Consider the following 56,768-nt stretch of genomic DNA (forward strand, 5'->3'; position numbering starts at 1 on the left):
ATTCTGCTCCGGTGCACCCGGCAGCAAGGTCGCGGCATGGATCCAATGGTCTGTTCCGCGTCGCTTCGCTCCTTGCTTCGCCCGTGGATGACGACGCGACGGATGTTTCTGCCAGTCATCAAGGGCCGCGGTCCGGCAACGCAAGCGCCAGAAATACCCTTGGCTTTCCGGCTTCCAGCCTCTATGTTGCGATCGCAAATCGCGCAATTGGTTCCTGAAATGCCTCCCGACATCCCGACTAATGATCTGAAAAAATGAAGGAAATTCTTCCGACTGATGTCGGATGCGCCTTCATGAACTGATCATCTGTCTTGTCGTGAAATAGGGTGGCCGCCTCGGGCGCGGCACCGCAGGGAACCAGAGGTAACGGAAATTGAGCGATGCAATTGCGGACGTCCTGAGCTGGCTCGAGAGCCGAAACGACATCCAGAGCCTGCGCGCCGCGGTATGCGATCTCAACGGCATCATGCGGGGAAAGCGCATCCCGGTCGAGCAGGCGCGCAAGGCGCTGGAGGGCAAGCTGCGCATGCCTTATTCGCTGATCGGGCTCGATGTCTGGGGCGAGGACATCGAAGGCAACAGCCTGGTCTTCTCGACCGGCGACGCCGATGGCCTTTGCCAATGGACGGGACGCGGCATTCTGCCGGTCGAATGGACGGCGCATCCGACGGCGCTCGTTCCGCTGTGGCTCGCCGACGAGAGCGGTGCACCCTATCTCGGTGATCCCCGGCGCGCACTGGCCCGCATCCTCGATCGCTACAAGGCGCTCGGTCTCACTCCGGTGGCTGCGACCGAACTCGAATTCTACCTGGTCGATCCGCAATCACAGCGGCCAGTCGGGCCGGTCTCGCCGGTGACCGGGCGGCGTCTCGATTCCGACGCGGCGCTGTCGATCGACGAGATCGACGATTTCGAAGCCTTCATCCACGACATCTACGAAGCCTGCCGCGCGCAAGGCATTCCCGTCGACACGGCGATCGCCGAGAACGGCGTCGGCCAGTTCGAGATCAACCTGAACCATGTCGCTGACGCCTTGCGGGCGGCCGACGACGCCGTCCTGTTCAAGCGCACGGTGAAGGGTATTGCCCGCAAGCACGGCTTTGCCGCCTGCTTCATGGCCAAGCCCTATGGCGACCGCGCCGGCAATGGTTTTCACGTCCATTTCAGCCTGGTCGACACCGATGGGCGCAACGTGTTCGACGACGCCACCGACCAGGGCTCCGACACCATGCGCCACGCGGTGGGCGGGCTGCTGGCGGCGATGGCCGAAAGCACGCTGGTGTTCGCGCCGCACTTCAATTCCTACCGCAGGCTGCGCCCGCGATCCTATGCGCCGACCGCGGTCGCCTGGGGCTATGAGAACCGCATGGTCGCGATCCGCATTCCCGGCGGCCCGACCGCCGCGCGCCGCATCGAACATCGTGTTTCGGGCGCCGACGCCAACCCCTATCTGGTGCTTGCCGCCATACTGGGCGCCGCCCTGATCGGCATCGAGAAGCAGATGTCGCCGGGCGATCCGGCCGGCAATGACGGGCAAGGCGCTGTCCCCGCCAAGCTGCCGCCGGACTGGGCGTCGGCGATCGCGGCCTTTGAAGGCGGGACGCATGTGGCGGAAATCTTCCCGGCAATCCTGCGCGATTCGTTCGTCGCCTGCAAACGCCAGGAACTGAACACGTTTGCCCTCAACGTCAGCGACTTCGAGATCGAGACCTATCTCGAAAGCGTCTGAGGCCTTTACGACGGCCGCTCGGCCTTCAGCACCGAGACAGCTGCCTCGCTGTTGTGGACATAGTCGTTGGCGTCCGGCTGCCGCTGCACCAAGAGGATGAACAACAGGTCGGTCAGCGTCAGCTGCGCGTCGCGCGCGGTGATGGATGAGGAGCGCGCACGCTCCTCGTCTGCGATGGTGTAGAGGCGGATGTCGGCGACCCGGCTCAGCGGATTGTCGTGCAGGCCGGTGACGGCTATCACCATCGTGCCGCGCTTGGCCGCAAGCTCGGCAATGCGCAAGGTTTCGATGCTGGCGCCGGAATAGGACAGCGCGAACAGCACGTCGTCGGGCCCGAGCGTCGAGGCATTGGCCATCTGGATGTGGCTGTCGCTGTCATGCAGCACGTTTCGGCCGAGCTTCATCAGCTTGTAGGAGAAATCGCGCGCCACCAGCGAGGAGGCGCCGACACCGACCAGATGGATGCGCCGCGCGCCATCGAGCAGTTCCAGGGTCCGCGTGAGGATGCGGTCGGTGTTGGCGGCGACGGTCTGCTGCATCGACAGAAGCTTGGAGCCGATCAGCTTCTTCAGGATGACGGGAAAGCCGTCGCCGACCTCGATCGAGCCATGAATGACGCCGGCCGGCATCTGCCAGTCCCGCGACCTCGCCTCACTGACGGCGAGCTTGAGCTCCTGGTAGCTGGCATAGCCGAGCTTCTGGCTGAACTTAACGACGCTCGACTGGCTGCGGCCGATCTCGGCGGCGAGTGCCGCCGTCGACAGACGCAGCATCTGGTCGGGATGATCGACGATATAGCGGCCGATCTCGCGGTCGCCGGCGGCCATGCCGTCTAGCTTCGCGGCGATCTTCTTCAGAACGGACATGGGTCCTCTCGAGCGTTCGGCATTCCACGACTGAGGAATAAAATATTCCAAATTTGATTGACAGCCAAGAACGCAGAATTAATTCTCGACCGTGAAGCCGGCCCCTGGGCGGGAGTCGGGACGGAGCCATATCATGGACAGATTGCGCATCGTCGGCGGACGCAGGCTGGAAGGCGCGGTGACAATCTCCGGCGCCAAGAATGCCGCCTTGCCGCAGATCGCCGCCGCGCTGCTCAGCCCCTACCCGCTCGAACTGACCAATTTGCCTGACGTGACCGACGTCGAGAACATGCTGGGCGTGGTGCGGCTGCACGGCGCCGAGGTGATGCGGTCGGCGCATGCCGCGACGATCGACACCAGCGCCGCCGTTTCGAAGGAGACGTCTTATGACACGGTGCGCAAGATGCGGGCGACGGTGCTGGTGCTGGCGCCACTGCTCGCCCGCTTCGGCCATGCCAGGGTTTCGCTGCCGGGCGGCTGCGCGATCGGCGCCCGGCCGGTCGACATGCATGTCGCCGCACTCGCCGCGCTCGGCGCCAGGATCGCCATCGAAAACGGCCTGATCGTCGCCTCGGCGCCGAACGGATTGACCGGTACCCGCATGGTGCTGCCCTCGCCCTCGGTCGGGGCGACGGAAACAGCCATGATGGCGGCGACCACGGCCAAGGGCGAAACCGAGATCCTCAACGCCGCGCGCGAACCGGAAGTGGCCGATCTCGCCGCTTGCCTCAATGCCATGGGCGCGCGCATCGAAGGCGCCGGCACGCACCGCATCCTGATCGCGGGCGACACCAGTTGGCGCGCCGCCAGGCACGACATCATCCCCGACCGGATCGAGGCCGGAACCTATGCCATCGCCGCCGCCGTCACCGGCGGCCAGCTCGAACTCACCCATGCCCGGCTCGAACACATGGCCTCGGTGGTGCAATTGCTGGAAGCGACGGGCGTGACCGTCTGGCCGGGCGATCGCGGGCTGATCGTGTCGCGCGACCGGCCACTCAAGGCCGCCGACCTGACGACCGAACCCTATCCCGGTTTTCCGACCGACCTGCAGGCGCAGTTCATGGCGCTGATGTGCTGTGCCGGGGGAGCCTCGCTGCTGCGCGAGACCATCTTCGAGAACCGCTTCATGCATGTGCCCGAACTGATGCGGCTCGGTGCCAACATCAAGCTGCAAGGCACGATGGCGCTGGTGCGCGGCGGCGAGAAACTACATGGCGCGCAGGTGATGGCCACAGACCTGCGCGCTTCGGTGTCGCTGGTGCTGGCGGCGCTGGTCAGCGAAGGCGAGACGACAATCAACCGGGTCTACCATCTCGACCGCGGCTATGAGCAACTGGACCGCAAGCTGCGCCTGTGCGGCGCCGACATCGAGCGGCTGAGCGCATGACAACCGAGGCGCATTATTTCCTCGGCGTCGATGGCGGCGGCACCGGCTGCCGCGCCCGCCTCGAGGACGCGCAAGGCATGGTGCTTGGACAGGGCCTGTCCGGCCCGGCGACGACGCGGCTCGGCATCGAGGCCGCCTGGGCCTCGATCGCGAAAGCGTTCGGCGCGGCGATCGATGAAGCAGGTTTCGCGCCGGCGGAGACCGCCCGGATCCATGCCGGCATCGGCCTTGCCGGTATCGGCCGCAAGGGCACACTGGAAGCGCTGCGGGCAATCGCGCATCCCTTTGCCGGCATCGATTTCGTCAGCGACGGCATCGGCGCCTGCCTTGGCGCGCATTCGGGTCGGGATGGCGCCATCGTTATTGCCGGGACAGGCTCGATCGGCCTTGGCTTCGTCCAGGGCCGCGACCTGCGCGCCGGCGGCTATGGATTTCCGATCTCCGACGAGGGCAGCGGTGCCGACCTCGGACTGAAAGCCGTACAGCTGGCGCTGCGCGCCCATGACGGCCGCCACGAACGGACCGCGTTGCTGGCGGAGGTCATGCAGCGCTTCGCCGGCGACCCGATGGAGGCCGTCGCCTGGATGGACCGCGCCAGCGCGACGGACTATGCCGCGCTTGCACCCATGGTGATGCGTCACGCCGACCAGGGCGACCCTGTCGGACGCCGCATCGTGCAAAGCGCCGCCGAACAGATCGACACGCTGGTGCGGGTGCTGTTCGAAAAAGGCGCGCCGCGCGTAACCTTGCTCGGCGGCCTCGCCAGCCCGCTCGAACCCTGGCTTTCGCCCGATGTGCGCCGCCGCCTGAAGCCCGCCGACGGCGACGCCGTGTCCGGCGCGATCATTCTTGCCAGGCGATCGTTCGCCCAGGACCAGGTTCGATAGGTGAGGAATATTTTATTCCAGTTTTCTGTTGACCGCTCGAATATCGAATTCTAAAAAGTTAACGAAGAGTGGCGGCAGGTTGAAAGCACCGGAATGACCGAACAAGGGTTGATGTCTGAGCTGGACCGGCTGGTTTCCGAGGGCCGGAACCCAAGCACCGTCGACATCGACCTGCTGCCGACCATCGACGTGCTGCGCAGGATCAATGACGAGGACAGGCTTGTCCCGGCGGCCGTCGAAAAGGTGCTGCCGGAAATCGCCGCCGCGGTCGACCGCATCGTGCTTGCCTTCCAGAAAGGTGCGCGCCTGATCTACATCGGCGCCGGCACCAGCGGCCGGCTTGGCGTGCTCGACGCCTCGGAATGCCCGCCGACCTTCGGCGTGCCCGACGGCATGGTCGTCGGCCTGATCGCCGGAGGATCCGACGCGCTGGTACGCTCGCTGGAAGGCGCCGAGGATGACCCGAAGATGGGCGCCAGGGCACTGCAGGAGATCGGGCTCACAGCTGATGACGTGGTGGTCGGCATCGCGGTCAGCGGACGCACGCCTTACGTCATCGGCGGCTTGAATTACGCAAAACAGGTCGGCGCCACAACGGTCGCCCTCTCCTGCAACCCGGCATCGACCATTGCCGGCATCGCCGACATCGCCATCTCGCCGGTCGTCGGCCCCGAAGTGCTTACCGGCTCGACCCGGCTGAAATCGGGAACCGCGCAGAAGCTGGTGCTCAATATGCTGACCACCGCCTCGATGATCCGCATCGGCAAGAGCTTTCAGAACCTGATGGTCGACCTCAACCCGTCGAACCGGAAGCTGGTCGCCCGGGCGATCAGGATCGTCATGCAGGCGACCGGCTGCACCGCGCCGCGGGCGCGACAGGCCCTCGACCGGACCGGCAATGACGTCAAGCTGGCCATCCTTGTGACCATCACCGGCCTCGACGTCGAAGCGGCGCGGGCCGCTCTGGCCAAAGCCGGAGGGTTCCTGCGAAAGGCGATAAGCGACGAAGCGGCCCGAGGCCGCACGGGACCAGACGGCTGAAAGCCGCTTTAGACATGACGGCAAGAAGCCGCATGGGACAAGACGGCGTCAAGCCGCTTAGACTGGGCCGATACTCCAAAGCATGTGTGCCTTGGAAGCAGCCCGCGAAAACTGCAAGGCATCGAGTTCAATAATGGGAGACGAGAATGGTTCATCTTACAAGAAGGCTGCTTTCGGGCATTGCCCTTGCCGCGATGCTCGGCATCGCAACGGTTTCTGCGCAGGCGGCGACGCTGCACATGGCCTGGTCGCAGGACGCCACCGGGCTTGATCCGCACAAACAGACGGCGTTCTCGTCGCTGCGGCTTCTGGAGCTGATCTACGAGCCGCTGGTGCGGGTCGATGCCAGCCTGCGGATCATCCCCGCCATCGCCACCTCCTGGGAGTTCTCAAAGGAGGGCAAGGAGCTGACCTTCAAGCTCGATCCCAAGGCGAAATTCCAGGACGGGACGGCCGTAACCTCCGCCGACGTCAAGGCGTCGTTCGAGCGCATCCTCGACGAGAAGACGGGAGCAGCGGCCCGCGCCAATTTCCTGTCCATCGCGAGCATCGACACGCCTGATGCAGCGACCGTCGTGTTCCACCTCTCGCAGCCCGACGCGCCGATCCTGACGGCGATGAGCGACGTCAACGCGGCCATCGTTCCGGCGGCCGAGATCAAGGCCGGATCGATCGGCACCAAGGCGGTCGGTTCCGGTCCGTTCAAGCTCGACAAATGGGACCCCAACGCCAAGGAAGTCCTGAGCGCCAACAAGGACTGGGCCGGCGGTGCCACCGGCGTCGACGGCATCGAGATCAGCGTGCTGCCGGACGAGGCGGCGATCCTGGCCGCCATGCGTACCAAGCAGATCGATTTCGCCCTGCTCAACGACCCGCTCGTCGCCACGCTGGTGCCGAAGGAAGCCAGCCTGCAGCTCAACCGCGTGCCGGTGCTGGCTTATCACGTGCTGCAGCTCAATCCGTCGCGCAAGCCGATGACTGAGCTCAAGGTGCGCCAGGCGATCTCCTGCGCCATCGACCGGCAGGAGGTGCTGGACACCGCTTCGCTCGGCGAAGGCAAGGTCACCGGACCGCTGACCATCCCGGCGCTGGCGACCGATCCTACCCAGTTGTTCTGCTACAAGCGCGATGTCGAGAAGGCCAAGAAGCTGATGGCCGAGGCCGGTTTTGCGGACGGCTTCTCGGCGACCGTGATCGGCGCCACTGGCGAGCCGCCGACGGCGGCGGCGGAAGCCCAGGTCATCCAATCGCAGCTCGCCGAGATCGGCGTCAAGCTCGACATCAAGATGATGGAGCTCAACGTCTATGTCGATGCCTGGCTGAAGGGCGATTTCGACATGGCGATCGCGCTCAATGGTGGCCGTGCCGACCCTTACACCATGTACAACCGTTACTGGACCAAGGCAGGCAATCTGCAGAAGGTGGCGAACTACATCGACGATACGCTCGACAGCCAGATGCAGCAGGGCCGCGCCGAGACCGATCCGGAAAAGCGCAAGGCGATCTTCGCCGCGTTCGAGAAGCACCTCGCCGAGGTCTCGCCCTGGATCTGGCTCTACACCTCCTACAGCTATACGGCGCAGCAGAAGAACATCGCCGGCTTCGTGCCGACGCCGACCGGCACGCTGTTCAGCCTGAGCAAGGTGACCATCCAGTAGTGGCGGCTTCGGCAACGGGACGAGAGGTCTTCCTGGCGTGAACTATCTCCTGCGGCGGCTGGCGACGTTTCCTCTCGTCCTGCTTGGCGTGTCCATCCTGGTCTTCGTGGCGATCCGGATGGTGCCTGGCGATTCGATCACGGCGATGCTGGGCACCGAGGCCGGCCTGCTGACGCCGGCACAGAGGGATGCGCTCGCCGCCTATTTCGGCATCGACCAGCCCTGGTTCGTCCAGTACTGGCGCTGGATCGGCGGTATTCTGCACGGTAATTTCGGCATTTCCGTCACCTATGGCAGGCCGGTCCTCGACGTCATCCTCGAGCGCTTCCCGCTGACGCTGGAGCTGGCTCTGCTGTCGATGATCATCGCGCTCGCCGTCGGCATGCCGGCGGGCATCCATGCGGCCACCCACAATGAGAAGCCGTCGGATCTCGTTGTGCGCATCGCCGCCATGATCGGCCAGTCGACGCCGAGCTTCGTGCTTGGGCTGCTGATCATCTACACGCTGTCGGCCGGCTTCGGCGTGCTGCCGGCGATGGGCGAATTCGCGCCGCTCTGGCAGGATCCCTTGCGCAATCTCAGCCAGCTGATCCTGCCCGCCATCACGCTCGGCTTCGCCTTCGCCGCCTCCGTCACCCGCATAGCGCGCTCGGCGATGCTCGACGTGTTGAGCGACGACTATGTGCGCACGGCCCGCAGCAAGGGCGCCTCGGCGCGCAGCGTCGTCTGGCGGCATGCGCTTCCCAATGCGCTGATCCCGGTGGTGACGCTGAGCGGAATAGAATTCGGCTATCTCCTGGGCGGCGCCGTCATCGTCGAACAGATCTATGCCCTGCCCGGCCTCGGACGGATGGTGCTCGACGCCATCCTGCAACGCGACTACGCGCTGGTGCAGGGAAGCGTGCTGTTCATCGCCTTCAACTTCATGATCGTCAATCTCCTGGTCGACCTCGCCTATGTCGCGCTCGACCCGCGCATCCGGCTGGGGGAACAGTGATGCGCATCCTGCGCGCCATCTTCGGGCATGGCAGCGGCCGCATCGGCGGCGTCATCGTGTTCGTCTATCTGCTGCTCGCCCTCCTCGGCCTGCTCGGCCTGACGCCGCACAATCCGATCACGCAGTACCGCATCGACCGGCTGCATGCGCCGGGCGCCGCCTACTGGATGGGCACCGATTTGTTCGGCCGCGATGTGGCCAGCCGGCTGATGGCGGGCATCGGCCAGTCCTTTACCGTCGCCTTCTTCTCGGTGGCCTTCGCCGCCCTTGCCGGCACGGTTCTGGGGCTTGCCGCCGCATGGCTCGGGCGCCGCTGGGACGGCGTGGTGATGCGGATCATGGATGTGCTGCTGGCTTTTCCGGCGATCCTCCTGGCGCTGCTCATCGTCACGGTCGCCGGACCCGGCACATGGACCAGCGTGGTGGCCATCGGCATCGTCTACACGCCGATCTTCACGCGGGTGGTGCGCGGTCCTGCCTTGTCGCTCAAGGCGCGCGAATTCGTCGATGCCGCGCGCACCTTCGGCAGCAGTTCGAGCTATATCGTCACGCGCCATCTGCTGCTCAACCTTGTGGCGCCGCTGACGGTGCAGGTGACGCTGGCGCTGGCCTGGGCGCTGCTGACCGAAGCCGGCTTGAGTTTTCTCGGGCTGGGCACGCAGCCGCCCGCCGCCTCGCTCGGCCTGATGCTGAGCGACAGCCGCAATCTGATGGAAACCGCTCCCTGGCTGATGATCTTCCCGGGCCTGGCGATCATGATCAGCATTCTGGGCTTCAACCTTCTGGGCGACGCCTTGCGCGACATTCTCGACCCAAGGATGCGGAGGACATTCGCATGACCACGCTCCTGTCGGTCTTGGACCTGCGCGTCGGCTTCGGCCGCGATCCCCGCGCCAACGAAGTGGTGCGCGGCGTCGGTTTCGATGTCGCCGACGGCGAGACGCTGGCCATTGTCGGCGAGAGCGGCTCGGGCAAATCCGTCACCGCGCTGTCGATCAACCGGCTCGTCGATTTCGGCGGCGGCCGCATCACGGGTGGCTCGATGAAGCTCAAGCGGGCCGACGGGACCGTATTCGAGTTGGCAACCGCCACGGAGCCACAACTGACCGGCATTCGCGGTGCCGAAATCGGCATGATCTTCCAGGAACCGATGACATCGCTCAACCCGGTGCTGACCATTGGCACGCAGATCGAGGAATCGTTCCGGCTGCATCGCGGGCTGACCGGCCGGCAGGCGACAGTGGCAGCCAGGGAAGCGCTCGACCGCGTGCGCATTCCCGATGCCGCGCGACGGCTGAAATACACGCCCAACCAGCTGTCCGGCGGCATGCTGCAGCGGGTGATGATCGCCATTGCGCTCGCCTGCAATCCGCGCCTGCTGATCGCCGACGAGCCGACGACGGCGCTCGACGTCACCGTGCAGGCGCAGATCATGGCGCTGCTGGCCGAGCTGAAGCGCGAAAGCGGCATGTCGATGATCTTCATCACCCACGATATCGGCCTGGTCGCCGGAATCGCCGACAAGGTGATGGTGATGCAGAACGGGCAGGCCGTGGAACAGGGCGAACTGAACCAGATTCTCGACAGCCCCCAGCATCCCTACACGCAGCATCTTCTGCGGGACGTGCCGCATTTCGCCGGCGGCGGCGCGGCACGCGCGGACGGACAGCGCGACAAGGCCGCGAACACGCAACCGGCCTTGAAGGTCGAAGGCCTGGTGGTGCGGTTTCCCCTCAAGAGCAGTTTCTTCAGCCGTGCAACGGGGGCAGTGCATGCCGTCGATGAAATCGACTTCGACCTGATGCAGGGCGAGACGCTGGCCATCGTCGGTGAAAGCGGCTCGGGCAAATCCACCACCGCCAAGGCGGTGCTGGGGCTGGTACGGTCGACGCGCGGCAGCTTCTCCGTCGCCAGCCGAATGGCGTCGGCGGAGCGCGGCGCCAAGCCCGTGCAGATGGTGTTCCAGAACCCCTACGCGTCGCTCAATCCGAGGCTCAGCATCGAGAGCGTCCTGGCCGAACCGGTGATCGCCACCGGTGGGCGGGTGGATGCCCAAATACGGGCCAGGATGGCGAGCCTGCTCGAACGCGTCGGCCTGCCCAGGAACAGCCTGGAGCGCTACCCGCACGAATTCTCCGGCGGCCAGCGGCAAAGGCTGTGCATTGCGCGTGCGCTGATGCTCAACCCGTCCGTCGTGGTTCTCGATGAAGCGGTCTCGGCGCTCGATGTCTCGGTGCAGGCCAAGGTGCTGGATCTGCTGGTCGACCTGCAGCGTGAATTTGGGCTGGCTTACCTGTTCATCTCGCACGACATGGCGGTGGTCGAACGGATCGCGCACCGCATCGCGGTCATCTATGCCGGCCAGATCGTCGAGATCGGCGACGCGCAATCCGTGCTGTCGAAGCCGAGGCATTCCTATACCAGGAAACTCATTGCCGCCGTTCCGGCCATCGACCGGCGGCACGAGCATTTCGAGATCGACACGCGCCAGGTGCCTTCGCTGGTCAGGCCGCAGGGATTTGAGCCGGCGCCGGCGAAATGGGAGCAGTTTGGCGGGGACCATATGGCGAGGGTGGAGGCGTGATGGCCCTGGGACGTGCAAGGTCGGCGGGACAGCGCCCCCCTCTGCCCTGCCGGGCATCTCCCCCTCTAGGGGGGAGATTGGCAGTTCGTGCGCGGTGCCAGCCTTCAGACGTTCGAGATTGGCGAAGGCCGATGCAACATCCAATCTCCCCCCTAGAGGGGGAGATGTCCGGCAGGACAGAGGGGGGCGCCGTAGGGCGCTACCTCTCCGAAGGAGGCCGGCATTGACCGACCTCGCCAAGATTTTCGATCGCGCGTTCCAGCCCCTCGCAACCGCAGTGGCGGCCAAGCGTATTCCCGGCGGCGTGCTCGGCATCGTCGACAGGAATGGCCACCGCATCGTCCGCGCAATCGGCTCGGCACAGCTCGTGCCCAAGGTCAGGCCGATGCGGGAAAACACCTGGTTCGACCTGGCGTCGCTGACCAAGGTGATCTTCACCACGCCGCGCATCCTGGCACTGGCGCAAGCCGGCACCATCGATCTCGACGCGCCGCTGATCTCCCTGCTTCCCGACCTTCGCCAGTATGACGCGAACGCCTGGGAGCGGAAGGTGACCTTCCGCCAGTGCCTCGGCCACCAGACGCCCTTCCCGGCGGTCGAGCCGATCTACACCTATGGACGCGACCCCCAACTGCTGCGCGCCTTCATCCTGCAGCGCGAATGGCGGGCGCGCGGTCCCGTCTATTCCGACATCAACTTCATCCTGCTCGGCTTCGCGCTGGAGCGGCTGTCGGGCAAGAGCATCCGCGACCTGGAACCCGGCCCGGGCTTTGCCTGGGCGACCGAACCGGATGCCGCCGCAGCGACCGAGGACTGCACCTGGCGCCATCGCGTGCTGTCGGGCGAGGTGCATGACGACAATTGCTCGGCGCTGCAAGGCGCCGGCCATGCCGGCCTGTTCGGCACGGCCGCTTCGGTGCTCGATTTCGCGCAAGGGCTGCTGGATGGCACAGGCGCGTCCGAGCAGTCGATCGCGCTGATGCGCACGCCCTTGTCGGCCACCCGCAGCCATGGCTGGGAACGCCCCTACGAAGGCTGGTCGGGCGGGTCCTTGTGCAGCGCGGGAACCATCGGCCATACCGGCTTTACCGGCACCGGGCTGTGGATCGACTTCGACAGGGACAAGGCCTGGACCTTGCTCACCAACCGCATTCATCCGACACGTCATTTCGACAGCGGAATCGTTTCGCTGCGGCAGACGGTCGGCGACATCGTGAATGGAGCTCAATAATGGAACCAATCTGGGCCGTCGGCCTGATGACGGGCACAGTGCTCGACGGCAACATCGATGTCGCCCTGATCAAGACCGACGGCGAGCGGATCGAGGATTTCGGCACCTACCGGCTGATGCCTTATCCCCCGTCGATCCGCGCCCTGCTGGAAGAGACGCTGACGGCCGCGCGGGCCTGGAATTTTGTCGGCCCTGAACCGGCGAACTTCCGCACCGCCGAGGAAGCGCTGACGCGTGCGCAGTCGGCGGCGGTCAAGGAATTGGTCGAAGGCCACGGCATGACCATGGCCGATATCGGTGTGGTCGGCTTTCACGGCCAGACCGTGCTGCACCGCGCGCCCCAGGTCGGGCGGCTCGGCCAGACCCGGCAACTCGGCGACGGTGAATTGATGCATGAAATCCTCGGTACCAAGGTCGCCTATGATTTCCGCTCGGTCGACATGCGCGCCGGCGGACAGGGCGCGCCCTTGGCCGCGGCCTATCACACCGCGTTGATGCGCAGCGCCGGCGCCAGTGGCGAGGTGGCCGTGCTCAATCTCGGCGGCGTCGCCAACATCACCTGGTGGGACGGTGCCGACAATGTCATCGCCTTCGACACCGGCCCCGCCAACGCGCCGCTCAATGATTTCATCAAGTCCAAGGGGCTCGGCGAAATGGACCGCGACGGCGCGCTTGGCCGTGCGGGAATAGTCGACGAGGCGCGGCTCGCCAAACTGTTGCAGCATCCTTATCTGAGCAAGCCCTATCCGAAATCGCTGGATCGTTTCGATTTCGGCGCCGCCATGGCCGATGGCCTCGGTGCCGAGGATGGCGCGGCCCTGCTCACCGCCTTCACAGCCGGCGCCGTTGGCAAGGCGCTCGACCTCCTGCCAAGCCGGCCGAAAAAGCTGGTGGTCAGCGGCGGCGGCCGCCACAATCCGACGATGATGGCCATGCTCGCCAGCCGCGCCGGCGTCGAGGTGGTGCTGGCCGAAAGCCTCGGCTGGAGTGGCGACGCGGTGGAGGCGGAGTGTTTTGCTTTTCTCGCGGTCCGCGTCCTGCGCGGTCTGCCGATCAGTTTTCCAAGCACCACCGGCGCGCCGCAGCCCATGGGCGGCGGAAGGCTCGCCGGTTAGGCGGGCGAAAGCTTCTTCCGCAGGAAGACGCGGCTGCGACCGACGGGGAAATCGGCCAAGGCACCAAAAGGCTGATAGCCCTGCCGCTGATAGACCTTGGCGGCAAGCGGACTGAAGGTGTCGATCCAGGCATTGCCGCAGCCGCGCGCGATTGCTTCCTGTTCGGCGGCGTCGAGCATGCGGCCTGCCATATGCTGGCCGCGCAGCCTTTCATCGACCCACAGCCATTGCACGTAGAGCCAGCCCCAGGCGGTGTAGCCCGAGACGCCGGCGACCACCGCGCCGGCCTCGTCGCGCACGAACACCGCCAGCGCCTTTCTTTCGGATACGCCGACATCGCTGTCGTTGAACGCGGTCAGCCGCTCTCCGAGAAAGGCGAGGTCTTCCGGCAGGGGATTGGCGGTCGTATCGAGCGTGGTGTTCATGGTTTCTCCGGATTGCGCGGTTGCAAGCGTCAGGAGGGGCGAAAGTCGGATGCGGCAATGCCGTAGCGCTTGAGCTTGTCGTAGAACGTCTTGCGTGGCACGCCGAGTGCTTCGATGGCGCCGCGCACATCGCCGCCGTGATCGCGCAGTGCGTCGCGGATAAGCCGCGCCTCATACTGCCCTACCCTTTCGGGCAGCGCGACATCAGGCTCCGGCCGCGCGCCGGCCTCGTCATCGGGCCCGAGGCCGAGTGCGACGCGATCGGCGAAATGCGCGAGTTCGCGCACATTCCCCGGCCAGTCATGCGACTGGAGATAATCGCTGACAGCGGCATTCGCCCTGGCGACAGGCCGGCCGAAGCGTTCCGCCGCCTTGCCGAGGAAATGGCCGAACAGCATCGGGATATCGCCGCGCCGCTCGCGCAATGGCGGAATGCGCAGCGTCACCACGTTGAGGCGGAAATAGAGATCCTCGCGGAAATTGCCGCGCTGGTCGGGCCGGCCGAGATCGATCTTGGTTGCCGCGACGACCCTGAGGTCGAGCCGCCTCGTCTCGTTCGAGCCCAGCGGCGTGAGGCTGCGTGTTTCCAGCACCCGCAAGAGCTTGACCTGCAGGGCCGGGGGCATGGATTCGATCTCGTCGAGGAAGAGTGTGCCGCCACTGGAATGCTCGACGCTGCCGATACGCCGCCGCTGCGCGCCGGTGAAGGCGCCCGCCTCATGGCCGAACAACTCGCTCTCGATCACGGTTTCCGGCAGGGCGCCGCAATTCAGCGCCACGAAAGGCTTTGCACGGCGCCGGCCCCATCTGTGCAGGAGGTCGGCCACCACTTCCTTGCCGGTTCCGGTCTCGCCTTCGACCAGCACGTCGACATCCATGTCGGCGATCTGGCGCAAGGTCTCGCGCAGGCGGCGGATGGAGGGCGCCTCGCCGATCAGCGGCATGCTGTCGGCGGCAAGTGCCGCGGCTTCGCGCAGCCGCCGGTTTTCCATCACCAGCCGCCGCTTCTCCGACGCCCGTTTCAGCGCCTCGACCAGGCGCTCCCCCGCATAGGGTTTGGGGATGAAATCGTAGACGCCATCCTTGAGCGCAGCGACCGCAAGATCGACATCGCCATGCCCGGTAACCAGGATCACCGGCAAGTCGGGATCAACAGCCTTGACCCGGTCGAACAGCTGCAGCCCGTTCATGCCGGGCATTCTGATGTCGCTGACCACCACGCCCTCGAAACTCTCGTCGACAACGCCCAGCGCCGCTTCGGCGGCCTTCAGCGCAATCACCGTGAAGCCGGCAAGTTCGAGCAGTTGCGTCGTGGCATGCAGCAGGTCGACATCGTCATCGACGAGCACCACCAGCCCTGTAGCTTCCGTCATTCGATCCGCCGCAAGTCGATGGTGAAGGATGCGCCGCCGGTATATCCGGGGTCGAGCCGCAGCGTGCCGCCCAACTCCTGGGCGATCTCCTGCGAGATCACGAGGCCGAGGCCAAGCCCCTTCTCCTTGGTGGTCTGGAACGGCATGAACAGATTGCCGGCTGCTTCCGGCCCAAGGCCGGGACCATTGTCGCGCACCGAGATCAGAACGCGGTCGCCGCGTTCGGCGAGGTCGATCTCGATGCGGGGATCGGACCGGTCCTTCATGGCGTCCAGCGCGTTCTGCATAAGATTGACCAGGATCTGCTCCAGCCGGATGCGACTTGCCATCACCAGCGGCGACGCGGTGTCGCGCGGCTTGACGATGGTGACGCCGGAATCGCGGATGCGCCCGGACAGGAGCGACAGCGCGCCCTCGATCGCCTCGCGCACCGGCAAGGGCGACGCGGCGGTGCCCGGCCGGCGGGCAAAGGTGCGCAGCGTGCCGGTAATGGCGCCGATGCGTTCGGTCATCGACACGATCGAGGTCAAATTGCCGCTCGCCGGTTCGGTCTTGCCGGCGTCGAGAAAACGGCCGGCATTCTCTGCATAGGTGCGGATGGCGGCGACCGGCTGGTTGATCTCATGCGCCACGCCGGCGGCGATCTGGCCGAGGATCGAAAGCCGGTTGGCCTGGGCGAGATCGTCGCGCAGCCGGCGGACCTTGGCCTCGGCGTTTTCGCGCTCGGCGATCTCGCCGGCGAGCGCGCTGTTGGAACGGGTCAGTTCGGCGGTCCTTGTGCTGACCCGGCTCTCGAGCTCGGTGTTCATGCGCGCCAGCGCCTCCTGCCGCATCCGGCGCGCGCGGCGGCGCCGGGTGAGCACATAAGCGAGCAGGCCCATCAACAGCAGTCCGAGCAGCGTGGTCAGGCGCGCCGTGTTGGCGGCGGCGGCCAAGGCGGCATCGGCGGGCGTCAGCAGCCACAAGCGCCAGCCGGGGACGGCACCAGGCAAGTCCTGCACGACCTCGACGAAGCGGCGCGCTTTTCCGGCCTCCTCGATTGTCGCAAGGCCGTCACCGGCGCCACGCCGTATCGGCAGCGGTTCGAAGGCGGCGTCGTCCAGTTGAAGCTGGGCATGCGCGGCGGCGGCGTCCGCGGCGGAGAGCGGCGCCAGCGCATGGAACCGCCAATCGGGCTGGCTGGTGGCCAGGACGACGCCGCGCTCGTCGGTGACGAAAACGCGAAAACCGCTTGCGAGCCAATTGGCTTCGACGCCGCCGAGTTCGACCTTCAGCACCGCGACGCCAAGCGGTTCGCCACCGTCGTCGACGCGGCTGGCAAGATAGAGTCCCGGCTTGCCGCTGATCGTGCCGAGGCCGTACTGGCTGGCGGCGCCCTTCGCCATCGCACCGGTGAAATAGTGGCGAAAATTATAGTCGATGCCGACAAAACTGTCTGGCTGTCCGGCATTGCTGGCCGATATCGCGATGCCAGCCGTATCGATGACATAGATGGCGGAGGCCGACGCATCGCTGGCTATGGCCTTGAGCTTGGCATCGAGAGCTGTTTCCTGGACCTTTCCGGCGCGGCGCAGCGCATCGCGCACCGCATCGTCGCGCGCCAGCACCAGTGGGACTAGGCGCTGCTTGTCGATCTCGCCGGTCAAGGTTCCCGCCGCCAGCGGCAAGGCGGCCAAGGCCCCATCGCGCAGGTCGCCCGCTGCCTGTCCCTCGGCGATGCGCCCGGCGACGGCAACCGCGCCGGCCAGCAGCGCCAGCGCGATCGCCGCAAGCAGCCAACGGCCGTCGCGCAGGCGCGTTGCCGTTTCGCGCAGCAGGTCGCGGCCGGCGAAGCCCGAAGCTTCGCTATCGATGCGCTGTCGGGGCGTCGGCCTCTCCCTTCCCTGCACGGCTTTGGTCCCCAATCTAATGCGAAATTCCGCCAAGGCAAACAAGGCCTGTGCGGAAATCCGCACAGATCCCCGTCGAAAACAGGGCAGGAACGGCTGAACCCCGGGAATCCGCCCTTCGCGCCATCTGGCATAACGCTTGCAACCGTATTTGCAGCGGCGGGCAACCGGAGCGCCGCGATGGGAGAAGTCACGCAGAACGGCCATGTCCGTTCCATCCGGCCAGGGAGAGTTCGATGCATATCGCAGACCAATCCGCCGCGCCCGCCGCGCAGCGCAAGCCCCTCTATGCCCAGCTCTACGTGCAGGTGCTGGTGGCGATCACCGTCGGCATCCTGCTCGGCCACTATTATCCGTCTATCGGCGAGAGCATGAAGCCGCTCGGCGACGCCTTCATCAAGCTGGTCAAGATGATCATCGCTCCGGTCATCTTCCTGACCGTCGCAACCGGCATCGCCGGCATGAGCGACCTGCAGAAGGTCGGCCGCGTCGCCGGCAAGGCGATGCTCTATTTCCTCACCTTCTCGACGCTGGCTCTTATCATCGGCCTGATCGTGGCCAATGTCGTGCAGCCGGGCGCCGGCTTCAACATCGACCCGGCGACGCTCGATGCCTCGACCGTCAACAGCTATGCCGCCAAGGCGCATGACCAGTCGGTCACCGGCTTCCTGATGAACATAATCCCCGGCACCATCGTCGGCGCCTTCGCCGATGGCGACATTCTGCAGGTGCTGTTCTTCTCGGTGCTGTTCGGCATCGCGCTGGCGCTGGTCGGCGACAAGGGCGCGCCGGTGCTCAATTTCCTGCAGGCGCTGATGGCGCCGATGTTCAAGCTGGTCAGCGTGCTGATGAAGGCAGCTCCGATCGGCGCGTTCGGCGCCATGGCCTTCACCATCGGCAAATACGGCATCGGCTCGGTCATCAATCTCGCCATGCTGGTCGGCACTTTCTACGCGACATCGCTGCTGTTCGTGTTCGTCGTGCTGGGTGCGGTCTGCCGCTACAACGGCTTCTCGATCCTGTCGCTGCTGCGCTACATCAAGGAAGAGCTGCTGCTGGTGCTGGGCACCTCGTCGTCGGAAGCAGCCCTGCCCTCGCTGATGGAGAAGATGGAAAAGGCCGGCGCCAAGCGCTCGGTGGTCGGGCTGGTCATCCCGACCGGCTATTCCTTCAACCTCGACGGCACCAACATCTACATGACGCTGGCCGCGCTGTTCATCGCCCAGGCGACGAACATCCACCTCTCCTTCGGCGACCAGATCCTGCTGCTGCTGGTCGCGATGCTGTCCTCGAAGGGTGCCGCCGGCATCACCGGGGCAGGCTTCATAACGCTCGCCGCCACGCTTTCGGTGGTTCCCTCGGTGCCCGTCGCCGGCATGGCACTGATCCTCGGCGTCGACCGCTTCATGTCGGAATGCCGGGCGCTGACCAACTTCGTCGGCAATGCGGTGGCCACGCTGGTGGTGGCGCGTTGGGAAGGCGAACTCGACGAGGCAAAGCTCGCCAGGGCCCTGGCTGGTACGACCGACGACAGCCTGCCGGCGGACATCGTTCCGGCCGAGTGATCCGCGCAACCGCACGAGAACAGGAAAATGGCCGGGGACATTGCTGTCTCCGGCCATTTTTCATGCGCTGACGATGTCAGGTGGCGCGCGATGGCGGCGGAACGGATCGGCCTGCATCGCTGTGCGGTTTGAGCTCAGCCATTGAAGTCCCTCCTCGTGTCGGGAAATGTGCTGGGGCCGACAGGCATGCGAGCCGCCAGGCTGCCATCGTCGAACAGGACGAGGCTTGCGGCGCCGACAAGGCCGGCATGGCGGCCGAGCTGCGCCTGGACGACCGGGACGTCGCGATAGGCACGCATGGCGCGCAGGCGGATGGTCGCCTCGATGACGGGCGCCATCAGGTCGAGGCCATTGGCGATGCCGCCGCCGACGACCAGAACGTCGGGCGAATAGAGATGCAGGAGGTTGGTGAAGCCGACACCCAGCCAGCGGGCCTCCTCTTCGAGTAGGGCGACGGCGAGATCGTCCTGCAGCCGTGCCGCCTCGACGACGTGGCGTCCGGTCACCTCGCCATTGGCCGAGAGGCGGCGCAACGTCGAACCGTCCAGGGGCGATGTCGCGGCATTGGCACGGCGGCCAAGCGCGGTTCCCGAGGCGATGGCCTCGAAGCAACCGACGACGCCGCACACGCAGCGCTCGCCCTCGTTGGTGATGGTCATATGGCCGATCTCGGCGGCAAGGCCACGGCGGCCGTGCAGGATGCGCCCGTCGGCGACGACACCGCCGCCAATGCCGGTCGAGACCGTGACGAAGACCAGCGAGCGCGCGCCGTGACCGGCACCGAAGCGCCATTCGCCGAGCGCTGCCGCATTGGCGTCGTTCTCCAGCCGTACCGGCAGGCCAAGCCGCCGCTCGAGTATGTCGGCCAGCGGCACGTCCTGCCAGCCGGCCAGCGTCGGCGGTCCGACGGCGATACCGGCCAGCGGATCGAGCGGACCCGGCGCGCCGACGCCGACGCCGACGATGGCGAGGCCCGGTGCCTCGGCATGCACGGTCGCCGCGAGTGCGGCGATCTGATCGACGATTGCATCGGGTCCGGCCTGCGCCTGTGTCGGCACCGCCGCGAAGGCCAGGATCTTGCCGTCACGGTCGACCAGGGCGGCACGAAGCTCGGTGCCGCCAAGATCGATCGCGAGGGCGGCTTCGATTCTCATGCCGCGACCTTCAAACCATGCAGCCAGGCGATGCGTCCGGCGAGATCCTTGTCGCCAAAAGCGAGCGAACCGAGCACCACCGTCTCGGCTCCGGCGGCGCGCAGCAGCGGCACGGTTTCGTGGCGGATGCCGCCATCGGCGGCGAGCACCACAGCCGCCTCGCGGCCGGCCTTTCGCAGGATGGCGCGGGCCTCGCCCAGCCTGTCGCAGGCTTTTCCGGACAGACCCTGGCCCTTAACGCCAATCGCGGTGCCCAGAAGCGTGACGAAGGCGACTTCGGAGACGAAAGGCGCCACCGTTTCGACCGGCGTCTCCAGCCTCAGCACGACGCCGGCTTCGGCGCCGAGTTCACGTGCCAGCCGCACGGCGCGCAGGCCCGCCTCGCCATTCTCGGCATGGACGCTGATCATGTCGGCGCCGGCCTCGATGAACTGGCGCGTCTGTTCCTCGACGATTGAACCGTCGACCATCAGATGGACATGGATCGGGCTGGCCGTCAGCTTGGCAATGCGGGCGACGAGATCGGGGAAGAACAAAAGAGATGGCGCGAAATGGCCGTCCGCGACATCGATATGATGCAGATCGACATAGGATTCGATGCGCTGCAAATCGCTCTCGAAATTGGCGAGATTGGCCGACCACGATGAGAATTCGGCGATCAGACGATCGCGCGGCAATGCGGCGATGGCGGCCGGGCCTGACAAAGTTTTCGAGATCATGGCTGGTCCTGGTTGTTGAAATTTCTATCGAGGAAGCCGCCGATGGCGGCGCGGATTTCGGCGAAGTGGCTGTTCTTGTCGGTGGCCTTCGGCGTCACCTCCACGAACGCCGCGCCCGGGATGGCCTCAGCCAATTCGCGGGCCGTCGCCAGGGGATGAACGAGATCGATGCCGCTGCCAATGATGAGCGTGGGGATTGCGAGGCCGGCGGCCTCGGCCCGTGTCACGCCAGGCCCGTCATTGGCGATCGCTTGCATCACCTCGGCAAAGACATCAGCGTTTTCGCGCGCGAGGAAGCCGAGCAGGGAGGCGAGATTGTCCGGTGCTTCGCGGCCGAAGCGGGTTGCCGTCGCGGAGGACGTGAAGGCCGCGCGCGCTTCGTCCAGCGGCAGCCGGCTGATGAGTTCCCCCACCTCGACGTAAGGCTGCATATTCTGGGGGGCCGCCTCGAAGGTCCAAGCCGGGCGCACCAGCACAAGACCGGTGACGCGATCCGGATAGCGGGCCGCCAGGTGCAACGCAATGGCGGCGCCCATCGAGATACCGCCGGCGACGAAGCGCTCCATTCCGGCTGCATCGGCGGCGGCCAGCACGTCGTCGGCGAACATCGCGATCGAGAACGGACGGCCGCTACCGGTGCCGGACCCGCCCTGCGCGCGGCATTCTACGGTCAGCCGGCGGCGCGACGGACTGTCGGGAAAGTTCAGCGCCACCTGGGCGGCATCGCCGCCGAGCCCATGCTGGAAAACGACGGGAAGCCTGCCCTGCCCGGTGTCGAAGACACGAAGCGCTGCATCGTCGCGAAGCATGGTGGTCGGCGCGGCGCCCATCAGACGAGCCCGCGCAGAAAAGTGGCGACGGCGGGTGCTTCGTCGGCGGACAACCCATGCGTGACGAGCGCGCCGACGAAACCCGTCCGCTTCAGCCGCGCGACGAAATCCGGGAAGTCGACGACGCCTTGCCCTGATGTGGCAAAGCGGCCGTCGGCAAAGCGGTCCTTGGCATGCGCCATGGCGATGTGGCCGGCGGCCTCTTCGATCGCGGCGGCGACCATGGCGCGCGCCTCGTCCGGCGTCGCCTGTTCGAACAGGTTCGCCGGATCGAGCACGATCTTCAGGTGCCTCGAACCCATGTCGGCGATCAGGCGGATGGCATCGCCAGCCGAGGTGACGATGTTGGCCTGCTCGGGCTCGATGCCGAGATCTACGCCGGCATTCTCGGCCAGCGCCAGCGCCTTCGCCATCTCGGCGGCCATGTCGGACCAGGCGGCCGGTGTGGCGTTGTCAGGATGATAGGCCCACTGGTCGGCGGCATTGCGCGAACCGGTGCAGAGCGTCACCAAGGGAATGTCCAGGGTAGCCGCCGTCTCGATGACGATGGCGAGACGGCGGAGGCCGTCGTCGCGCATGGACTTGTCGGGATGCGCCATGTTGTAGGTGCCCGATAGCGCGGCGAGCGAAACGCCCGACGATCGCGTGGCCGTCCCGATCGCGGCGACGGCATCCGCCGGCACGGCATCCGGCATGGAGGGCAGGCCGGCGCAGGCGAGATTGAACTGTGTCGTCTCATATCCGGCCTGCTTCACGGCAGCCAACACGACGGCCGGATCGGTGCCCGAAAAAGTCTTGGCGAAAATGCCGAGGCGCATCAGACCGCACCCGAAACCGAGGCGAGTTCGACCCGCTCGCCGGTCTCGACGGAACGCGCAATCGCCACCATGGCGCGGATCGAGGCGATGCCGTCCTCGACATTGGCGCCGCGCATCGGCGCGCCGGTGAGCACGGTGTCGGCAAGGCCCTCGAGCTGGCGGCGGAAGAAATGACCGTCGGCGCCGAGCGGCTTTCGCGAGGTCGCGTCCTTCTCATGGAAGATGTCGACCTCGCTCGACCGGAAGTACCAGGGGTTGAAGGTCTTGGCGATGACCGAACCGTTCTCGCCGTAGAGCTGAAAACCCTCGTGCCAGTCCATGCGCACGGCGACGGTCAGGTCGAGATGGCCAAGCGCGCCGCTGGCGAATTCGGTCTCCACGAACCAGCAATAGGCGCCGAAGCGCTCGTTGAGGCGCGCGCGGACAGCAAGGATTTCCCCGCACAGAAAACGCGCCGTGTCGACCAGATGCGAGCCGTGCGCCAGCATGAAATATTGCCTGAGATCGGCCTTGGGGTTGCCGCCCGGCTTCCTCGCCAGCTTGCTGGTGACGGGCAGCGGCTGCACGGCGTCGGTGTTGGTGTAGCGGTGGGTGGAATCGCAATACCAGGCCTTCAGTGCCAGCACCTCGCCCATCTCGTCGCGGACGAAGTCGCGCGCCGCTTCCAGCGCCGGATCGAAGCGCTTCATGTGCCCGACCTGCAGCACCTTGCCGGAGCGCCTGACCGCTGCCGCCAGCGCTTCGCCTTCCTCGATCGAGGTGCCGATCGGCTTTTCGCAGAGAACATGCTTGCCGGCATCGAGCGCCTTGATCGACATCGGCACGTGGTAGGCATCCGAGGTGGCGACGATCACCGCTTCCAGCTCCGGATCGGCGAGCATGGCGTCATAGTCGGCATACATCTTCCGTGGTTCGTAGGTGGCGCCCATGCGCGCGAGCAGGTCGGGGGCCGCGTCGCAGATGGCGTAGAGGTCGGCATTGCCGGCCTTGACGCAGGATTCCAGATGCGCGAACTGCGCGATCGGGCCGCAGCCGAGCACGCCGACCCTGAGCCGTCTGTCCTGTTTCCTGATCATCGTCTCAAGCCCCGTAGCCGCGCATCGTCTGACGGTTAACCTTGACCGCGCCGGCCGGATCGGCGGCGGCCGTGTCGGATTCTTCTTCCAGCACCAGCCAGCCGTTGAAGTTCGGCGCGGTCCCGGCGATCTCGATCACCTGCGCGGTATCACAGACGCCTTGGCCAAGCATGGCCCACGTGCCCTTGGCATCGACGTCCTTCAGATGGATGTAGCGGATGCGGTCGCGGTAGGTGGTGAGCGTGTCGGCCATGTCCTTGTGGCCGCGCAGGATATGGCCGGTGTCCGGCACCCAGCCGACCAGATCGGGATCGAGCAAGGCAAAGATCGCGTCGTAATCGGCACGGTCGAAGAGCAGCGTGTTGTGGTGCGAACTCGGATGCACCGCCACTTGCACGCCTGCCTTGCGGCCGAGCTCGCCGGCCTTGTTGTAGACCTCCGTGGCGATGGCGAATTTGCCGTCACGCGGTCCTTCGGAGACCACGGTGGCCGAGCCCATCGACACCAGCGCGCCGGGAAAGTTTGCCACGAAATCGATCCAGCGCCTGGCGGTTTCGAGGTCGGCTCCGATCTTCTCCTTCAGCGTAAAGCCACTGTTCGAGCCGAAGGCGAAAGAGACCAGTGTCAACCCTGACGACTTCAGCGCGGCAGCGAACTCGGTGGGTTTATCCGCGTAGCGGCCGATCATGGTGTCGGTGATCTCGATGCCCGCATACCCGCCATCCGCGATCGCCTTCAACAGATCGTCGGGGCCGCCGGTGAACCGGTCTCCCAGCATTTCCCAGGTGAAGGTCTGGCAGCCGACTTTGAGGTCTTTCACGTTCATCCTTTCAATCCTTGATACCGCTTATTCCTTGATGACGCTCTGCGTCGCCCTGGAGTGGACATCTATTTGACCGATCCCGCGGTCATGCCGGCGAGGAAGTATCTCTGGGCAACGAGGTAGATGATCAAGAGCGGCAGCGAGCCGAGCACGCTCATCGCCATCATCTGGTTCCATTCGAAGGCGTGCTGCCCCATCAGCAGCTGGATGCCGATCGGAACGGTGCGCATGGACGTCGACTTGGTCAGCGTCAGCGCAAAGAGAAATTCGTTCCAGCACAACAGGAAGGTGTAGACCGACGTCGCCACGATGCCCGGCAGTGAAATCGGGACGATCACCCGCCAGAGCGCTGTCCAACTGCTACCGCCGTCGACAGCCACCGCTTCGTCGAGATCGCGGGGCAAGGTGTTCAGATATCCCGTCATCAAAAGGATCGCGTAGGGCAGCGTAAATACCAGGTAAGTCAGGATCAGCGCGACATAGGTGTCGAAGATGCCGTACGAGACGACAAGCCCGAAGAAGGGGATCAAAAGTGTGATCGGCGGAATCGTCTGCGTGCTGATGATGAGTGTATTCAGGCTGCCCTTGCCGCGGAAGTTGAAGCGACTGAACCCATAGGCCGCCAGCAAGGCGATCAGCACCGTCAGCACGGTCACGGCTCCCGCAACGAAGTAGCTGTTGAAGAAGAAGCGCAGCTTCACCGGGTCGCCAAGGATGGCGGCATAGGCTTCCAGGGTGAAGGCCTTCGGCAGGATGGTTGGTGGCAGGGCAAAGATTTCGGTGTTCGATTTGAACGAGCTGCTCAGCATCCAGTAGATAGGGAAGGCCGCGAAAAACAGCCCCGCGGCAAGCGCGACATGCAGCGCGACGGTGATCAGCCTGTCTTTCGGCGTGTGCCTTTTCCTCATGGTGACTACCGAGCCTTTTGATAGCGGATGTAGAACAGCGTCAGGCCGAGAGAGATCAGCAGGATGACCACGGCACTCGCCGACGCTTGAGACAGGTTGTAGCTCGAAAACGCCAGCTTGTAGGTGTAGGTGCTGAGCACCTCGGTCGAGTAGATCGGACCACCGCCCGTCGTGATCCAAATCAACGGGAAGACCTGCATGGTCCAGATGAAGTCGAGCAGCGAGATGCTGATGATGATCGGCATCAGCTGCGGAATGGTGATGAAGATCAGCTTCTGGTAGGCCTTCGCGCCATCGATATCGGCGGCCTCGTAGAAATCCTTGGGAATGCCCTGCAAGCCTGCGAGCAGGCTGACCATGAAAAGCGGATAGCCCGCCCAGATGTTGGCGAAAGTGACGGCGTGCAGCGCGGTTCGCGGCGAGGAAAACCACTCGACCTTGGAACCGATGATGCCCAATTGCAGGAGAATGCTGTTCACGACACCGTTCGGCTCGAGCAGGAGGCGCCAGATCACCGCGATGATCACCGCGGTGAACAGCCAGGGCAGTATGTAGAGCACGCGCAGGATATTGCGCAGCGTTGGATTGATGCGGTCGCTGTTCAGCATGAGCGCGAAGATCATGCCGATGGTCATGTGGAAAACGACGCTCATGCATGTGAAGTAGAGCGTGTGCCACAGCGAAGCCCAGAACACGGGATCGTCGAAGATCGCCTGGTAGTGTTTAAGTCCGGCAAAGGACGGGTCGCGACGCAGCACCGCGCTGTTCTGGAACGAGTAGCCAATCACCGTCACCATCGGCAGCAGCATCAGCAGGCCGATTATTACCAGCGAAGGCGACAGATAGAGATAGGGCGCGACCGCTCGTTTCAGTCTGTGGTGGGTGCGCTTCTGTCGGGTCATGTGCCAGCCTTGGGATACGCCTTCAAGAGAAGGTGAGCTTCGTAAACGGATCCATCTCAATTGCCGATCCGTTGTTGCCGGGCGGCCTGCCCGAAGCAGGCCACCCGGTTGAAGATAGCAGACGGGGAACAGCCCGATCAGAATTTCGCCATCCAACCCTTCTGAGCGGCGGCCGCGGCCTGTTCCGGAGACTGCTCGCCGGCGAGCATCTTCTGGGCTTGCACGTCGAACTGGGTCATCAGGTCTTCAGCCACCGGCAGGCCCGTGAACTCATTGGCGAGATAGCCGGTCTTGAAGATTTCGAAAGCCTTGCCGAAAGCCTTGTCCGAGGTCACGAAATCGGGCTTGGCGTTGACGTTGCCCGGGAAGGCATTGGCAAGCGACACGAGCTTGCCATTCACCTTTTCGCTCATCAGATACCGGACGAGTTTCCAGGCCTCTTCCTGATGTTTCGAGGCCGCGGAGATGCCGATGCCCCAGGAGGCATAGGGAAGGCCGCGCTTGCCCGTATAGCCCTCCACGACCGGGACAGGGATGAGGTCGAAGTTCAGCTTGGGATTGCGCTTGCGGATGAGGTTCACATGCGCGAGCGAGTCGATCATCATCCCGACGCGGTCGTTGACGAATTCCTCGACCTTTTCCTGTTCGGTCTTGGTGGCGATGCCGGGCGAGATGGTGCCGGCGTCGTTGAGCGATTTGACGAAGGAGAGCATATCCACCACCGGCTTGCCCTCGAGGGCGGGCTTGCCGTCCGCCATCATCGACTGACCCGAAGCCCAGACCCACGACATCATGTCGTTCTGGACGCCGGACGGCGTCTGCAGCGACAGCGGCAGCACCCAGCCATACTGGTTCTTGTCGGCGTGCGTCATCTTCTTGGCGGCGTCGAGAAATTCCGCGCGGGTCGAGGGCAGCTTGGTTACGCCTGCCTGGGCGGCGAGGTCCAGATTGACGAAAACCGGATAGACGAACGAGGCGACCGGAAACATCACCGCCTTGCCGTCGACCTTGATGATGTCGGCGACCTGGCTCTTGTCGAACTTGCTCGCATCCATCATCGGGTTCATGTCGGCGAGTGCGTTCTGCGCATTCAGGTTGTTGACCCAGGCGCCGTCGAGGCCGACGACGTCGCTGAGCGTTCCGGTCGCGGCGCCGACCGAGATCTGGTCTCGCGTCGTCGCATAGGGGCCGCTGACCAGCGTCACCTTGATACCGGGGTTCGCGGCCTCGAACTCATCCATGATTGCCCTGAGCGAGCCAGCCGGCAATTCGGGCTCCCACCATTGGGTGAATTCCAGCGTCGTGTCCGCCATGGCGCCGGTTGCGCCAAGCAGCCATGCGGCCGCGGCTATTTTCAGCATCGCGGGTTTAATACGAAACGTCATGTTCTCCTCCTTCTTTGGGGATCGACCGCACAATGCGGACGATCGTCTGGTTATTCAAAAGTCTTCTTACGCAGGCGCCTCCCCCTCGCCTGCGGGCCTTCGCGGGTCTTCAGATCGCCAGATGCGTCTCGGGATCGAAGAAATGGAGCTTGGCGTCATCCAGGGCCAAGCGGATTTCCGTGCCGGAGCGGACCGTGCTGGCCGGTTCGAATCTCGCCACGGCATTCGACGCCAGGCCGAAATCCTGCACCGCGTCCGGGTCGCCGGAGTCCACCCGGACCGCGTCGATGTTGAGATGGACGATGTGTTCGGATCCGAGTTCCTCGATCGAGGTCACCTTTGCCGGTATCGTCTGGTATTTGCGGCCGGATTCGAGGTTGCCGTCATAGAGATCCTCGGGTCGGATCCCGAACACGACCTTGCGCCCCGCATACGACCTCAAGCCCGGCCTGCGCACGAAGGCCGCATCCTGCAGCCGGATGGCGAAGGTGCTGGACATCAGTTCCTCGCCCGTCAGGGTCGCTTCGAAAAGGTTCATCGAAGGAGACCCGATAAAGCCGGCAACGAAGGCGTTCACCGGCGATTCATAGAGCCTCTTGGGTGTGTCGACCTGCTGCAGAACGCCGCCTTTCAACACGGCGACCCTGTCTCCCATCGTCATCGCTTCGGTCTGGTCGTGGGTCACGTATATGGTCGTTACGCCGAGCTGCTTTTGCAGACTGGTGATTTCGGCGCGCATCTGCACGCGCAGTTTCGCGTCCAGATTGGAAAGCGGTTCGTCCATGAGAAAGGCGGCCGGCTCACGCACCATGGCGCGGCCCATGGCAACCCGTTGACGCTGTCCGCCCGAAAGGTTCGCGGGCTTGCTGTCCAGCAGCGATGTCAGCTGAAGGGTTTTGGCGATCTCGTCGACGCGCTTCTTGCGCTCGGCCTTCGGCTTGCCGGCCAGCCGCATCGAGAAGGCGATGTTTTCGAACACCGTCATATGCGGGTACAGCGCATAGCTCTGGAAGACCATCGCGATGTCGCGGTCCTTGGGCGGCATGTCGACGACGTCGATACCGCCGATCCGGAGGCTGCCGCTGGTGACGTCCTCCAATCCCGCGATCATCCGCAACGCGGTGGATTTGCCGCAGCCGGACGGCCCGACGAGAATCAAAAACTCGCCGTCCTCGACCGACAGATTCAACTGGTCGATCGCGTGAAAATTGTTCCCGTATGTCTTGCAGATATTCTCAAGAACGACCTCTGCCATTTTCCTCCCTCCACAAGTCTAAGCCACTGATTTTTGTAATTTTCCTTGGCTTATGATCACCTGCGAGATATTTCCTCGGATAGTTCGGGCTCTGTCGCGGCATCGAGCCGCGCATGCTTCAGTTCGAATGGCGACGGCGCGTTCGTCGATGCCAGCAGTTCCGTGACCTGATCGTCGGTCGGAAGCGCCTCGCGCCCGCCTCGTCCCGTTATCGAATGGGCCGCCGCCGCGGCCGCGAATGCGACCCGGCCCGCGGTGTCGGCGCCGCGCGTCAGTGCAAGGGCGTAGGCGCCATGAAAGCAGTCGCCTGCGCCGGTCGAGTCGACGACTTCAACCCGGTGCGGAGGCAGGTGCCAGAGCCCGGCCTCGCCGCGTCCACGATAGTAGACGCCCCTACCGCCATCCGTCAGAACCACGGCGGACCGCGACGGCAACCACAATGCATCGAGTATTTCTGCCGGCGTTCGGCGGCCGGTGGCGATACGCGCAAAGCCGAGCGGAAGAATGAGATGGTCGCAGAGCGCGATCAGCCTTTCGGTGGCTGGGCCGCTGCTCCATTCGATATCGCCGAGGATGGCAAGGCCACGATCGCGAGCCCGAGCCACGACATCCAGCGACCCGATCGCGTAACTGTCGACGATCAGGACGGTCGCGCGGCTGAGGATCTCGTCCGGAAAGTCCGGCGCGGTGCCCAGCATCGCTTCGTCGTCATACGCGATGAACCGCTCCCCATCCGAGCCGACGGTGATCCGCGAGCGCACCGGGCGTGCGTTGGAATGGCGCGGCGCGAACGCGGTTTCAACGCCGCTCGCAACGAGATCGCACAGCACGGCGTCGTCGGCGGCACTGCCCAGCCATCCGACGAACCCGGCGCTTCCGCCGAGCCGCGCGACGGCGACAAGGGCCGTCGCGACATTTCCTCCGAAAGCCCGGGCACTTTGCAGAACCTTCCCCTTGCCCGCCGACAACCGCTGATCGACATAGACGATGTCGTCGATCGCAATAGCTCCGAAGCCGAGGATTGAAGGGACGGTGGGCATCGTTCAGGCACCCGCCCTTGCCAGGGCATCTTGCGCCGAAAGGCCGTCATGGATGACGCCTCGGAAGGCAATGGCCGCCTTCTGCGGATCGCCATGTCCCCAGAGATTGCGGCCCACCACGGCGCCGCGCGCGCCGGCACGGATGGCGTCCGCGGTCTGCTGAAGGGCGCCGAGCAACGTGTCGGTCTTCGGACCACCGGCGATTACGACCGGCACAGGGCAGGTCCGAACGGTCTCTCGAAACGACTCGAAATCGCCGGTGTAGCCGATCTTGATCACGTCGACGCCGGACTCGTAGCCGATGCGCGCCGCATAGGCGATCTCGTCGGGAGTGAAGACGATCTTTGTCCCGTCGGTGAAATCGCGAGGGTAGACATGCGCGACGACGGGCATGCCGTAGCGGGCCGCCGCGTTCACCGAATCGGTCAGCCAGCGTATGTACTTGCCCTCGGTCGCGCCGCGTACCGGAATGGCCACGGCCAATGCATCTGCGCCAGCGCGCACCGCATCCTCGGGCGTTGCAATCAGTTCACTGATGCGGTCGTCCGGGGTGAAGCAGCCGGCCTGGATCACCAGGCAGGCCTTGCCCGCGTATTGCGGCCACAGATGGCGCGCGGTGCCAGGCTGGATGCTGACATAGTCGGGTTTGCCCACCATGACGCGGGCTAGCGCGCCCGGCAGGTCGGCAAGACCGCCTTTGCGCACGTCGCCATAGCCGACGAAGTGGTCGACCGCGCCGCCAAAGAGGTTGCCCGATGGATGTGAGAAGAGGCGCGCAAGGCGCACCTGGGTTCCGAGGCTCATGAGTCCAAAAATCTCCAATCGATTGACTTTAAAATCCCAGACCCAGTGTTTTGGAAAGAAACAACAAATGCAATCTTTCGAAAGCTTTCGAATTCGCGTATTTTTGATAGAGTGAATCGAGGCCATAGCGATCGCCTGGCACATGGAGACAAGGACAGGGCAATGTTGTCGGAGCAGAGACGCCAATCGATCCTGGGTGAGGTGCAACGCAGCGGACAGGTTCGCATCAAGGACCTGTCGGACGATTTTGGCGTGTCGGAAGTCACCGTGCGCTCCGACCTCGAAATACTGGATCGAAAGGGACTGCTGACCAAGACCCGCGGAGGCGCGGTGACACGGACCACGGATTCGACCACGGCCGCGTTCGCCCGACGGATGCAAACCAACCTCGATGCAAAGAAACGCATCGCCCGGGCAGCGGTAGACCTGTTCGAGGACAACCAATCCGTCATCTTCGACGGCGGCTCGACATTGATGCAGCTTGCCATGCAGCTACCCCCGCTCAGCAATGTCGTGGTCGCCGCCACGGCGATGAATATCGTGCAGCATCTGATGCATCGGCCCGGGCTCGACGTTCACATGATCGGCGGCCGGGTCTATCCAGACACGGTGAGCACGCTGATCACCGACGCCGATACCGCTCTCGGCGGCTTGGTGGCGCATCAGGTCTTTGTCGGAGCGCATGCGATCGACTCGTCACTGGATGTGGTCGACGTCAACGAAGACATGGCGCGAACGAAGCGAAACCTCGTACGCATGGCCCGGCGCGTTGTCCTCCTTGCGGATTCCAGCAAATGGGGCGTCAGCGGCACCTCCAAGGCATTTTCGCTGTCGAGCGTCGATGTGGTGATCACCGATGATGGCCTGGCCGGCCCGATACGCAGCCAGCTCGATAGGACCGTGGCCAAGGTGATCTACGTCTGAACCCGTCGCGACCCCTTGCCGCGCGGCAGAGATCCACTGCGTGCTTGACCCACGAGATTCGCGTCGGCGCCCGGCCGGTTTTTCATGCCTGTCATTTCCTCCTCCTAGGGCTGGCAGCCTCCCGAAGTCGCGCCAGCATTTCCGCATGTTCTATAAAAATTTTACGCGCGTCAATATTTAAAATGTTGTATAGCGATTTCGAAAACGATCCGGCATCGTCGCGACGGATCGGGCAGGCCCGTGACCGTATTGGGAGGTACAACAGGAAATGCAGGCGAAATCAGAGGCCAAACTCGGCATCGGCGTCGTCGGGTGCGGCAACATCTCGATGACCTATCTGCGCAACGCCGCGCTGTTTGGCGGGGTCGAGCTTCGCGCCTGCGCCGACATCTCGGCCGAAATGGCGGCGCTGCGAGCCAAGGAATATGGCATCCGTGCCCTTGGCGTCGATGCGCTGCTGGCCGACCCCGAGATCGACCTCGTCCTCAACCTGACCATTCCGGCGGCGCATTTCGATATTTCGTTCTCCGCCCTTTCGGCGGGAAAGCACGTCTTCACCGAAAAGCCGCTCGCAACCTCGGCCAGCGACGGGCGCCGCCTGGTGGCGGAGGCGGCGAAGCGCGGCGTGCTGCTCGGCTCGGCTCCCGACACCTTCCTTGGTGCAGCCGGACGCAGAGCGCGCCGCCTGATGGATGAGGGCGCGATCGGCCGTGCGGTTAGCGGCACCGCCTTCATGATGGGACGCGGCATGGAACACTGGCATCCCAACCCGCAATTCTACTACCAGCCTGGCGGCGGTCCGGTGTTCGACATGGGGCCCTACTACCTGACCATGCTGGTCAACCTGCTCGGTCCGGTCGCGCGCGTCATGGCGATGGCGACGAAGGGCCAGGAGGAACGGTTGATATCGGCCGAAGGGCCGTTCAAGAACACGACGTTCAAGGTCGGCACGCCGACCAATGTGCTGTCGCTGCTCGAATTCCGCTCTGGCGCCACCGTCACCTTCGGCGCCTCGTGGGATGTCTTCAGGCATTCCAACCACCCGATCGAACTTCACGGCACGGAAGGTTCGCTGCGCCTGCCCGACCCGGACACGTTCGGCGGCACCGTCTCGCTGTCCGAACGCGGCGCGGAGTGGAAGGATTTCGCCAGCGAAGGCGAACTCTACGGCGCCCGCAACTGGCCTTACGCCGCGCCCGACCGCGCCAATTACCGCATGCTCGGGGTCGCCGATCTCGTACGCTCCCTAGAGACGGGAGCAGCGCCGCGCGCGTCGGGCAATCTGGCGCTGCATGTGCTGGAGATCATGGAAGCGATTCTGCGGTCGGGCGAGACGAAAAGCTCGGTCGCCATTGCCGGTGACGTCGTCCAGCCGGCCCTGCTCGGCGAAGACGAGGCGCGCGCCCTGCTCGCCTGATCCCCGTGGCGGAGATGACGATGACACTCGATCCGGACGCGCTACGCATCCTCGAAATCGCCCGGGCCGCGGGCAGCGAACCGTTCGAGAATGGCAGCGTGGCGGCGGCGCGGGCCGCCTACAACGCTTCTTTCCCGACGCAGCAAGGCGAGCACGAGCCGGTGGCGGCGACTTCGCAACAGCAGATCGACGGGCCGAACGGCCTCGTGACGATCCGCATCCATCGCGGCATCAGCGCGCCACGCTCTGGCGCGCGCGCCGTGCTCTATCTGCATGGCGGCGGCTGGGTCATCGGCAATCTCTCCTCGCATGACGAGATCTGCCGCTGGCTGGCCAATCTCGGCAATGCCGTCATCGTCTGTCCCGACTACCGGCTGGCGCCGGAGCACAAGTTTCCCGCCGGGCTCGAGGATTGCGCGGCGGCGCTGCGCTTCATGGCCGGGAATGCCGGAGACCTTGGCATCGACCCTGCCCGCATCGCCGTTGCCGGCGACAGTGCCGGCGGCAACCTTGCCGCCGTTCTGGCGCTGCTTGCCCGCGACGGGCTGGCGCCGCCGCTTGCCGCCCAGATCCTGATCTATCCCAACACCGATGCCCGCCAGACGGCGGACAGCTACCGACGTTTCGGCGACGGCTACGGCCTCACCGCCGCCACCATGGCCTGGTTCCGCGACCACTATGTGCGGACGCCCGACGACATCGCGGACTGGCGCGTTTCGCCGCTGCTGGCCTCCAGCCTTGCCGGCGCGGCGCCGGCTTTTGTCGTGACAGCCGGGCACGACATCCTTGCCGACGAAGGCACGGCCTATGCCGAGCGCCTGCGCGCCGACGCAGTGCCACTGGTGTTGCGGCACTGGCCGGGTCAGATCCATGGCTTCGTCTCGATGGGCCGCCACATCCTGGCCGCGCGGCAAGCGGTGAGCGAGGCGGCGGCCTGGCTTCAGCTGCGGACGCGTGCTCAGGCCGACTGACGCATCACCAGGGTCGCGCCGAGCTTGACGTTGCGCGCCAGATCCTGGCCGGGCGGATCGGCCTCGTCCAGCAGTGCCAGCAGGATCTCGACACTGCGGCCGGCCATGGCGGCGAAATCCTGCGCCATGGTGGTCAGCGCTGGACAGGTGTAGCGGCTCAACGGATGATCGTCGTGAGCGGCGACACGGAAGTCGCAATCGGGCCGGCGGCCGATCTTCAGCCCGCGCGAAAAGGCGGCCGACATCACGCCGAAGGCGAGACGGTCATTGGCGCACAGCAGCGTGCGGGCCGGCAGGCCGCCTTTCTCGAGCGTCCTGTCCATCCATTCATGGCCGATGCGCTCGAAATCCCAGTTATAGTCGCCCGCCGACTTGAGAACGACAGGCTCCAGGCCCGCGGCCTGCATCGTGTCGATATAGCTCTGCAGGCGTTCGCCCGAATTGTGGTTGACGTGCGGAATGTCGACATAGACCGGGGGCTCGCCGGACCGGCAGAGATAGTCGACGATGGTCGAGGTGCTTTGGTGGTTGTCATTGCCGACGAACGGCGTGTCGCCTTCGATGTAAGTATCGAAATAGACGATCGGGATGTCCTCGCTCATTCGCTCGAAAACACCGGGCTCGGAAACCCGACCCAAGGGAGCGACAATGGCGCCGGCGACCTTCAGCGACATCAGCGTCCTGACCGATTCCGCCTCCAGTTTCGGCGAACCGTGCGAGGAAATGACGATGGGCCAAAACCCTTCGTCGCGGCAGCGCAGTTCGATGCGGCTGACCATCTCGGCGTAGAACGGATCGGCAATCGTCGGCACGACGATGCCGACATTGCGGGTGCGCTTGCGGTTGAGGTTGCGGGCAAAAACATTCGGCTGATAATCCGAGGAACGAAGCGCGGCCTCGATGCGTGCCCGCGTCGCCGGCTTCACGCTGGCCGGATCGTCGAAATATTTCGACAGGGTCGGCCGCGATACGCCGGACGCCCTGGCGAAATCATCCATCGTCCGGTGGGTCTTCTCCGCCATCGATATTTCAGGCCCCTTTACCCTCAACGCCAGCCGAACTCTGGCCAGAATCAGTCTCGCGACCGTCGCGATGAGGCAGCATTGCTTGACCGAACTTGTTCAGTCAAATTTCCATGTTTCCATTACAACGCAAAAGAATTGCGCACGTCAAATTATTTATTGACGCTCTGAAAATCTCAACTTAGGTTTTGAACTCGCACGGACATGGGGAGCGTACGGCAACCAGAGTCCGGCAGATGGTGAGGACATGAAGAAACTGGTTTGCGCCGGCGAGATCCTGGTCGAGATCATGGCCGAGCGGATCGGCCAGAGTTTTCGCGCTCCTGGCCCGCTGGTCGGCCCGTTTCCATCAGGCGCCCCCGCCATCTTCATCGACCAGGCGGCGCGTATCGGCCAGCCGGCGGGGTTGATCGCGGCGGTGGGAGACGACGATTTCGGCCATTTGAACATCGAGCGCCTGCGCACCGATGGGGCCGACATCTCGGCCATCAAGGTCCATCAGGGTGCCGCGACCGGAACCGCCTTCGTCACCTATGAGGCCGATGGCAGCCGGCACTTCGTCTACAACATCAAGCAGAGTGCCGCCGGACTGATCGGGATCGGCGCGGAAGCGCGCGCGCTGCTGGCCAGTGCCGACCATTTCCACGTCATGGGCACATCGCTGTTCTCGCCCGAGGTGATCGAGGTTGCCCGCAACGGGATCGAGGCGGTCAAGGCACGCGGCGGCACGGTCTCCTTCGATCCCAACATCCGCAAGGAGATGCTCGATCTGCCGGGCATGCGCGACGCGCTGCATTTCGTGCTCTCGAAAACCGATGTGTTCCTGCCGAGCGGGCCGGAACTCTTCACCTTCGCCGAGGCAACCGACGAGGAAACCGCGGCGCGCGAAATGCTGGACCGCGGCATCTCCGCCGTGGTCGTCAAGAAGGGCGCGCAGGGCGCCGTCCACTACGACCGGTCAGGGCGCACCGCTTCACCCGGCTTCGTCGTCGAGGAAATCGATCCGACCGGCGCCGGCGACTGTTTCGCGGCGGCCTTCGTCTCCTTCTGGCTGCGTGGAGAAGCGCCTGTGAGGGCGCTAGAGATCGCCAATGGCTGCGGCGCGCTGGCGGTGACGAAGAAAGGCCCGATGGAAGGCATCGCCTCGCTCGCCACCGTCGAGGCGTTCATTGCGACCGCCACGACCGGAGCACCGGCATGAGCCAGGCGACCGACAGGCTGGCCGCCATAGCAAAGCGTCGTGCGGCCGGCGAACGCGCCGGCATCGCCTCGATCTGCTCGGCCCACCCGCTGGTCATCGAAGCAGCACTGCGCCACGGCAAGGCGCGCGGTGTCGACGTGCTGATCGAGGCCACCTGCAACCAGGTCAACCACGAGGGCGGCTATACCGGCATGACGCCGGGCGATTTCCGCCGCTTCGTCGAGACGATCGCCGGCAAGGCCGGCTTTCCCCTGGACAGGCTGGTGCTCGGCGGCGACCATCTTGGCCCCAATCCGTGGAAGCATCTACCGGCGCCAGAGGCCATGGAAAGGGCCTCGCGCATGGTGGATGCCTATGCCGAAGCCGGATTCACCAAGATCCATCTGGATGCCAGCATGGGCTGCGCCGGCGAAGGTGCCGCACCTCCCGATGCCACGATTGCCGCGCGCGCCGCCGACCTGGCCGGAGTGGCGGAGGCCGCGGTTGAACGAACAGGCGGCGCCAGGCCTGTCTATGTCATCGGCACCGAAGTGCCGGTGCCGGGCGGCGCACAGGAGGCGATGGACCATCTGGCGGTGACGACACCGGAAGCGGCACGCGAGACGGTGCGCATCCACCGCGATGCCTTCCACCAGCGTGGCCTCGATGCCGCCTTCTCGCGGGCGATCGGCGTCGTGGTGCAGCCGGGTGTCGAGTTCGGCAATGCCGAGGTGATCGCCTATCGCCCGGAACGCGCCCGGGCGCTGGCCGGCACACTGCGAGACCTGCCGCAATTCGTCTTCGAGGCGCACTCGACCGACTACCAGCCGATCGGAGCGCTGAGCACTCTGGTCGATGACGGTTTTGCCATCCTCAAGGTCGGGCCGTGGCTGACCTTCGCGCTGCGCCAGGCGCTTTACGGCCTGAGCCACATCGCCGACATTCTTGCACCCGACCCCGCCCGGGAAAGCCTGCCAGCGGCGATGGAGCGCGCCATGCTGGCCGCACCGGGCAACTGGAAGACCTACTATCATGGCTCCGAGGCCGAGCAGAGGATCGAACGCCATTTCTCCTACAGCGACCGCATCCGCTATTACTGGCCGGCGCCGGCGGCGCGGCAGGCCGCGGACGCGCTGATGCGGGCGTTGGCCGAGCGCGATATCCCCTCACCTCTGATCAGCCAGTATCTCGGCCGTCTGGATGGCGCGGTGGCGAGCGGATCCGTCGCGCCAAAAGCCAGGGAACTCCTGATTGCAGCCGTGACGGATGTTCTCGACATCTATGCCAGCGCAACCGGCTGATCCCGACAGTTACGCCTGTGGCACCAGAACCAGGGCGCCTGTGGTGCGGCGCGATTCCAGATCGCGGTGGGCACCGGCGGCGTTGGCAAGGGCGTAGCGGGTCGGCGCCTCGACCCTGACCGCGCCCTGGCGCAGCGCCTGGAAAAAACTGGTGACATGCGGCGCGAGCTTTTCCGGCGTGTCGGTGTAGTGGGCATAGTTGGGGCGCGAAACGGTGATCGATTTCGAGGCGAAGCGGCCGATGTCCCAATTGCCGACCGGCCCGGAAGCCTGGCCGAAACTGACGAGATGGCCGCGCACTGCAAGCGCCGCCAGAGAGCCGGCGAACGTGTCGTTGCCGACCGCGTCATAGGCGATGTCGGCACCCCTGCCACCGGTCAACCGCATGACCGCCTCGGCGAAATTTTCGCGGGAATAGACGATCACATGATGCGCGCCGAGCCGCTCGACGATGCGCGCCTTGTCGTCGCTCGACACGGTGGCGATGACCGTCGCGCCGAGATGGCGCGCCCACTGCACCAGCAACTGGCCGATGCCACCGGCGGCGGCGTGGATGAGGACGATGTCGCCGCGCTTCACGGCATGGACATCGTGCAGCAGAAAACTCGCGGTGACGCCCTTGAGCAGGCCGGCGGCGGCGGTCTCGTCCGAGACATCGTCGGAGAGCCGAACCAGCAGTTCGGGCGCCATGTTGCGCCGTTCGCTGTAGGCGCCGACGGGCGGACAGGCATAGGCGACGCGGTCGCCGATCGAGAAACCCGATACCGTTGGACCAACCGCTTCGATGATGCCGGCCGCTTCCATGCCCGGCACGCCGGGTGGCTGCAGCAGGTCGAAGAAGCCGGTGCGGCAGTAGACGTCGATGAAATTGACGCCGATCACCGTGTGACGGATTCGCACCTCGTCCGGCGCTGGCGGCGGCAGGGCGATGGCCCTGGGCTGCAACTCCTCCGGTCCCCCGTAACGCTCGATGACGATCGCGCGGGTCGTTTCGGCATGGATTGAGCCAGCCTTTGCGGCAACGAGTGGCGCGCTCGCGGATGAAGCCGGCGCGACAATGGCCGGCAACGGTCTCGCCTCAACCGGCGCGCCGACGTTGCGCCGCCGCAGAAGAGCGCGCACCGCCGCGAAGCCCGCCTGATAGATGCCTTCGGTGACCAGCCCGACCAGTTCGTCGCGGCGATGCGCCGGCGGGTGGAATTCGGAACGCCATTCCCAGAAAGTGGTGTCGCCATCGGTCACCGGCTTCAGTCGCAGCGAGGCGACATAGCCCATCAGCGGCAGCGGCGCTTCAAGCAGGCAGTAGCTCAGCCGCCGGTCCTTGTCGGACAGCGCCAGCAATTGCTCGCGCAATTCGCCGCCGTCGTTCAGCCTGAAGTGGCGCACCGAGCCCACCGCATCGACCGGTTCGCCGCCCTCGATCTCGCTGAAGGCAATCGCCGGGTGCCAGCGCTCATGGCCGTTGAAATCGCGCAGGATCGCCCAGACCTCGTCGATCGGCGCATCGATGATGGTGCTCTGGCAGACCCTGACCATCGGCCGGCGTCAGCGCCCGAACCGGTGTTTCAGCGCGGTCAAGGCGGTCTGGAACACGCCATTGCCGATCTGCTGCATCAAGGTCGCCTCACGGTCCGGCGCGCAGTCGAACTCCGCCTGCCATTCGGCGAGCGTCAGATTGCCGTCGGTGATCGGCGTCAGCGAAAGCGTGGCGACGTAGTTCTCCACCGCCATCGGGCTTTCCAGGATCGCATAGCTGCAGGAGAGGTCGTAATCGGACAGCGCCAGCAGCCTTTCACGGATGCGCCCGCCATCCCTGAGCGTGAAACTCCTGATGCAGCCGATCTGGTCGGCCTGCGCATTCTGTTCGATGCGGCTTTCGGCGACGAACGGCGCCCAGTTTGGCAATGCGTTGAAGTTGCGGACAAGCTTCCAGACCTCCGCCGCCGGTGCTGGAATGACCGAGGAGACATAGACCTTGGTCATGCTTGCTGGCCAAGGATGCAACGGTAGAGGCCGCACTTGGGTGCACCTCGGCTGTTGACGCCAGCGCCGCCCCTCATTGTCCTGCCGGACATTTCTCCCCGTATAGTGACGGGGAGAAAGGGGCTGGCCGCAGCCTCGGCGCCAATCTCGCAACGTTGGTGATTTGCGAAATCGTCGATGACCGCGTCCCTCTCCCCGTCTCTATACGGGGAGAGGATGCCGGCAGGCAGGTGAGGGGCAGCGCCGACGTTCCCGTCAATGGTCGCGGTCGTCATCGTCGTCCTTGGCGGCTTTGCCCTTGCCCTTCTTGTCGCGGGTCAGGCTGGAAATGTCCTTGGCGTCGCGCAACACGTCGGTCATGCGGCCGAGCGAGCCGCCCTCGATGCCGATCTCCTTCATCAGATTGTCGATCATGGGCGCCTGCACCCGGTAGCGCAGCGCGGAGTCGATGACCTCATCGGTGACGTTGCGGTTGCCGCCCTGCCCGCCATTGATGCCGTCGACATGCAGGATCTTGATGCCGTCGATCTTCTCCATCGGCTTGACGCTTTCGCGGATGATGCCTTCCATATGGTCGAGCAGCTTGCCGCGCAGACGGCCGGCGCGGGCCTCGCTCGACAACAGGTTCTCGGCCTCGTTGAGCTGGCGATTGCCGGCGGCGTCGACCTCGTAGCGCTGAGCGGCGGCAAGAGCATGAATCTTCTCCGCCTCGGCCGATGCCAGTGCCGCGATCTTCTGCGCTTCCGCCAGACTCTTGGCCGCCTTCATCTCGGCATCGGCAGCGGATGTGATGCGCAAAGCTTCGCGCTCGGCCTCGCGCTGCGCGCCGATCAGGTCGGTCAGCTTGCGGCGCTCGGCGATTTCGCGTTCGCGGGCGGTGAAGGCCTGTTCCTCCGCCTGGACCGCCTTGGCGCGCACGGCTTCGGAAGCCGCGATGGCCGAAGACCGCTCCTGCGTCTTCTTGGCGATGTCGATCGCCTTCTGGATCTCGGCGATTTCGATCTTCTGGTCGCGGTCGACGCCAAGCTGGCGGATGTCGCGTTCCTTGATCAGACGGGCTTCCTCGATGCCGCGTTCGGTGGTGATGCGGGCGCGCTCGACCTCTTCGCTGGCCGAAATCTCGGCTTCCTCGAAGGCCTGGCGCTTGGCGATCTGCAGCGCCTCCAGATGGCGCTCGCGTTCAACCCTAACCTCGTCGACGGCGCGCTCGTGGGCGATGCGGGCCGTCTCGGTCGCCTGGTTCTCGACGATCTCTGCGCGGCGCTTTTCCGCTTCGGCCCGGGTCACTTCCAGCGCCTTTTCGGCCAGTGCGATCTGGCGTTCCAGCTCGGCGACCTCGAGCAGTTTCTTGCGTTCGACCTCGAGTTCGCGCTGCGTGCCTTCGCGTTCGATGCGGGCTTTCTCCAGCGACAGTTCGAGCGCGATCTGCTCGCGCTCGGTCAGTTCGCGCATCTTCATCTCGGTCTCGTCGAGCGAGCGGCGGCGGGCGATCTCGCGGCGCTGCGTCTCCTCCTCGCTGTTGATCCGCTCCTGCGTGATGTTGCGCTCCTGGTTGAGGCGCGATTTCTCGACCGCCTCGCGCGAGGAAAGCTGCGCCTGTTCCGATTCCTGGTCGCGCAACGCGCGCTCGATGGCGAGTTCGGAGCGCTGCGCGGCGCGGCGGATTTCGACCTCGCGCTCCTGTTCGAGGCGCGCATATTCGGTGTCGCGGTCGATCTCCAGCACCTTGCGCTGGGTGTCGAGGTTCTGGTTGCGGATGTCGACCAGCGTGCGTTGCTCGATCTCGTTGCGCATCCGGCGCCGGGTCTCGATCGATTCCGTCAGTTGCGTCAGGCCTTCGGCGTCGAAGGCATTGGACGGGTCGAAATATTCCAGGCTGGTCTGGTCGAGGTCGACGATGGCGACGCTTTCCAGTTCGAGACCGTTGGCGGCCAGCGATTCCTCGGCCAGCCGGCGCACCTTGGCGGCATAGTCGCCGCGCAGTTCGTGCATTTCTTCCAGCGTCATCTGGGCGGCGACGGTGCGCAGGGCGCCGGCGAATTTGCCTTCCAGCAATTCGCGCAAGCTGTCCGGCTGCAGCGTGCGGCGGCCGAGCGTCTGCGCGGCGGCGGCGACCAGTTCGCGATGCGCGCCGACGCGAACGAAGAACTCGGCGATCAGGTCGACGCGCATACGGTTCCTGGTGATAAGCGCCAGCCCGTCCTCGCGGCGCACCTCGATGCGCAGCACATTCATGTTGACCGGGGTGATCTCATGCAGCACCGGGATGACGAAGGCGCCGCCATTCACGACCACCTTCTCGCCCATGAAGCCGGTGCGCACGAACGCCGTCTCCTTGGTCGAGCGGCGATAGAGCCAGCGCAAGATGTAGACGGCGATCACCACGACGACCGCGGCAATGATCAACCACAACAGGAAAGCGCCAAAGGTCTGCGCGTTCATGATCTATCCTCCCCAAGACAATGCGATCGGCGCGAGGCGACCGGCAGCAAACTCAAACATCCACCCGCGCGGTGGCGAAGTCCAATTCTTCATGCCCGCCTCCGCAGCTTCGGCGTAATGGCGTGGAACGCGGAAATCACCGCATCGACAAAGGCGGCGTCATTGATGTTGGCCCTCACCCGCTCGACATTACGTTGCGGCGTCTGGCGCACCGTCTTCTCGATCGCCTCGAACAGAGCGTTGTCGGCGTCGGGATCATGAAAGGGCTGGCCCGGCGCATCGAGCATCGAGACGCCGCCTTCCGGCAGCAAGAAGCGCACCGGGCCGTTCATGGCGTTGAGCCGCGCGCCGATCCATTCGCCGATCGCGCGGCATTCGTCCACGGTCGTGCGCATCAGCGTCACATTGGGATTGTGGATGACGAATTTGCGGCCGCGGAACTTCTCCGGCACGCTGTCGCGCGGACCGAAATTGACCATGTCGAGCGCGCCGGCCGAGCCGACATAGGGCAGCCCGGTGCGGATCGCCGCACCGAACCGATCCTGCGTCGCCGGGAAGACGCCACCGACGATCATGTCGGCGACTTCCGTCGTGGTGAGATCGAGGAAGGCCGACAGCAGCCGGGAATCGCCGAGGTTTTCCATGGCGCGCCCGCCAATGCCGGTGGCATGGAAGACAAGGCAGTCATAGTCGGCTTCGAGGCGTCTGGTCACCGCCTGCACGGCAGGCGTGGTGACGCCGAACATGGTGATGCCGACGGCCGGCCGCGCCAGCTTGCGCTTGGCTTCCCAGGCTTCGGCATTGGGCAATTGCGCGACCATGCCGGCCATGGCGTGCGCGGCGTTGGACAGCACCTGTTCGGTGATCGAATTCAGCCCCTGCACGTCGGCGACCGAATGGAACATCATGATGTCGGCGCCGCCGACATATTTGGCGACATCGCCGGCCGCCACCGTCGACACCATCAGCTTGGGGATGCCGACAGGCAGCACGCGCATACCCGCCGTCGCCAGCGTGGTACCGCCGGAGCCGCCGGCGGAAATCACGCCTCCGATGCGCGGCTCGCGCTCGATCCAGCGCGCGAAGGCTTCCGCCATGGCGCTCACCGAGCCGCCGCGATCATTGGTGAAGACGGCGGATGATCCGCGCACATGCATGCCGGCGACCTGCATGGCCGGCACGTCGGCGCTGGTCGGTTTTCCCGAGGTCGACAGGTCGACCGTGCGGACCGGCAGGCCGAGCGCCTTCAGCCGGTCGGCCATGAAGCGCAGTTCCTTGCCCTTGGTGTCGAAGGTGCCGACGACCAGCACGGTCCTGCCGATACGCTCGGCAAAGGGAATGGCGAAGATTTTTTTCGCATCGTCCTGCGGGGCGGTCTTGTCGACCGCCGCCTGGCGCAATTCGGTGACCGGGACGTTCCAGCGGTTGGGCAGTTCGGTGACCGGGCGGTAGATGCCGTTTTGAGGCATCGACTCGCCCGATGCGGCGCCGGTGCGGTCGACGCGATAGACTTCCGCCAGTTGTTCCCTGGCCTGCGCGGCTTCCGCCGGCGTGACGGGCGCCTCCTCAGCGTGGCGGCCGACGCCGAGCAGCCGCTGCTGCAGCTCGCGATCGGCGGCAAGCGCCTTGGCCTCCATCAGCCGGTTGATGCGGCCGTTGACCATGATGGCGACCTGGTTCGACACCGAGGTCGCCACGCCGATGTTCTGCTCGATGACCAGCACCGCCATCTCGCCTTCGGCGGCGAGATCGACCAGCATTCTTTCGACTTGATCGACGATGACCGGCGCCAGCCCCTCGGTCGGCTCGTCCATGACCAGCAGTTTGGGATCGCTCAGCAGCGCGCGCGAAATCGCCAGCATCTGCTGCTCGCCGCCCGACAGCTGCGAGCCGCCGTTTGTGCGGCGCTCGGCCAGGCGCGGAAAGGTCTGGTAGACGCGCTCGACCGTCCAGGAGGCGTCGCGGCGGCTACCGGCCGCGAGCCGCAGATGCTCGTCGACGGTCAGGCTAGGCCAGACGCGGCGCCCCTGCGGCACATAGCCGACGCCGAGACGGTGAATCTCGTGTGGCTCGAGCGCGGTGATTTCGCGTCCGTCGACGCGGATCGACCCCGACTTCGCCCGCTTCAGGCCGACGATGGTGTTGCAGAGAGTCGACTTGCCCATGCCGTTGCGGCCGACCACCGACAGCACACCGCTTTCCAGCGTCAGCGAAACGCCCTGCAGCGCATGGCTTTCGCCGTAGAAAACCTGCAGATCTTCTATGCGCAGGATTGCCTTGGCGATTTTCCCGGGACGCTCAGCCATGCTTGCCCCCGAGATAGATCTCCTGCACCTCGGGATCGGCCTCGATCTCCCGTGGCGTGCCTTCCTTGAACAGGCGGCCATTGTGCATCATCGAGACATATTCCGAGACGCGCAGCGCCACATCGAGATCGTGCTCGATGATGATGTAGCCGATGTGTTTCGGCAGCGCGTTGAGGATGGCGACAAGGTCGCGGCGCTCGGTCGGCGACAGGCCCGCCGCCGGCTCGTCGAACAGGATGAAGCGCGGCGCGCCGGCGAGAGCCAGCGCAATCTCCAGCTGGCGCTGCTGGCCATGGCTCAGCGTCGCCACCAGCGTGTCGCGATAGGTGTCCAGATGCACGGCGTTCAGGATCGATTCCGCCTGCGCCATGTTGACGTCCGATGCCGCCGGTCGGAGCAGCGAGAAGCGGCGCCGCGAAACGCCGCGACAGGCGAGGAAGATGGAATCGAGGACCGACAGGCCCTTGAACAATTGCGATATCTGATAGGTGCGGCGCAGGCCGCGCCGGATGCGCTCATGCGGCGGCAGGTCGGTGATGTCCTCGCCGAAAAAGCGGATCCGCCCTGACGTCGGCATGAAGTCGCCGGTCACGGCGTTGAACAGCGTCGTCTTGCCGGCGCCGTTGGAGCCGAGGACCGCGCGCCGTTCGCCGGCCGCGATCCTCATGGTGATGCCCGAGAGCGCCACCAGCGCCCCGAAGCGCCGCGCCACGCCATCGAGCTCCAGCGCATAGGCGCCGGTGCTCTGAAGACGGTTTGCTGCGAGGCTTTCGGTCACTGGCGGCTGCATTCGATATCGGCTGTTACGGGCAGCTCGGATTGTCGCGGTTGACCGCGCCGAGCTTCATGAACTCGTCTTCGGGAATGCCGAGCGTCTGGTTGACCTGCGGCACGACCTTGACCAGCTTGTTGAGGAGATTGCCGTCCGAACCCTCGGTGACTTCGGTCAGGAAGATGTCGGCGATGGCGTTGCGGTTCTTGTCGAGCGACACCTTGCCGGTCGGCGTGTCGAAGGAGAGCTTCGACAGCGCGTCGCGCAACTTCTTGCCGCCGTCTGAGACATCGCCGCCGACCTGGTCGAGACCGAGCAATGTCGCCTTCATGTCGACATAGTAGCCATGGGCGAAGAGCGAGGGCGACGGAAAGGCGCCCGGCTGCTTCTTGTAGGCCTCGACGAATGCCTTCCAGGCCGGCGCGTCATTGGTGTCAGCGGTTGGTCCGGCCGACGGCGTGCCCTTGAGCACGTCTTTCAACTTGCCCTTCGAGGTCAGCACCGTCTGGTCGACGGTGATCGAGCCGCCGATCAGCGGCGCGGTGCCGCCACCCTGCTGGTACTGGGTCAGGAAATTGACGGCGTCGGCGCCGCCGAGCGCGACATAGATCGCGTCGACATCCTCGGGAATGGCGGCTATGACCGACGAAAAATCCTTGTTGCCGATCGGCACCCATGACTTCGACGGCACATGGCCGCCGGCCTTGCAGAACTCGGCCATGAAGCCGAACACCTGCGTGTAGGGGAAGGAGTAATCCTCGGCGACGGTGGCGACCTTCTTGTAGCCCTTGTCCTTGAAGGCGTAGGTGCCGAGGCCGGCCATCCACTGGGCGCCGTCGGTGGAGAAGCGGAAGAAGTTTTCCGCCGGATCGCGCAAAGTCGTGTCCTGCGCGGCCGAGGTGCCGTTGATGAAGGTCACGGTGGGCTGCGTCTTGGCGTAGTCCTTCACCGCGATGCCTTCGTCGCCCGAAAGCGGGCCGACCAGCACCTTGACGCCGTCCTGCTCGACCAGCTTGCGCGCCGCGCGCACCGCGCTGTCGGGCGAGGCGTCCGACGAGCCCTTGACGATCTCGATCTTCTTGCCGGCGACGGTGCCGTTCATCTCGGCAACCGCGGTCATGGCGCCGCGCTCGCCATCTTCGCCGAGCACGGTGAACGGTCCCTCGAAAGTGGCGAGTAGGCCAATCTTGATGGTGTCGTCGGCGGCCAGCGCCATCGACGGCGCGGTCAGCCCGGTGAACACCGCGAGCGCCAGTAAGGTACGTCTATGCATCCTCATGTTTTTTCCTCCCGTTGATTTGGTTTTGCAGTGGTTTGTTCGTCCCGGTTTTATGGTCCTGGACGCAAGGACTCCTGGGCAAGATGTGGCTTGATCCTCCCCCACAACCCAAGAATTCCGTCCGGTGAGACGAAGACGATTATCAGGAACACCATGCCGATCAGCGTGTTGAAGCGCTCGGCCCCGACGATGTCGATGGCGAAGGTCTGCATCAGCACGACGACGAGCGCGCCGAGGAACGGTCCGATCGGGTGGCGTAGGCCGCCGATCACGGCGATGATCAGCACGTCGATCGCGGCATCGACGCCGATGGTGCCGGGCGAGACGCGGCCGTTGAACCAGACCAGCAGCACACCGGCCAGACCGGCGATGACGCCGGAAAGCAGCCAGGCGAACACCTTGTGCGCGGTGACATGGTAGCCCAGCGCGCGCATGCGGCGTGGGTTGTCGCGGATCGCCTGCAACGTCATGCCGAAGGTCGAGCGCGAACCGTAGAGCACCGCCGCGTAGGACAGCACCGCAAGGCCGAGGCAGAGATAGTAGAAGGGCTTGGCGTCGCGCCAGCCTATGCCCCAGAAGGCCGGCGCGCGGATGCCGGCATAGCCGGAATGGCCATTGAAAATGGCGTAGTTCTGCTGGGCGAAATAGTAGGTCGCGGTGGCGATCGCCAGCGTGATCATGATCGTGTAGATGCCCTCGGTGCGCACCGAGATCCAACCGATCAGCGCCGAAGCCACAGCGGCCGCGAGAACGGCGAACGGCACCGCCAGCCACCACGGCCAGCCGAAACCTAAAATGTTGGAATTGTTGTTGCCGAGTATGGCGATTGCGTAGGCCGATATGCCGGCGACGGTGATCTGCGCCAGGCTGACCATGCCACCATAGCCGGCGAGCAGCATCAGCGAGAGGCCCAGCATGCCGAAGATCAGCGAATATCCACCGATCTGGGTCAGGAAGAAGTCCGACGCCACGAGCGGGTACAGCACCAGCGCGACGCCAAGGATGACGTGGCCGGCGCCGAGCTTCTCCAGCCAGTTCCGCTGCGTCGTGCCGTCTGTGGCGATGGCGAGGCTCATCTTGCCTTCCCCATGATGCCTTGCGGCCGGACCGCCAGCGTCACCACCATGATGACGAAGGTGAGGACGATGCCGTAGGTGGGGAAATAGACGAGGCCGATCTGCTCGGCGAGGCCGATGAGCAGCGCGCCGATGGCCGCGCCCGTGATCGAGCCCATGCCGCCGACGATGACCACGACCAGCGACGCCAAGAGATAGCGCACGTCCTCGCCCGGCGCGACCGACAGCGCCGAACCGCCGACGACGCCGGCAAAGCCGGCAAGGCCCGCCCCGACGGCAAAGACGATGGCAAACACCGCGTGCACGTTGACGCCTGAGGCCTGCAGCATGGCGCGGTCGTCGACGCCGGCGCGGATCATCATGCCGACGCGGGTCTTGTGCAGCATCAGCCAGAGGCCGACGCCGATGACGATCGCCGCCGCCAGCACGACGACGCGGTAGAGCGGATAGGTAAGGAAGACCGAAGCACCATTGGAGCGCACCGCCGTGATGACGGGCAAGGTCAGGGCGCCGTCGAGCCACTCCGGCGTGGTGATCTGGTACGTGCCGCCAGCCCACACCGCCAGCATCAGGTCGGCGGCGACGATCGAGATGCCGATCGAGACCAGCGTCTGGCGCAGGTCGTCGCCTTCCAGGCGACGGAAGACGAAGACCTGCATGACGACGCCGACGACGGCCAGCACCGCGAAGCCGGCGGCGACGCCGAGCAGCCAGTAGCCGGTGCGGTTGGTGACCTCGTAGCCGATATAGGCGCCGAGCAGGTAGAGCGAGCCATGCGCCAGATTGACGTTGCGCATCAGGCCGAAGATCAGCGTGAAGCCCGAGGCGACGAGGAAGTAGAGGCCGGCGAGCGTAATGCCGTTGAGGATGGCGCTGACGAAAGCCTTCTTGGAAATCAGGATGGCGTTCAGCCAATCGGGCCAGACGGCGAAGACCAGCCATGCGACGATTGCAGCGGCCAGCAGACCGACAAGGCCCCAGGCCTGCCGGCCCGTGATGCCGCCGCTTGAGAGCGTCTGAGATGGCCGGTCGAGCAGGCTCATGCAGTCAGCCGCCGGCGCTGCTCGTTCATGCGCGGCGCCTTGTGGAACTTGCCGTCCTTCATGATGGCGAGGATGCGATTCTTGTCCTGCAGGATGCGCACATCGGAGATCGGGTCGCCGTCCACTAGCAGAATATCGGCGAGATAGCCTTCCTTGATCAGGCCGAGTTCGTCGCCCATGTTCATGATTTGGCCGCCATATTTGGTGCCGGCCTGTATCGCTTCCATAGGCGAGAAGCCGAGCATTTCGACGAAGGTCTGGATGTCCTTGGCGTTGGTGCCTTGCGGCGTCCAGGCAAAGCCGTAGTCGCCGCCGATGCACACGCGGATGCCGCGCCGGTGCATCTTCTTCATCGTGTCGACGCACATTTCGAGTTCGCGCTCATATTCGAGCGACAGTGGCGAGCCGGGCTTGATGCCCCATTGCTCGGCATGGCGGGCAGTGTTGATCAGCCAGGCGATGCCGGGCGCGACAAAATGCTTGTCCTTGACTGCTTCCAGCATGTCGAGCGCTTCCTCGTCGGCGAAGGAGGCGTGGTAGATGTTCTGGATGCCGTGGCGCACGCACTGCTTGACCGAGCCGGACGAGCGCGCATGCGCCGAAAGCACCTTGTTGCGGCAGCGGGCTTCCGAGGCGGCCATGGCGACCTCCTCCTCCGACATCGGCGTTTCCTCGGCGCCCATACCGGTGATGCTTTCGCCCGACAGATTGAGCTTGATGGAGTCGACACCGTATTTGATCAGTTGGCGGACCGTGCGGCGGATTTCCTCCGGGCCGGAAACGACGAGGCCCAGATTCAGCCCCTCATGCGGAATGTGCGACGGGGCGGAATCGCCGAGACCGCCGACCGTGGTGATCTCAGGCCCGGCCGCGAGATAGCGCGGCCCGGGGAAGCGGCCCTGGTTGATGAATTTCTTGGCTACGACATCGAGGCGCGGCTTGGCGGCGGCCGCACCCCGGCCGGCGGTGAAGCCGGCGTCGAGCACCAGCTTGGCCATCTCCATGGTGACCAGCATGTGCTCCTCGACCTCCATCATCTGGATGGGGTCGATGCCGGGCGCGTTGTTCCACGACAGGTGCAGATGCGCGTCGATCATGCCCGGCATCAGCGTCGCGCCCATGCCGTCGATCACGGTTGCGCCGCCGCTGTAGGAGGACGACGAGGATGAGCCGAAGCGCGACGAACCCTTGGTGATCTGCTTGATGCGGTTGCCCTGCACCAGCACCTCGCCAGTGTAGGGATATTCACCTGTCGCGTCGAGCACGCGCACATTGGTGAACAGCGTGCCGGTCGACCCGTTTCCGTTCCAGCTGTCGTCTGCCATCACAAGCCTCCCAACTTGCCGAGCGCATGAGTTTACGCCCGATCTGAATTCCTCACCTATCAACCCGTCTCAAAAAATCGGCGAGCTTCTGGTTGCTTTCGCGTGGGCTTTCCACTGTTGCCCAATGTCCGCACCGATCCAGCGACGAGAGCACGGCGCCCTTGATTTTATCGGCAAGCGCCTGGGCGACGCCGGGCGGATTGACGGTGTCGGCATCGCCGGTGACCAGCAGCGTCGGCGCAGAGATACGCCTGAGATCGACGGCGGTCGCCTTGGCCAGCGCCTCGCAGGTGCGGGCATAGGATTCCGGATCCTGGCGGGTGATCGATTCCCGCACGAAGGCGACGGCGGCCGGAGATGTCTCCCGCGTGTGTGCCGAGATCGCGTTGGCGACAATCTGGTCGGCTATGTCCGACATGCCGCCCGAGCGCGCCAGTTGCGCCCGCTTGCCCAGCCCTTGCCGCGTCGCCTCGGTCGGCTCCGCAAGGGCGCCGAACAACGCCAACGACCTGACCAGCGAAGGCTGCGCCGCCGCGATCTGCTGGCAAACGATGGTGCCCATCGAATGGCCGACGAAATGCGCCGTGGAAACGCCCATGCCGGCCAAGGCACGGATCACCGCCTCGCTCATGCCTTCGATGGTGAGCGGCTCGATCGGGCGTAGCGAACGGCCGGAGCCCGGCAAATCGAGCCGGATGACGCGATAGGCCGACAATGCCGCCATCTGCGGCTGGAACATGTTCGAGGTGCCGCCAAGGCCGTGGATCATCACCACGGCGGCGCCGTCGCCCACTGTTTCGGCAACAACCTGGCCAACCGTCACCGTGGTCATCGTGCGCGCTCCGCGAAGCGGTTTTCCAGCGTGCCGATGCCATCGATCTCGATGCGCACGACGTCGCCGGCCTTGAGGTATTTCGGCGGATCGAAGCCGATGCCGACGCCGACCGGCGTGCCGGTGGCGATGATGTCGCCGGGCTTCAGCGTAATGCCTTGCGACAGCGTGGCGATGATGGTCGGGATGTCGAAGATCAACAGCGATATGCGGGAGTCCTGGCGCAGATCCTCGTTGACGAAACACCTGATGCCGGCGGTCGCCAGGTCGAGTTCGTCCCTGGTCACAGCCCAGGGCCCCATCGGGCAGAACGTGTCCTGCGACTTGCCGATCAGCCACTGGCTGTATTTGCCCTGGAGATCGCGCGCGGTGACGTCGTTGACAATGGTGTAGCCCCAGACATGGTCGAGCGCGTTTTCCCTCGAAATGCCGCGCCCGCCCTTGCCGATGATGACGGCCAGTTCCGCCTCATAGTCGATGGCTGTCGAGACCGAAGGATCGATCAGCACACTGGCATGGTTGGCGACCACCGATTCCGGCACTTTGGAAAAGATGATCGGGTGCTTGGGGATCGCGCCTGCGCCGGCGCTGGAATCGAAGCCCGAGCGGGCGAATTCGTGCGCGTGCTCGTGATAATTCTTGCCGACACAGAAAATGTTGCGGCGCGGCTGCGGGATCGGCGCCTCGATCTCGACCTGCGCCAGAGGGATCGGCGACAAGGTGCGCGGAACACCGGCGCCATTGCGCTCGATCAGCGCCAGGATGCCCGACCTGGCCTGGTCGACCGAAAAATCGAAAGGCGCGATGGTCTGGGCGTCGAGATCGACAAGGCCCACGCGGCGTTCGCCAGCGATCGAGAAAGTCGCGACCCGCATCCAGTTCCTCCCTGAACCAATGTTGAGCCAATTTCTTGCTCTTTTGTTACACGCTATCGTCGATTGGTTTAGGCCGCAAGCGGAATCTGAACTGGCGCTATCAAAAGAACCAAGAGCTGGAGGCATATGCCGCCTCACAATGGAGTGAGGGGCGGTCATGGACGGCAGCGCCGGAAGCTGCTATCGATGGTTCAATATTGGATCAGATAAAAGCGACCAGAAATGCCCAAGCTTGTCGCCAGTGACATCGCCACCGCGCTGAAGAAGCGGATATCTTCCGGCGAGTGGATCGAGAATGGCCGCATCCCGCCGGAGCGCGATCTGGCCAGCGAATTCGGCGTCGCGCGCAACACGATGCGGCGCGCCGTTTCCTTCCTCGAGGACGAAGGAACGGTGGTGCGCCATGTCGGGCGCGGCACCTTCCTGACCGCCACCAATCCGGCTTCGATGGCGGCGGTTGTCGGGCGAATGGAAGGCACCAGCCCGGCCGACATGATGGAAATCAGGCAGTTGCTCGAGCCGGCGGCGGCATCGTTCGCCGCCACCAACGCCAGCGCCATGGAGCTCAATGCGGTGCGCGAGTCGCACAGAATTGCCTGCGAAGCGCAGGACATGCCGACCTTCGAACACTGGGACGCCGAGTTCCACCACCGCATCTTCGCCTGCTCGCGCAACGAATTCCTCAAGGAGATCCACAATCTGATGCGCATCCTGCGCAATCAGGCACCGTGGTTCGAAATGAAGAAACGTTCCTTTTCCGAGGAGCGCCGCGGCATCTACTGCAGCGAACACCAGACGGTTCTGGACGCCCTGCTGCGCCGCGACCCGGAGAGCGCCAGCCAGGCCATGCTGGCGCATCTCAAAACCGTCGAGCGCAATCTTTTGGGACGGTGACCGCACCGGGAAGGCGCGGAATAGCTGCCTTCAATAGGGCAGGCCGACATAGTTCTCCGCCAACGCGGTCGATGCCGCGCGCGAGTGCACGAGGTAATCGAGCTCGGCCTCCTGGATGCGCTGGCCGAAATCGCCGGTGTCGGGAAAGCGATGCAGCATGGTCGTCATCCACCAGGAAAAGCGCACCGCCTTCCAGACCCGCGCCAGCGCCTTGCCCGAATAGGCGTCGATGCCGGCCATGGATTTTTCGCGGTAGAAGTCCCGCAAACCGGCAAAGAGATAGCGGACGTCGCTGGCGGCGAGGTTGAGACCTTTGGCGCCCGTCGGCGGCACGATGTGGGCGGCGTCGCCGACCAGGAACAGCCGGCCGAAGCGCATCGGCTCGGCAACGAAGGAGCGCAGCGGCGCGATCGACTTCTCGAAGGACGGCCCGGTGGTGACGCTTGCTGCCGTCCGCTCCGGCAAGCGGCGGCGCAACTCGTCCCAGAAGCGGTCGTCGGACCATGCCTTGACCCGGTCGTCCTGCGGGCACTGCACGTAGTAGCGGCTGCGGTGCGTCGAGCGCATCGAGCACAGCGCGAAGCCCCGCTCATGATTGGCGTAGACCAGTTCATGATCGGCCGGCGGCACTTCGGCCAGCACGCCGAGCCAGCCGAACGGATACTGCCGTTCGAAGGTTTTCAGCGCCCGCGCCGGCGCCGATTTGCGGCTGACGCCATGATAGCCGTCACAGCCGGCGATGAAGTCGCAGTCGATACGGTGAGTGATGCCGTCCTTCTCGTAGGTGACGAAAGGCGCGGCGCCGTCGAAATCGTGCAGCGCGACATTGGCTGCCTCATAGACGGTGACGAGCCCCGCCGCTTCGCGCTTGTCCATCAAATCATGCGTCACCTCGGTCTGGCCGTAGACGGTGACATGCTTGCCGCCGGTCAGCGCGGAAAGGTCGATGCGGTGCAGGCGGCCGTCGAATGCGAGCGAAATGCCGGAATGCGGAAGGCCTTCGGCATGCAGGCGGTCCGCGGCGCCCGCTTCGCCAAGCAGGTCGACCGTGCCCTGTTCGAGCACGCCGGCGCGCACGCGGCCAAGCACGTGCTCGCGGCTCGACCGCTCGAGGATGACGGTCTCGACGCCTGTTGTGGCGAGCAATTGGCCGAGCAGCAGGCCGGACGGCCCCGAGCCAACGATCAGAACCTGGGTGCGCATCAGTGGCCGAGACTTTCGATCCGCGCGGCCAGTTCGGCGGCGAGCCGCAAGGATGCGGCCGTCGCGACGACCATCTGCGGCAGCAACAGCCATTCCAGCGTCCAGGCAGCACCCGAGCGCTCCTGCTCATGGACCAGCGCCTGATGCATGCCGGAAAGTTGCGTGGCGTTGAAACGGGCAAGCGCCACCAGCGCCTCGGCGTTCACCGGGTTCTGCTTGTGCGGCATGGCCGACGAGCCACCGCCGCCGGATAGGGCGATGTCGGCGCCGCCTTGCGCCAGCAGCGCGATGTCCTGGCCGAACTTGCCGAGGCTGCCTGTCACCAGCGATAGCCAACTGGCGAAATCGGCGAGCGCGTCACGCTGGCTGTGCCATTGCGACGCGTCGGCGAGGCCGAGTTTCGCCGCAAGCCCCGCACGTATCGCGGGCCCCTGGTCGCGAAGCTTTTCCAGCGTGCCGGCGGCACCGCCGAATTGCACGACGAGCAGGCGTGCCGATTGCTGTGACAGTCTTTCCTGATGCCGCTGCAGCGGTGCGCGCCAGGCATTGACGCGATCCGCCACCTTGATCGGGATTGCCGCCTGCATGCGCGTCATGCCGGTCAGTGCCCTGCCCCCGAAGCGGTCCTCCAGAGACACCAACCGAATGATGGTCTCGGTCAGCAGCAGGCCGAGATGCTCGACGACGGATTTCAGCCGCAGCACAAGGCTGGTGTCAATGACGTCCTGGCTGGTCGCGCCGAAATGAACCGAACCGCCATGTGGTTCGCCGACGGCCAGTTTGATCTGGCGCACCAGCTCCGGCACCACGACGCCATCCCTGGTGACGCCGGCGCGCAGCTCGCCGGTATCCGGCCGGAACAAGGCAATCGCCTTGACGATCGCCGCCGCGGCCTCTTGAGGAATGATGCCGCAGTCGGCCTCGGCTTGCGCCAGCGCACGCTCGAAGGCGAGCATGGCGGCAATGTCGGCTTCCACCGAAAAATGCCGCGCCGCCTCCTCGTCGCCGAGCAGGCCCGAAAGCAGCGGATGGTCAAAGGGCGATACGGTCATGTCCTGCTCGTTGTGTCCATCAACTGTCGAAGAAGACGGTTTCCTTCTCCCCCAGGAGATGGATGTCGAAGACATAGGCGTCGCCCTGGCGCTCGGCGATCAGCGTCGACACGCGAACGCGGTGCTCGATGCGCGCCAGGATCGGATCCTGCGCATTGGCCTCTTCCTCGTCGGAAAAATAGAGCCGTGTATGCAGACCGAGGTTAATGCCGCGCGCGACGATCCAGAGCGTGATGTGCGGCGCCATCAGGCGGCCGTCGCGGAACGGCACACGGCCGGGCTTGATGGTCTCGAACGAGCAGAGCCCGGTTTCCATGTCAGTCGGGGAACGGCCCCAGCCGTGGAAATTTGGATCGGCGGCGCCGCGCATCTCCGAAGGCGAATTGTAGAGCCCGTCGGCATCCGCCTGCCAGATCTCGATCAACGCGTCTTTCAACGGCGCGCCGGTGCCGTCGAGCACGCGAATGCGCAGGCCGATGCGTTCGCCCTTGGTCCTGTCGTTGACCATGGTCGCGCCAAGATCGCTCGCGTAGACGCCGTCGATGCCGCAGAAATTGGGCGTCAGCCCGATATGGACATAAGGTCCGGCGGTCTGCGAAGGGCTCTCCTTCGGCCGGTCGGGCGACTGCGCCATCAATTGCCCTCCGGCCTGTTCTCGAACAGCGTCGAGCGGCGCCCGCGCAGGACGATGTCGAATTTGTAGGCAAGCGCATCCATCGGGATTGTCGACTGCATGTCGAGCGCGGCAATCAGTGCTTCGACGGCCGCCTTGTCGCGAATGCCGCCGACGATCGGACAGCGCCAGATCAGCGGATCGCCCTCGAAATACATTTGCGTGATCAGCCGCTGCGCGAAGCCGTGGCCGAAAACCGAGAAATGGATGTGCGCCGGCCGCCAATCGTTCGGGCCATTCGGCCAGGGATAGGGACCGGGCCGGACGGTGCGAAAGGCATAGGAACCATCCTCGCCCGTGATGGTGCGGCCACAGCCGCCGAAATTCGGATCGAGCGGCGCCAGATAACCGTCCTTTTTGTGGCGATAGCGGCCGCCGGCATTGGCCTGCCAGAATTCGAGCAGCGCACCGGGGACGCCAATTCCGCGCTCGTCGAGCACCCGTCCATGGACGATGATGCGCTCGCCAATGGCGCTCTCGCCTGGCCTGGCGAAATTGTGGATCAGGTCGTTGTCGCGTTCACCGATCATGGCATGGCCAAACACCGGGCCGGTCAGTTCCGACAGCGTGTTGTCGAATGACAGCAATGCCTTTTGCGGCGACCGCAGCACCGAACTCTTGTAGCCCGGCGTCAAGGCCGGCGGATGCCATTGGCGGTCGCGCTGGAAGAAGGCGCCGGTTTCCGGCGTCCGGTTGGAACCGGGCTCAGACATGGGCAGCCTTGTCTGCGTCCATTTCCGCAAACACCTCCTTGGCAATCTTGAAGGCGCGGTTGGCGGCCGGCACGCCGGCATAGATGGCGACATGCAGGAACGCCTCGCAGATATCCTCGCGCGTCGCACCGGTGTTGGCGGTGGCGCGCACATGCATGGCGACCTCCTCATCATGGCCGAGTGCCGCCAGCAACGCCAGCGTGACGATAGAGCGCTCGCGCTTGCTGAAGCCTGGCCTGGCCCATACCGTTCCCCAGGCCGCCTCGGTGATCAGGTCCTGGAAGGGTTGGTCGAAATCGGTCGCGGCGACCTCCGCCCGGTCGACATGGCGATCGCCGAGCACGGCGCGCCGCACGGCAAGGCCCGTGCGATATCGGACTGCGTTGCCGGGGACTTCATCCATGGGTTTCTCCGCAGGAAAGCGAGGCGACGAAGTCGCGGATCAAGGTGGTGAGCGCTTCGGGCTGTTCGACGCACGGGATATGTCCCGCGTCGCGGATCAATTCGAAGCGCGCGCCGGGGATCAAAGCGGCCAGCGAGCGGACAAGATCGGGAGGCGTCGAGCCATCCTGGTCACCGGCGACGCACAGCGTCGGCACCACGATGCGGCGAGCCGCGTCGGTGAAATCCGCGTCGCGAACCGCCGCGCAAGTCCCGATGTAGCCGGCGGTCGATTGCCGGGTCATCATGTTCCAGTAGCCGTCAAGCTCGGCCACCCGCGCCGAATGGAAGGCGGGGGTGAACCACACTTTGAGCACGCCATCGGCAATCGCCTGGATGCCCTTGCTTTCGACCGTCGCGATGCGTGTATTCCAGCTTTCCATCGTGCCGATCTTGTGGGCGGTGTCGCACAGGATCATGGCCTCGACGATTTCGGGCCGCCTGGCGTAAAGCCCTTGCGCGATCATGCCGCCGACCGACAGGCCGCACAGCACGACCTTCTCCAACCCGAAATGATCGATGAGCGCCGAGAGATCGTCGACATGATCGTCGATCGACCTGATGTCGCCGATGTCGGACA

General features: G+C 65.0%; 52 protein-coding genes (1 of these 52 running past the window's edge). 18 read left to right on the forward strand and 34 right to left on the reverse strand.

What is annotated here, in order from left to right; all coding sequences use genetic code 11:
* Positions 1–258, forward strand: a 258-nt coding sequence (locus tag LB569_RS14470) for a hypothetical protein (protein WP_224692906.1), incomplete at its 5' end; no start/stop codon positions are given.
* 115 nt (positions 259–373) lie between these two features.
* Positions 374–1,729, forward strand: coding sequence for a glutamine synthetase family protein (locus LB569_RS14475; protein ID WP_224692907.1), 1,356 nt, complete (start codon positions 374–376; stop codon positions 1,727–1,729).
* A 5-nt stretch (positions 1,730–1,734) separates the two neighbouring features.
* On the opposite strand, the gene LB569_RS14480 is transcribed toward LB569_RS14475, so the two are convergent.
* Positions 1,735–2,595, reverse strand: coding sequence for a MurR/RpiR family transcriptional regulator (locus LB569_RS14480; protein ID WP_140705540.1), 861 nt, complete (start codon positions 2,593–2,595; stop codon positions 1,735–1,737).
* Positions 2,596–2,728: 133 nt separating this feature from the next.
* On the opposite strand from LB569_RS14480, the gene murA reads away from it, so the two are divergent.
* The 9 genes from murA to LB569_RS14525 all read left to right on the forward strand — a co-directional run bounded on the left by murA (position 2,729) and on the right by LB569_RS14525 (position 13,498).
* Positions 2,729–3,985 carry a UDP-N-acetylglucosamine 1-carboxyvinyltransferase gene (murA, locus tag LB569_RS14485; RefSeq protein ID WP_224692908.1) on the forward strand — a complete coding sequence of 419 codons (1,257 nt, stop codon included), beginning with the start codon at positions 2,729–2,731 and terminating at the stop codon, positions 3,983–3,985.
* On the forward strand, positions 3,982–4,872 hold the full coding sequence (locus LB569_RS14490) for an N-acetylglucosamine kinase (protein ID WP_224692909.1): 891 nt from the start codon (positions 3,982–3,984) through the stop codon (positions 4,870–4,872). The genes murA and LB569_RS14490 overlap by 4 nt, the downstream gene beginning before the upstream one ends.
* 93 nt (positions 4,873–4,965) lie before the next feature.
* Entirely contained in the window at positions 4,966–5,913 is a 948-nt protein-coding gene (gene murQ / locus LB569_RS14495) for an N-acetylmuramic acid 6-phosphate etherase (protein WP_224692910.1), read from the forward strand.
* A 146-nt stretch (positions 5,914–6,059) separates the two neighbouring features.
* Positions 6,060–7,571, forward strand: coding sequence for an ABC transporter substrate-binding protein (locus tag LB569_RS14500; RefSeq protein WP_224692911.1), 1,512 nt, complete (start codon positions 6,060–6,062; stop codon positions 7,569–7,571).
* A gap of 37 nt (positions 7,572–7,608) precedes the next feature.
* Entirely contained in the window at positions 7,609–8,568 is a 960-nt protein-coding gene (locus tag LB569_RS14505; protein WP_224692912.1) for an ABC transporter permease, read from the forward strand.
* Positions 8,568–9,407, forward strand: coding sequence for an ABC transporter permease (locus LB569_RS14510; protein ID WP_224692913.1), 840 nt, complete (start codon positions 8,568–8,570; stop codon positions 9,405–9,407). Before LB569_RS14505 ends, LB569_RS14510 begins: the two co-directional genes overlap by 1 nt.
* Positions 9,404–11,152 carry an ABC transporter ATP-binding protein gene (locus LB569_RS14515; RefSeq protein ID WP_224692914.1) on the forward strand — a complete coding sequence of 583 codons (1,749 nt, stop codon included), beginning with the start codon at positions 9,404–9,406 and terminating at the stop codon, positions 11,150–11,152. Before LB569_RS14510 ends, LB569_RS14515 begins: the two co-directional genes overlap by 4 nt.
* A 223-nt stretch (positions 11,153–11,375) precedes the next feature.
* Positions 11,376–12,383 (forward strand): serine hydrolase domain-containing protein, encoded by a 1,008-nt coding sequence (locus tag LB569_RS14520; RefSeq protein WP_224692915.1) that lies wholly within the window; start codon positions 11,376–11,378, stop codon positions 12,381–12,383.
* Positions 12,383–13,498: an anhydro-N-acetylmuramic acid kinase gene (locus LB569_RS14525; RefSeq protein WP_224692916.1), complete on the forward strand. Its 1,116-nt coding sequence runs from the start codon at positions 12,383–12,385 to the stop codon at positions 13,496–13,498. Before LB569_RS14520 ends, LB569_RS14525 begins: the two co-directional genes overlap by 1 nt.
* Here the strand turns inward: LB569_RS14525 and LB569_RS14530 are convergent.
* The 3 genes from LB569_RS14530 to LB569_RS14540 are packed head-to-tail and all read right to left on the reverse strand — an operon-like array spanning position 13,495 to position 17,113.
* Entirely contained in the window at positions 13,495–13,923 is a 429-nt protein-coding gene (locus LB569_RS14530; RefSeq protein ID WP_224692917.1) for a GNAT family N-acetyltransferase, read from the reverse strand. The two genes, LB569_RS14525 and LB569_RS14530, sit on opposite strands and share 4 nt — an antisense overlap.
* 29 nt (positions 13,924–13,952) lie before the next feature.
* On the reverse strand, positions 13,953–15,296 hold the full coding sequence (locus LB569_RS14535) for a sigma-54-dependent transcriptional regulator (protein ID WP_224692918.1): 1,344 nt from the start codon (positions 15,294–15,296) through the stop codon (positions 13,953–13,955).
* Positions 15,293–17,113, reverse strand: coding sequence for an ATP-binding protein (locus tag LB569_RS14540; protein WP_263494630.1), 1,821 nt, complete (start codon positions 17,111–17,113; stop codon positions 15,293–15,295). Before LB569_RS14540 ends, LB569_RS14535 begins: the two co-directional genes overlap by 4 nt.
* A 308-nt stretch (positions 17,114–17,421) precedes the next feature.
* Between LB569_RS14540 and LB569_RS14545 the strand changes: the two genes are divergently transcribed.
* A complete protein-coding gene (locus tag LB569_RS14545; RefSeq protein ID WP_224692919.1) occupies positions 17,422–18,750 on the forward strand; it encodes a dicarboxylate/amino acid:cation symporter in 1,329 nt (442 codons plus the stop codon).
* Positions 18,751–18,884: 134 nt separating this feature from the next.
* Here LB569_RS14545 and LB569_RS14550 read toward each other — a convergent pair whose 3' ends face one another.
* From LB569_RS14550 to LB569_RS14605, 12 genes are all read right to left on the reverse strand, one after another.
* Complete coding sequence (locus tag LB569_RS14550) at positions 18,885–19,904, reverse strand: ROK family protein (protein ID WP_224692920.1); 1,020 nt, start codon at positions 19,902–19,904, stop codon at positions 18,885–18,887.
* Entirely contained in the window at positions 19,901–20,623 is a 723-nt protein-coding gene (locus LB569_RS14555; protein ID WP_224692921.1) for a ribulose-phosphate 3-epimerase, read from the reverse strand. The genes LB569_RS14550 and LB569_RS14555 overlap by 4 nt, the downstream gene beginning before the upstream one ends.
* Entirely contained in the window at positions 20,620–21,453 is an 834-nt protein-coding gene (locus LB569_RS14560; RefSeq protein ID WP_224692922.1) for an alpha/beta fold hydrolase, read from the reverse strand. The genes LB569_RS14555 and LB569_RS14560 overlap by 4 nt, the downstream gene beginning before the upstream one ends.
* Positions 21,453–22,271: a sugar phosphate isomerase/epimerase family protein gene (locus LB569_RS14565; protein WP_224692923.1), complete on the reverse strand. Its 819-nt coding sequence runs from the start codon at positions 22,269–22,271 to the stop codon at positions 21,453–21,455. The genes LB569_RS14560 and LB569_RS14565 overlap by 1 nt, the downstream gene beginning before the upstream one ends.
* On the reverse strand, positions 22,271–23,347 hold the full coding sequence (locus LB569_RS14570) for a Gfo/Idh/MocA family protein (protein WP_224692924.1): 1,077 nt from the start codon (positions 23,345–23,347) through the stop codon (positions 22,271–22,273). Before LB569_RS14570 ends, LB569_RS14565 begins: the two co-directional genes overlap by 1 nt.
* Positions 23,348–23,351: 4 nt before the next feature.
* The gene (locus tag LB569_RS14575; protein ID WP_224692925.1) at positions 23,352–24,173 is read right to left on the reverse strand and encodes a sugar phosphate isomerase/epimerase family protein; all 822 of its coding nucleotides are present in this window, start codon (positions 24,171–24,173) and stop codon (positions 23,352–23,354) included.
* A 62-nt stretch (positions 24,174–24,235) separates the two neighbouring features.
* Positions 24,236–25,078 (reverse strand): carbohydrate ABC transporter permease, encoded by an 843-nt coding sequence (locus LB569_RS14580; RefSeq protein WP_224538314.1) that lies wholly within the window; start codon positions 25,076–25,078, stop codon positions 24,236–24,238.
* Positions 25,079–25,083: 5 nt separating this feature from the next.
* On the reverse strand, positions 25,084–25,980 hold the full coding sequence (locus LB569_RS14585) for a carbohydrate ABC transporter permease (protein ID WP_224692926.1): 897 nt from the start codon (positions 25,978–25,980) through the stop codon (positions 25,084–25,086).
* Positions 25,981–26,117: 137 nt separating this feature from the next.
* The gene (locus LB569_RS14590; RefSeq protein ID WP_224692927.1) at positions 26,118–27,365 is read right to left on the reverse strand and encodes an ABC transporter substrate-binding protein; all 1,248 of its coding nucleotides are present in this window, start codon (positions 27,363–27,365) and stop codon (positions 26,118–26,120) included.
* A gap of 109 nt (positions 27,366–27,474) precedes the next feature.
* Positions 27,475–28,620, reverse strand: a complete 1,146-nt coding sequence (locus tag LB569_RS14595; protein ID WP_224692928.1) for an ABC transporter ATP-binding protein — start codon at positions 28,618–28,620, stop codon at positions 27,475–27,477.
* 56 nt (positions 28,621–28,676) lie between these two features.
* Positions 28,677–29,660 (reverse strand): PfkB family carbohydrate kinase, encoded by a 984-nt coding sequence (locus tag LB569_RS14600; RefSeq protein WP_224692929.1) that lies wholly within the window; start codon positions 29,658–29,660, stop codon positions 28,677–28,679.
* A gap of 3 nt (positions 29,661–29,663) precedes the next feature.
* Positions 29,664–30,464 (reverse strand): class I fructose-bisphosphate aldolase, encoded by an 801-nt coding sequence (locus tag LB569_RS14605; protein ID WP_224692930.1) that lies wholly within the window; start codon positions 30,462–30,464, stop codon positions 29,664–29,666.
* Between the two features lie 162 nt (positions 30,465–30,626).
* Here LB569_RS14605 and LB569_RS14610 point away from each other — a divergent pair, with 162 nt between their 5' ends.
* The 3 genes from LB569_RS14610 to LB569_RS14620 all read left to right on the forward strand — a co-directional run bounded on the left by LB569_RS14610 (position 30,627) and on the right by LB569_RS14620 (position 33,776).
* Positions 30,627–31,388 carry a DeoR/GlpR family DNA-binding transcription regulator gene (locus tag LB569_RS14610; protein ID WP_224693128.1) on the forward strand — a complete coding sequence of 254 codons (762 nt, stop codon included), beginning with the start codon at positions 30,627–30,629 and terminating at the stop codon, positions 31,386–31,388.
* Between the two features lie 268 nt (positions 31,389–31,656).
* Positions 31,657–32,805 (forward strand): Gfo/Idh/MocA family protein, encoded by a 1,149-nt coding sequence (locus tag LB569_RS14615; protein WP_224692931.1) that lies wholly within the window; start codon positions 31,657–31,659, stop codon positions 32,803–32,805.
* Positions 32,806–32,825: 20 nt separating this feature from the next.
* Positions 32,826–33,776 carry an alpha/beta hydrolase gene (locus LB569_RS14620; protein ID WP_224692932.1) on the forward strand — a complete coding sequence of 317 codons (951 nt, stop codon included), beginning with the start codon at positions 32,826–32,828 and terminating at the stop codon, positions 33,774–33,776.
* On the opposite strand, the gene LB569_RS14625 is transcribed toward LB569_RS14620, so the two are convergent.
* Entirely contained in the window at positions 33,764–34,798 is a 1,035-nt protein-coding gene (locus LB569_RS14625) for a LacI family DNA-binding transcriptional regulator (RefSeq protein WP_224538327.1), read from the reverse strand. The genes LB569_RS14620 and LB569_RS14625 overlap by 13 nt on opposite strands.
* 247 nt (positions 34,799–35,045) lie before the next feature.
* Here LB569_RS14625 and LB569_RS14630 point away from each other — a divergent pair, with 247 nt between their 5' ends.
* Together LB569_RS14630 and LB569_RS14635 are read left to right on the forward strand one after the other, a co-directional pair.
* A complete protein-coding gene (locus LB569_RS14630; RefSeq protein WP_224692933.1) occupies positions 35,046–35,999 on the forward strand; it encodes a sugar kinase in 954 nt (317 codons plus the stop codon).
* Complete coding sequence (locus tag LB569_RS14635) at positions 35,996–37,279, forward strand: D-tagatose-bisphosphate aldolase, class II, non-catalytic subunit (protein ID WP_224692934.1); 1,284 nt, start codon at positions 35,996–35,998, stop codon at positions 37,277–37,279. Before LB569_RS14630 ends, LB569_RS14635 begins: the two co-directional genes overlap by 4 nt.
* Positions 37,280–37,288: 9 nt before the next feature.
* Here LB569_RS14635 and LB569_RS14640 read toward each other — a convergent pair whose 3' ends face one another.
* From LB569_RS14640 to LB569_RS14690, 11 genes are all read right to left on the reverse strand, one after another.
* Entirely contained in the window at positions 37,289–38,815 is a 1,527-nt protein-coding gene (locus LB569_RS14640; RefSeq protein WP_224692935.1) for a zinc-binding dehydrogenase, read from the reverse strand.
* A 9-nt stretch (positions 38,816–38,824) separates the two neighbouring features.
* Positions 38,825–39,262 (reverse strand): SRPBCC family protein, encoded by a 438-nt coding sequence (locus LB569_RS14645; protein WP_224692936.1) that lies wholly within the window; start codon positions 39,260–39,262, stop codon positions 38,825–38,827.
* Positions 39,263–39,517: 255 nt separating this feature from the next.
* Positions 39,518–41,704, reverse strand: coding sequence for a flotillin domain-containing protein (locus LB569_RS14650; RefSeq protein ID WP_224692937.1), 2,187 nt, complete (start codon positions 41,702–41,704; stop codon positions 39,518–39,520).
* 89 nt (positions 41,705–41,793) lie between these two features.
* Complete coding sequence (locus LB569_RS14655; RefSeq protein WP_224692938.1) at positions 41,794–44,010, reverse strand: ABC transporter permease; 2,217 nt, start codon at positions 44,008–44,010, stop codon at positions 41,794–41,796.
* On the reverse strand, positions 44,003–44,788 hold the full coding sequence (locus tag LB569_RS14660) for an ABC transporter ATP-binding protein (protein ID WP_224692939.1): 786 nt from the start codon (positions 44,786–44,788) through the stop codon (positions 44,003–44,005). The genes LB569_RS14655 and LB569_RS14660 overlap by 8 nt, the downstream gene beginning before the upstream one ends.
* A 25-nt stretch (positions 44,789–44,813) precedes the next feature.
* Complete coding sequence (locus LB569_RS14665) at positions 44,814–46,061, reverse strand: ABC transporter substrate-binding protein (RefSeq protein WP_224692940.1); 1,248 nt, start codon at positions 46,059–46,061, stop codon at positions 44,814–44,816.
* Between the two features lie 50 nt (positions 46,062–46,111).
* On the reverse strand, positions 46,112–47,137 hold the full coding sequence (locus LB569_RS14670) for a branched-chain amino acid ABC transporter permease (protein WP_140705466.1): 1,026 nt from the start codon (positions 47,135–47,137) through the stop codon (positions 46,112–46,114).
* Positions 47,134–48,180, reverse strand: a complete 1,047-nt coding sequence (locus LB569_RS14675) for a branched-chain amino acid ABC transporter permease (RefSeq protein ID WP_224692941.1) — start codon at positions 48,178–48,180, stop codon at positions 47,134–47,136. Before LB569_RS14675 ends, LB569_RS14670 begins: the two co-directional genes overlap by 4 nt.
* The gene (locus tag LB569_RS14680; protein WP_224692942.1) at positions 48,177–49,505 is read right to left on the reverse strand and encodes a metal-dependent hydrolase family protein; all 1,329 of its coding nucleotides are present in this window, start codon (positions 49,503–49,505) and stop codon (positions 48,177–48,179) included. The genes LB569_RS14675 and LB569_RS14680 overlap by 4 nt, the downstream gene beginning before the upstream one ends.
* 52 nt (positions 49,506–49,557) lie before the next feature.
* Complete coding sequence (locus LB569_RS14685; protein WP_224692943.1) at positions 49,558–50,337, reverse strand: alpha/beta fold hydrolase; 780 nt, start codon at positions 50,335–50,337, stop codon at positions 49,558–49,560.
* The gene (locus LB569_RS14690; protein WP_224692944.1) at positions 50,334–51,212 is read right to left on the reverse strand and encodes a fumarylacetoacetate hydrolase family protein; all 879 of its coding nucleotides are present in this window, start codon (positions 51,210–51,212) and stop codon (positions 50,334–50,336) included. Before LB569_RS14690 ends, LB569_RS14685 begins: the two co-directional genes overlap by 4 nt.
* A 222-nt stretch (positions 51,213–51,434) precedes the next feature.
* Between LB569_RS14690 and LB569_RS14695 the strand changes: the two genes are divergently transcribed.
* Positions 51,435–52,106 (forward strand): FadR/GntR family transcriptional regulator, encoded by a 672-nt coding sequence (locus tag LB569_RS14695; RefSeq protein WP_224692945.1) that lies wholly within the window; start codon positions 51,435–51,437, stop codon positions 52,104–52,106.
* A gap of 30 nt (positions 52,107–52,136) precedes the next feature.
* On the opposite strand, the gene pobA is transcribed toward LB569_RS14695, so the two are convergent.
* The 6 genes in view from pobA to pcaD are tightly spaced (at most 19 nt apart) and all read right to left on the reverse strand, a layout consistent with a single transcriptional unit that may run on beyond the window.
* A complete protein-coding gene (pobA, locus tag LB569_RS14700) occupies positions 52,137–53,309 on the reverse strand; it encodes a 4-hydroxybenzoate 3-monooxygenase (protein WP_224692946.1) in 1,173 nt (390 codons plus the stop codon).
* On the reverse strand, positions 53,309–54,361 hold the full coding sequence (locus LB569_RS14705; protein ID WP_224692947.1) for a 3-carboxy-cis,cis-muconate cycloisomerase: 1,053 nt from the start codon (positions 54,359–54,361) through the stop codon (positions 53,309–53,311). Before LB569_RS14705 ends, pobA begins: the two co-directional genes overlap by 1 nt.
* Before the next feature lie 19 nt (positions 54,362–54,380).
* Positions 54,381–54,995 (reverse strand): protocatechuate 3,4-dioxygenase subunit alpha, encoded by a 615-nt coding sequence (pcaG, locus tag LB569_RS14710; RefSeq protein ID WP_224692948.1) that lies wholly within the window; start codon positions 54,993–54,995, stop codon positions 54,381–54,383.
* Positions 54,995–55,747, reverse strand: coding sequence for a protocatechuate 3,4-dioxygenase subunit beta (pcaH, locus tag LB569_RS14715; RefSeq protein ID WP_411970230.1), 753 nt, complete (start codon positions 55,745–55,747; stop codon positions 54,995–54,997). Before pcaH ends, pcaG begins: the two co-directional genes overlap by 1 nt.
* Positions 55,740–56,150, reverse strand: a complete 411-nt coding sequence (pcaC, locus tag LB569_RS14720) for a 4-carboxymuconolactone decarboxylase (protein WP_224692949.1) — start codon at positions 56,148–56,150, stop codon at positions 55,740–55,742. Before pcaC ends, pcaH begins: the two co-directional genes overlap by 8 nt.
* On the reverse strand, positions 56,143–56,768 hold the 3' portion of the coding sequence (pcaD, locus tag LB569_RS14725) for a 3-oxoadipate enol-lactonase (protein ID WP_224692950.1). 181 nt of this gene lie beyond the right edge of the window; the window shows 626 of its 807 coding nt (coding positions 182–807); its start codon lies beyond the right edge, outside the window — the gene reads right to left on this strand; it ends in the stop codon at positions 56,143–56,145. Before pcaD ends, pcaC begins: the two co-directional genes overlap by 8 nt.

Source organism: Mesorhizobium sp. BH1-1-4 (assembly GCF_020165665.1).
Taxonomy (GTDB): Bacteria; Pseudomonadota; Alphaproteobacteria; order Rhizobiales; family Rhizobiaceae; genus Mesorhizobium.

What these genes read in the sequence shown, in the direction of transcription:
- LB569_RS14480 (WP_140705540.1), bottom strand. Translation starts at nt 2,595, where the DNA reads ATGTCCGTTCTGAAGAAGATCGCCGCGAAGCTAGACGGCATGGCCGCC.
- murA (WP_224692908.1), top strand. Translation starts at nt 2,729, where the DNA reads ATGGACAGATTGCGCATCGTCGGCGGACGCAGGCTGGAAGGCGCGGTG.
- LB569_RS14490 (WP_224692909.1), top strand. Translation starts at nt 3,982, where the DNA reads ATGACAACCGAGGCGCATTATTTCCTCGGCGTCGATGGCGGCGGCACC.
- murQ (WP_224692910.1), top strand. Translation starts at nt 4,966, where the DNA reads ATGACCGAACAAGGGTTGATGTCTGAGCTGGACCGGCTGGTTTCCGAG.
- LB569_RS14500 (WP_224692911.1), top strand. Translation starts at nt 6,060, where the DNA reads ATGGTTCATCTTACAAGAAGGCTGCTTTCGGGCATTGCCCTTGCCGCG.
- LB569_RS14510 (WP_224692913.1), top strand. Translation starts at nt 8,568, where the DNA reads ATGCGCATCCTGCGCGCCATCTTCGGGCATGGCAGCGGCCGCATCGGC.
- LB569_RS14515 (WP_224692914.1), top strand. Translation starts at nt 9,404, where the DNA reads ATGACCACGCTCCTGTCGGTCTTGGACCTGCGCGTCGGCTTCGGCCGC.
- LB569_RS14525 (WP_224692916.1), top strand. Translation starts at nt 12,383, where the DNA reads ATGGAACCAATCTGGGCCGTCGGCCTGATGACGGGCACAGTGCTCGAC.
- LB569_RS14530 (WP_224692917.1), bottom strand. Translation starts at nt 13,923, where the DNA reads ATGAACACCACGCTCGATACGACCGCCAATCCCCTGCCGGAAGACCTC.
- LB569_RS14535 (WP_224692918.1), bottom strand. Translation starts at nt 15,296, where the DNA reads ATGACGGAAGCTACAGGGCTGGTGGTGCTCGTCGATGACGATGTCGAC.
- LB569_RS14545 (WP_224692919.1), top strand. Translation starts at nt 17,422, where the DNA reads ATGCATATCGCAGACCAATCCGCCGCGCCCGCCGCGCAGCGCAAGCCC.
- LB569_RS14550 (WP_224692920.1), bottom strand. Translation starts at nt 19,904, where the DNA reads ATGAGAATCGAAGCCGCCCTCGCGATCGATCTTGGCGGCACCGAGCTT.
- LB569_RS14555 (WP_224692921.1), bottom strand. Translation starts at nt 20,623, where the DNA reads ATGATCTCGAAAACTTTGTCAGGCCCGGCCGCCATCGCCGCATTGCCG.
- LB569_RS14560 (WP_224692922.1), bottom strand. Translation starts at nt 21,453, where the DNA reads ATGGGCGCCGCGCCGACCACCATGCTTCGCGACGATGCAGCGCTTCGT.
- LB569_RS14565 (WP_224692923.1), bottom strand. Translation starts at nt 22,271, where the DNA reads ATGCGCCTCGGCATTTTCGCCAAGACTTTTTCGGGCACCGATCCGGCC.
- LB569_RS14570 (WP_224692924.1), bottom strand. Translation starts at nt 23,347, where the DNA reads ATGATCAGGAAACAGGACAGACGGCTCAGGGTCGGCGTGCTCGGCTGC.
- LB569_RS14575 (WP_224692925.1), bottom strand. Translation starts at nt 24,173, where the DNA reads ATGAACGTGAAAGACCTCAAAGTCGGCTGCCAGACCTTCACCTGGGAA.
- LB569_RS14580 (WP_224538314.1), bottom strand. Translation starts at nt 25,078, where the DNA reads ATGAGGAAAAGGCACACGCCGAAAGACAGGCTGATCACCGTCGCGCTG.
- LB569_RS14585 (WP_224692926.1), bottom strand. Translation starts at nt 25,980, where the DNA reads ATGACCCGACAGAAGCGCACCCACCACAGACTGAAACGAGCGGTCGCG.
- LB569_RS14590 (WP_224692927.1), bottom strand. Translation starts at nt 27,365, where the DNA reads ATGACGTTTCGTATTAAACCCGCGATGCTGAAAATAGCCGCGGCCGCA.
- LB569_RS14595 (WP_224692928.1), bottom strand. Translation starts at nt 28,620, where the DNA reads ATGGCAGAGGTCGTTCTTGAGAATATCTGCAAGACATACGGGAACAAT.
- LB569_RS14600 (WP_224692929.1), bottom strand. Translation starts at nt 29,660, where the DNA reads ATGCCCACCGTCCCTTCAATCCTCGGCTTCGGAGCTATTGCGATCGAC.
- LB569_RS14605 (WP_224692930.1), bottom strand. Translation starts at nt 30,464, where the DNA reads ATGAGCCTCGGAACCCAGGTGCGCCTTGCGCGCCTCTTCTCACATCCA.
- LB569_RS14610 (WP_224693128.1), top strand. Translation starts at nt 30,627, where the DNA reads ATGTTGTCGGAGCAGAGACGCCAATCGATCCTGGGTGAGGTGCAACGC.
- LB569_RS14615 (WP_224692931.1), top strand. Translation starts at nt 31,657, where the DNA reads ATGCAGGCGAAATCAGAGGCCAAACTCGGCATCGGCGTCGTCGGGTGC.
- LB569_RS14620 (WP_224692932.1), top strand. Translation starts at nt 32,826, where the DNA reads ATGACACTCGATCCGGACGCGCTACGCATCCTCGAAATCGCCCGGGCC.
- LB569_RS14625 (WP_224538327.1), bottom strand. Translation starts at nt 34,798, where the DNA reads ATGGCGGAGAAGACCCACCGGACGATGGATGATTTCGCCAGGGCGTCC.
- LB569_RS14630 (WP_224692933.1), top strand. Translation starts at nt 35,046, where the DNA reads ATGAAGAAACTGGTTTGCGCCGGCGAGATCCTGGTCGAGATCATGGCC.
- LB569_RS14635 (WP_224692934.1), top strand. Translation starts at nt 35,996, where the DNA reads ATGAGCCAGGCGACCGACAGGCTGGCCGCCATAGCAAAGCGTCGTGCG.
- LB569_RS14640 (WP_224692935.1), bottom strand. Translation starts at nt 38,815, where the DNA reads ATGGTCAGGGTCTGCCAGAGCACCATCATCGATGCGCCGATCGACGAG.
- LB569_RS14645 (WP_224692936.1), bottom strand. Translation starts at nt 39,262, where the DNA reads ATGACCAAGGTCTATGTCTCCTCGGTCATTCCAGCACCGGCGGCGGAG.
- LB569_RS14650 (WP_224692937.1), bottom strand. Translation starts at nt 41,704, where the DNA reads ATGAACGCGCAGACCTTTGGCGCTTTCCTGTTGTGGTTGATCATTGCC.
- LB569_RS14655 (WP_224692938.1), bottom strand. Translation starts at nt 44,010, where the DNA reads ATGGCTGAGCGTCCCGGGAAAATCGCCAAGGCAATCCTGCGCATAGAA.
- LB569_RS14665 (WP_224692940.1), bottom strand. Translation starts at nt 46,061, where the DNA reads ATGAGGATGCATAGACGTACCTTACTGGCGCTCGCGGTGTTCACCGGG.
- LB569_RS14670 (WP_140705466.1), bottom strand. Translation starts at nt 47,137, where the DNA reads ATGAGCCTCGCCATCGCCACAGACGGCACGACGCAGCGGAACTGGCTG.
- LB569_RS14675 (WP_224692941.1), bottom strand. Translation starts at nt 48,180, where the DNA reads ATGAGCCTGCTCGACCGGCCATCTCAGACGCTCTCAAGCGGCGGCATC.
- LB569_RS14680 (WP_224692942.1), bottom strand. Translation starts at nt 49,505, where the DNA reads ATGGCAGACGACAGCTGGAACGGAAACGGGTCGACCGGCACGCTGTTC.
- LB569_RS14685 (WP_224692943.1), bottom strand. Translation starts at nt 50,337, where the DNA reads ATGACCACGGTGACGGTTGGCCAGGTTGTTGCCGAAACAGTGGGCGAC.
- LB569_RS14690 (WP_224692944.1), bottom strand. Translation starts at nt 51,212, where the DNA reads ATGCGGGTCGCGACTTTCTCGATCGCTGGCGAACGCCGCGTGGGCCTT.
- LB569_RS14695 (WP_224692945.1), top strand. Translation starts at nt 51,435, where the DNA reads ATGCCCAAGCTTGTCGCCAGTGACATCGCCACCGCGCTGAAGAAGCGG.
- pobA (WP_224692946.1), bottom strand. Translation starts at nt 53,309, where the DNA reads ATGCGCACCCAGGTTCTGATCGTTGGCTCGGGGCCGTCCGGCCTGCTG.
- LB569_RS14705 (WP_224692947.1), bottom strand. Translation starts at nt 54,361, where the DNA reads ATGACCGTATCGCCCTTTGACCATCCGCTGCTTTCGGGCCTGCTCGGC.
- pcaG (WP_224692948.1), bottom strand. Translation starts at nt 54,995, where the DNA reads ATGGCGCAGTCGCCCGACCGGCCGAAGGAGAGCCCTTCGCAGACCGCC.
- pcaH (WP_411970230.1), bottom strand. Translation starts at nt 55,747, where the DNA reads ATGTCTGAGCCCGGTTCCAACCGGACGCCGGAAACCGGCGCCTTCTTC.
- pcaC (WP_224692949.1), bottom strand. Translation starts at nt 56,150, where the DNA reads ATGGATGAAGTCCCCGGCAACGCAGTCCGATATCGCACGGGCCTTGCC.